Source organism: Streptomyces sp. NPDC001663 (genome assembly GCF_042893105.1).
GTDB lineage: Bacteria > Actinomycetota > Actinomycetes > Streptomycetales > Streptomycetaceae > Streptomyces.
On the sequence record NZ_JBIAUR010000024.1, the window covers coordinates 1 to 54,473 of the forward strand.

General features: G+C 68.1%; 57 protein-coding genes and 2 pseudogenes (1 of these 59 running past the window's edge). 30 read left to right on the forward strand and 29 right to left on the reverse strand.

Translation table 11 applies throughout. The features are described from left to right. Nucleotides 1–71: 71 nt before the first annotated feature. Nucleotides 72–404 carry a hypothetical protein gene (locus tag ACFY1L_RS48745; RefSeq protein WP_388840945.1) on the reverse strand — a complete coding sequence of 111 codons (333 nt, stop codon included), beginning with the start codon at nt 402–404 and terminating at the stop codon, nt 72–74. A 374-nt stretch (nt 405–778) separates the two neighbouring features. On the opposite strand from ACFY1L_RS48745, the gene ACFY1L_RS48750 reads away from it, so the two are divergent. The 6 genes from ACFY1L_RS48750 to ACFY1L_RS48775 all read left to right on the forward strand — a co-directional run bounded on the left by ACFY1L_RS48750 (nt 779) and on the right by ACFY1L_RS48775 (nt 4,688). Next, complete coding sequence (locus tag ACFY1L_RS48750; RefSeq protein WP_388840948.1) at nt 779–1,081, forward strand: hypothetical protein; 303 nt, start codon at nt 779–781, stop codon at nt 1,079–1,081. 1 nt (nt 1,082) lies between these two features. Next, the gene (locus ACFY1L_RS48755) at nt 1,083–1,844 is read left to right on the forward strand and encodes an SDR family NAD(P)-dependent oxidoreductase (RefSeq protein ID WP_388840951.1); all 762 of its coding nucleotides are present in this window, start codon (nt 1,083–1,085) and stop codon (nt 1,842–1,844) included. A 55-nt stretch (nt 1,845–1,899) separates the two neighbouring features. Then, nucleotides 1,900–2,427, forward strand: coding sequence for a YceI family protein (locus ACFY1L_RS48760; RefSeq protein ID WP_388840954.1), 528 nt, complete (start codon nt 1,900–1,902; stop codon nt 2,425–2,427). Nucleotides 2,428–2,455: 28 nt separating this feature from the next. Beyond that, the gene (locus tag ACFY1L_RS48765; protein WP_388840958.1) at nt 2,456–3,037 is read left to right on the forward strand and encodes an NADPH-dependent FMN reductase; all 582 of its coding nucleotides are present in this window, start codon (nt 2,456–2,458) and stop codon (nt 3,035–3,037) included. A gap of 256 nt (nt 3,038–3,293) precedes the next feature. Continuing rightward, nucleotides 3,294–3,722 (forward strand): nitroreductase family deazaflavin-dependent oxidoreductase, encoded by a 429-nt coding sequence (locus tag ACFY1L_RS48770; protein WP_388840961.1) that lies wholly within the window; start codon nt 3,294–3,296, stop codon nt 3,720–3,722. Nucleotides 3,723–3,764: 42 nt separating this feature from the next. After that, nucleotides 3,765–4,688 (forward strand): NADP-dependent oxidoreductase, encoded by a 924-nt coding sequence (locus ACFY1L_RS48775; protein WP_388840964.1) that lies wholly within the window; start codon nt 3,765–3,767, stop codon nt 4,686–4,688. Between the two features lie 80 nt (nt 4,689–4,768). Here ACFY1L_RS48775 and ACFY1L_RS48780 read toward each other — a convergent pair whose 3' ends face one another. After that, a complete protein-coding gene (locus tag ACFY1L_RS48780; RefSeq protein WP_388840967.1) occupies nt 4,769–5,365 on the reverse strand; it encodes a cellulose binding domain-containing protein in 597 nt (198 codons plus the stop codon). 192 nt (nt 5,366–5,557) lie between these two features. Here ACFY1L_RS48780 and ACFY1L_RS48785 point away from each other — a divergent pair, with 192 nt between their 5' ends. Further along, nucleotides 5,558–5,767, forward strand: coding sequence for a hypothetical protein (locus ACFY1L_RS48785; RefSeq protein ID WP_388840970.1), 210 nt, complete (start codon nt 5,558–5,560; stop codon nt 5,765–5,767). Between the two features lie 128 nt (nt 5,768–5,895). Continuing rightward, complete coding sequence (locus ACFY1L_RS48790) at nt 5,896–6,753, forward strand: hypothetical protein (RefSeq protein WP_388840973.1); 858 nt, start codon at nt 5,896–5,898, stop codon at nt 6,751–6,753. 503 nt (nt 6,754–7,256) lie between these two features. Here the strand turns inward: ACFY1L_RS48790 and ACFY1L_RS48795 are convergent. Together ACFY1L_RS48795 and ACFY1L_RS48800 are read right to left on the reverse strand one after the other, a co-directional pair. Then, nucleotides 7,257–7,835 (reverse strand): GNAT family N-acetyltransferase, encoded by a 579-nt coding sequence (locus ACFY1L_RS48795; RefSeq protein WP_388840975.1) that lies wholly within the window; start codon nt 7,833–7,835, stop codon nt 7,257–7,259. Between the two features lie 458 nt (nt 7,836–8,293). Beyond that, nucleotides 8,294–8,409, reverse strand: a pseudogene (locus tag ACFY1L_RS48800) (IS5/IS1182 family transposase); the annotation flags it as partial. Nucleotides 8,410–9,175: 766 nt separating this feature from the next. On the opposite strand from ACFY1L_RS48800, the gene ACFY1L_RS48805 reads away from it, so the two are divergent. The 3 genes from ACFY1L_RS48805 to ACFY1L_RS48815 are packed head-to-tail and all read left to right on the forward strand — an operon-like array spanning nt 9,176 to nt 10,942. Then, a complete protein-coding gene (locus ACFY1L_RS48805; protein WP_388840978.1) occupies nt 9,176–9,919 on the forward strand; it encodes a hypothetical protein in 744 nt (247 codons plus the stop codon). Next, nucleotides 9,852–10,652: a hypothetical protein gene (locus tag ACFY1L_RS48810; RefSeq protein WP_388840981.1), complete on the forward strand. Its 801-nt coding sequence runs from the start codon at nt 9,852–9,854 to the stop codon at nt 10,650–10,652. The genes ACFY1L_RS48805 and ACFY1L_RS48810 overlap by 68 nt, the downstream gene beginning before the upstream one ends. Next, entirely contained in the window at nt 10,610–10,942 is a 333-nt protein-coding gene (locus tag ACFY1L_RS48815; protein WP_388840984.1) for a hypothetical protein, read from the forward strand. The genes ACFY1L_RS48810 and ACFY1L_RS48815 overlap by 43 nt, the downstream gene beginning before the upstream one ends. 73 nt (nt 10,943–11,015) lie before the next feature. Here ACFY1L_RS48815 and ACFY1L_RS48820 read toward each other — a convergent pair whose 3' ends face one another. The 4 genes from ACFY1L_RS48820 to ACFY1L_RS48835 form a co-directional block, all read right to left on the reverse strand. Beyond that, on the reverse strand, nt 11,016–11,972 hold the full coding sequence (locus ACFY1L_RS48820) for a hypothetical protein (protein ID WP_388840987.1): 957 nt from the start codon (nt 11,970–11,972) through the stop codon (nt 11,016–11,018). Nucleotides 11,973–12,418: 446 nt separating this feature from the next. Beyond that, nucleotides 12,419–12,814 (reverse strand): VOC family protein, encoded by a 396-nt coding sequence (locus ACFY1L_RS48825; RefSeq protein ID WP_388840990.1) that lies wholly within the window; start codon nt 12,812–12,814, stop codon nt 12,419–12,421. Between the two features lie 149 nt (nt 12,815–12,963). Beyond that, nucleotides 12,964–14,187 carry a glycosyltransferase gene (locus ACFY1L_RS48830; protein WP_388840993.1) on the reverse strand — a complete coding sequence of 408 codons (1,224 nt, stop codon included), beginning with the start codon at nt 14,185–14,187 and terminating at the stop codon, nt 12,964–12,966. A 610-nt stretch (nt 14,188–14,797) separates the two neighbouring features. Then, entirely contained in the window at nt 14,798–15,262 is a 465-nt protein-coding gene (locus tag ACFY1L_RS48835) for an NUDIX domain-containing protein (protein ID WP_388840996.1), read from the reverse strand. A gap of 358 nt (nt 15,263–15,620) precedes the next feature. Between ACFY1L_RS48835 and ACFY1L_RS48840 the strand changes: the two genes are divergently transcribed. Both ACFY1L_RS48840 and ACFY1L_RS48845 read left to right on the forward strand, forming a co-directional pair. Next, nucleotides 15,621–16,811, forward strand: coding sequence for an MFS transporter (locus ACFY1L_RS48840; protein ID WP_388840998.1), 1,191 nt, complete (start codon nt 15,621–15,623; stop codon nt 16,809–16,811). 695 nt (nt 16,812–17,506) lie between these two features. Continuing rightward, entirely contained in the window at nt 17,507–17,863 is a 357-nt protein-coding gene (locus tag ACFY1L_RS48845) for a hypothetical protein (protein ID WP_388841002.1), read from the forward strand. A gap of 65 nt (nt 17,864–17,928) precedes the next feature. Here the strand turns inward: ACFY1L_RS48845 and ACFY1L_RS48850 are convergent, their stop codons facing one another. The 3 genes from ACFY1L_RS48850 to ACFY1L_RS48860 form a co-directional block, all read right to left on the reverse strand. Beyond that, nucleotides 17,929–18,990: an LLM class flavin-dependent oxidoreductase gene (locus tag ACFY1L_RS48850; protein WP_388841005.1), complete on the reverse strand. Its 1,062-nt coding sequence runs from the start codon at nt 18,988–18,990 to the stop codon at nt 17,929–17,931. Continuing rightward, nucleotides 18,990–19,523 carry an SRPBCC family protein gene (locus ACFY1L_RS48855; protein WP_388841008.1) on the reverse strand — a complete coding sequence of 178 codons (534 nt, stop codon included), beginning with the start codon at nt 19,521–19,523 and terminating at the stop codon, nt 18,990–18,992. The genes ACFY1L_RS48850 and ACFY1L_RS48855 overlap by 1 nt, the downstream gene beginning before the upstream one ends. Nucleotides 19,524–19,630: 107 nt before the next feature. Next, entirely contained in the window at nt 19,631–20,128 is a 498-nt protein-coding gene (locus tag ACFY1L_RS48860; protein WP_388841011.1) for a winged helix-turn-helix transcriptional regulator, read from the reverse strand. A gap of 107 nt (nt 20,129–20,235) precedes the next feature. On the opposite strand from ACFY1L_RS48860, the gene ACFY1L_RS48865 reads away from it, so the two are divergent. Then, complete coding sequence (locus ACFY1L_RS48865; RefSeq protein ID WP_388841014.1) at nt 20,236–21,132, forward strand: short-chain dehydrogenase/reductase; 897 nt, start codon at nt 20,236–20,238, stop codon at nt 21,130–21,132. 38 nt (nt 21,133–21,170) lie between these two features. On the opposite strand, the gene ACFY1L_RS48870 is transcribed toward ACFY1L_RS48865, so the two are convergent. After that, a complete protein-coding gene (locus ACFY1L_RS48870) occupies nt 21,171–21,854 on the reverse strand; it encodes a TetR/AcrR family transcriptional regulator (RefSeq protein ID WP_388841017.1) in 684 nt (227 codons plus the stop codon). Nucleotides 21,855–22,115: 261 nt separating this feature from the next. Here ACFY1L_RS48870 and ACFY1L_RS48875 point away from each other — a divergent pair, with 261 nt between their 5' ends. From ACFY1L_RS48875 to ACFY1L_RS48890, 4 genes and pseudogenes are all read left to right on the forward strand, one after another. Continuing rightward, nucleotides 22,116–23,084, forward strand: coding sequence for an enoyl-CoA hydratase/isomerase family protein (locus tag ACFY1L_RS48875; protein WP_388841020.1), 969 nt, complete (start codon nt 22,116–22,118; stop codon nt 23,082–23,084). Nucleotides 23,085–23,090: 6 nt separating this feature from the next. Continuing rightward, complete coding sequence (locus ACFY1L_RS48880) at nt 23,091–24,014, forward strand: alpha/beta hydrolase (protein WP_388841023.1); 924 nt, start codon at nt 23,091–23,093, stop codon at nt 24,012–24,014. Between the two features lie 31 nt (nt 24,015–24,045). Then, entirely contained in the window at nt 24,046–25,521 is a 1,476-nt protein-coding gene (locus ACFY1L_RS48885; protein ID WP_388841025.1) for a class I adenylate-forming enzyme family protein, read from the forward strand. 83 nt (nt 25,522–25,604) lie between these two features. Beyond that, nucleotides 25,605–25,870 (forward strand): annotated as a pseudogene (locus tag ACFY1L_RS48890) (MFS transporter); the annotation flags it as partial. A 297-nt stretch (nt 25,871–26,167) separates the two neighbouring features. Here ACFY1L_RS48890 and ACFY1L_RS48895 read toward each other — a convergent pair. Next, the gene (locus ACFY1L_RS48895) at nt 26,168–27,052 is read right to left on the reverse strand and encodes an alpha/beta fold hydrolase (RefSeq protein ID WP_388841028.1); all 885 of its coding nucleotides are present in this window, start codon (nt 27,050–27,052) and stop codon (nt 26,168–26,170) included. Nucleotides 27,053–27,119: 67 nt separating this feature from the next. Here ACFY1L_RS48895 and ACFY1L_RS48900 point away from each other — a divergent pair, with 67 nt between their 5' ends. Then, nucleotides 27,120–27,725, forward strand: a complete 606-nt coding sequence (locus ACFY1L_RS48900) for a CGNR zinc finger domain-containing protein (RefSeq protein WP_388841031.1) — start codon at nt 27,120–27,122, stop codon at nt 27,723–27,725. A 15-nt stretch (nt 27,726–27,740) separates the two neighbouring features. Here ACFY1L_RS48900 and ACFY1L_RS48905 read toward each other — a convergent pair whose 3' ends face one another. From ACFY1L_RS48905 to ACFY1L_RS48935, 7 genes are all read right to left on the reverse strand, one after another. Continuing rightward, nucleotides 27,741–28,250 (reverse strand): winged helix-turn-helix transcriptional regulator, encoded by a 510-nt coding sequence (locus ACFY1L_RS48905; protein WP_388841034.1) that lies wholly within the window; start codon nt 28,248–28,250, stop codon nt 27,741–27,743. A 185-nt stretch (nt 28,251–28,435) separates the two neighbouring features. Then, on the reverse strand, nt 28,436–30,379 hold the full coding sequence (locus ACFY1L_RS48910; protein WP_388841037.1) for a zinc ribbon domain-containing protein: 1,944 nt from the start codon (nt 30,377–30,379) through the stop codon (nt 28,436–28,438). Continuing rightward, complete coding sequence (locus ACFY1L_RS48915) at nt 30,376–30,975, reverse strand: IS607 family transposase (RefSeq protein ID WP_388841040.1); 600 nt, start codon at nt 30,973–30,975, stop codon at nt 30,376–30,378. The genes ACFY1L_RS48910 and ACFY1L_RS48915 overlap by 4 nt, the downstream gene beginning before the upstream one ends. Before the next feature lie 521 nt (nt 30,976–31,496). Continuing rightward, nucleotides 31,497–32,312 carry an oxidoreductase gene (locus ACFY1L_RS48920; protein ID WP_388841043.1) on the reverse strand — a complete coding sequence of 272 codons (816 nt, stop codon included), beginning with the start codon at nt 32,310–32,312 and terminating at the stop codon, nt 31,497–31,499. Between the two features lie 235 nt (nt 32,313–32,547). Beyond that, on the reverse strand, nt 32,548–32,976 hold the full coding sequence (locus tag ACFY1L_RS48925; protein WP_388841046.1) for an ester cyclase: 429 nt from the start codon (nt 32,974–32,976) through the stop codon (nt 32,548–32,550). A gap of 135 nt (nt 32,977–33,111) precedes the next feature. Continuing rightward, nucleotides 33,112–33,240: a hypothetical protein gene (locus ACFY1L_RS48930; protein ID WP_388841049.1), complete on the reverse strand. Its 129-nt coding sequence runs from the start codon at nt 33,238–33,240 to the stop codon at nt 33,112–33,114. After that, the gene (locus ACFY1L_RS48935; RefSeq protein ID WP_388841052.1) at nt 33,186–33,584 is read right to left on the reverse strand and encodes an SDR family NAD(P)-dependent oxidoreductase; all 399 of its coding nucleotides are present in this window, start codon (nt 33,582–33,584) and stop codon (nt 33,186–33,188) included. The genes ACFY1L_RS48930 and ACFY1L_RS48935 overlap by 55 nt, the downstream gene beginning before the upstream one ends. Nucleotides 33,585–33,849: 265 nt before the next feature. Here ACFY1L_RS48935 and ACFY1L_RS48940 point away from each other — a divergent pair, with 265 nt between their 5' ends. Both ACFY1L_RS48940 and ACFY1L_RS48945 read left to right on the forward strand, forming a co-directional pair. After that, nucleotides 33,850–34,428 (forward strand): TetR family transcriptional regulator, encoded by a 579-nt coding sequence (locus ACFY1L_RS48940; RefSeq protein ID WP_388841055.1) that lies wholly within the window; start codon nt 33,850–33,852, stop codon nt 34,426–34,428. Nucleotides 34,429–35,107: 679 nt separating this feature from the next. Then, nucleotides 35,108–36,121 (forward strand): NADP-dependent oxidoreductase, encoded by a 1,014-nt coding sequence (locus tag ACFY1L_RS48945; RefSeq protein WP_388841058.1) that lies wholly within the window; start codon nt 35,108–35,110, stop codon nt 36,119–36,121. A 256-nt stretch (nt 36,122–36,377) separates the two neighbouring features. Here the strand turns inward: ACFY1L_RS48945 and ACFY1L_RS48950 are convergent, their stop codons facing one another. Together ACFY1L_RS48950 and ACFY1L_RS48955 are read right to left on the reverse strand one after the other, a co-directional pair. Then, the gene (locus ACFY1L_RS48950; protein WP_388841061.1) at nt 36,378–37,388 is read right to left on the reverse strand and encodes an enoyl-CoA hydratase/isomerase family protein; all 1,011 of its coding nucleotides are present in this window, start codon (nt 37,386–37,388) and stop codon (nt 36,378–36,380) included. 65 nt (nt 37,389–37,453) lie between these two features. Then, a complete protein-coding gene (locus ACFY1L_RS48955; protein ID WP_388841064.1) occupies nt 37,454–38,614 on the reverse strand; it encodes an iron-containing alcohol dehydrogenase in 1,161 nt (386 codons plus the stop codon). A 127-nt stretch (nt 38,615–38,741) separates the two neighbouring features. Between ACFY1L_RS48955 and ACFY1L_RS48960 the strand changes: the two genes are divergently transcribed. After that, nucleotides 38,742–39,704, forward strand: a complete 963-nt coding sequence (locus ACFY1L_RS48960) for a LysR family transcriptional regulator (RefSeq protein ID WP_388841067.1) — start codon at nt 38,742–38,744, stop codon at nt 39,702–39,704. Nucleotides 39,705–39,841: 137 nt separating this feature from the next. Here the strand turns inward: ACFY1L_RS48960 and ACFY1L_RS48965 are convergent, their stop codons facing one another. Further along, on the reverse strand, nt 39,842–40,444 hold the full coding sequence (locus ACFY1L_RS48965; RefSeq protein ID WP_388841070.1) for a TetR/AcrR family transcriptional regulator: 603 nt from the start codon (nt 40,442–40,444) through the stop codon (nt 39,842–39,844). A gap of 169 nt (nt 40,445–40,613) precedes the next feature. On the opposite strand from ACFY1L_RS48965, the gene ACFY1L_RS48970 reads away from it, so the two are divergent. Then, entirely contained in the window at nt 40,614–41,327 is a 714-nt protein-coding gene (locus tag ACFY1L_RS48970; RefSeq protein WP_388841074.1) for an SDR family oxidoreductase, read from the forward strand. 386 nt (nt 41,328–41,713) lie between these two features. Here the strand turns inward: ACFY1L_RS48970 and ACFY1L_RS48975 are convergent, their stop codons facing one another. The 4 genes from ACFY1L_RS48975 to ACFY1L_RS48990 form a co-directional block, all read right to left on the reverse strand. Further along, the gene (locus tag ACFY1L_RS48975; protein ID WP_388841077.1) at nt 41,714–42,544 is read right to left on the reverse strand and encodes an enoyl-CoA hydratase/isomerase family protein; all 831 of its coding nucleotides are present in this window, start codon (nt 42,542–42,544) and stop codon (nt 41,714–41,716) included. Nucleotides 42,545–42,652: 108 nt separating this feature from the next. Next, nucleotides 42,653–43,459 (reverse strand): strictosidine synthase, encoded by an 807-nt coding sequence (locus ACFY1L_RS48980; RefSeq protein WP_388841080.1) that lies wholly within the window; start codon nt 43,457–43,459, stop codon nt 42,653–42,655. 31 nt (nt 43,460–43,490) lie between these two features. Next, nucleotides 43,491–44,357 (reverse strand): alpha/beta fold hydrolase, encoded by an 867-nt coding sequence (locus ACFY1L_RS48985; protein ID WP_388841082.1) that lies wholly within the window; start codon nt 44,355–44,357, stop codon nt 43,491–43,493. A gap of 65 nt (nt 44,358–44,422) precedes the next feature. Further along, nucleotides 44,423–45,418 carry an NADP-dependent oxidoreductase gene (locus ACFY1L_RS48990; protein WP_388841085.1) on the reverse strand — a complete coding sequence of 332 codons (996 nt, stop codon included), beginning with the start codon at nt 45,416–45,418 and terminating at the stop codon, nt 44,423–44,425. 149 nt (nt 45,419–45,567) lie between these two features. Here ACFY1L_RS48990 and ACFY1L_RS48995 point away from each other — a divergent pair, with 149 nt between their 5' ends. Continuing rightward, nucleotides 45,568–46,191 carry a TetR/AcrR family transcriptional regulator gene (locus tag ACFY1L_RS48995; protein ID WP_388841087.1) on the forward strand — a complete coding sequence of 208 codons (624 nt, stop codon included), beginning with the start codon at nt 45,568–45,570 and terminating at the stop codon, nt 46,189–46,191. 49 nt (nt 46,192–46,240) lie between these two features. Then, nucleotides 46,241–46,387, forward strand: a complete 147-nt coding sequence (locus ACFY1L_RS49000; protein ID WP_388841090.1) for a hypothetical protein — start codon at nt 46,241–46,243, stop codon at nt 46,385–46,387. A gap of 359 nt (nt 46,388–46,746) precedes the next feature. Here ACFY1L_RS49000 and ACFY1L_RS49005 read toward each other — a convergent pair whose 3' ends face one another. After that, nucleotides 46,747–47,964, reverse strand: a complete 1,218-nt coding sequence (locus tag ACFY1L_RS49005) for an RNA-guided endonuclease InsQ/TnpB family protein (RefSeq protein WP_388841092.1) — start codon at nt 47,962–47,964, stop codon at nt 46,747–46,749. A gap of 25 nt (nt 47,965–47,989) precedes the next feature. Between ACFY1L_RS49005 and tnpA the strand changes: the two genes are divergently transcribed. Next, on the forward strand, nt 47,990–48,406 hold the full coding sequence (gene tnpA / locus ACFY1L_RS49010) for an IS200/IS605 family transposase (RefSeq protein ID WP_388841095.1): 417 nt from the start codon (nt 47,990–47,992) through the stop codon (nt 48,404–48,406). Between the two features lie 122 nt (nt 48,407–48,528). Here tnpA and ACFY1L_RS49015 read toward each other — a convergent pair whose 3' ends face one another. Continuing rightward, on the reverse strand, nt 48,529–48,888 hold the full coding sequence (locus ACFY1L_RS49015) for a TetR family transcriptional regulator (protein WP_388841098.1): 360 nt from the start codon (nt 48,886–48,888) through the stop codon (nt 48,529–48,531). Nucleotides 48,889–48,954: 66 nt separating this feature from the next. Between ACFY1L_RS49015 and ACFY1L_RS49020 the strand changes: the two genes are divergently transcribed. The 4 genes from ACFY1L_RS49020 to ACFY1L_RS49035 all read left to right on the forward strand — a co-directional run. Then, nucleotides 48,955–49,794: an alpha/beta fold hydrolase gene (locus ACFY1L_RS49020; protein ID WP_388841101.1), complete on the forward strand. Its 840-nt coding sequence runs from the start codon at nt 48,955–48,957 to the stop codon at nt 49,792–49,794. Between the two features lie 591 nt (nt 49,795–50,385). After that, entirely contained in the window at nt 50,386–51,297 is a 912-nt protein-coding gene (locus ACFY1L_RS49025; protein ID WP_388841104.1) for an alpha/beta hydrolase fold domain-containing protein, read from the forward strand. 183 nt (nt 51,298–51,480) lie between these two features. Then, a complete protein-coding gene (locus ACFY1L_RS49030; protein ID WP_388841106.1) occupies nt 51,481–53,370 on the forward strand; it encodes a propionyl-CoA synthetase in 1,890 nt (629 codons plus the stop codon). 292 nt (nt 53,371–53,662) lie between these two features. Continuing rightward, nucleotides 53,663–54,473, forward strand: the 5' portion of a protein-coding gene (locus ACFY1L_RS49035) for an alkene reductase (protein WP_388841109.1). 257 nt of this gene lie beyond the right edge of the window; the window shows 811 of its 1,068 coding nt (coding positions 1–811); its start codon is at nt 53,663–53,665; its stop codon lies off the right edge, out of view.

The following is a 54,473-nucleotide window of genomic DNA, read 5'->3' on the forward strand; positions in this document are numbered from 1 at the left end:
CACGATCCAAGGCCGTGACTGTCGCTTTCCCACGACCAGACCAACGAGCGGGCAAACCAACAGTCACATGATCAACAACTTCTGTTAGGACCTCTTAATGCTAGGTCGCTACTCGAGGCGGGGGCCTGGCGGAGCCGTGCGGACAGGATGCCTGCCGCCTCGTCCCAGGCAGCCTGCCAGCCCTTCTGGGTGTGGCGCGCCGACAGGGTCGATCCGCGGAGGAGGTCGAGGATGTCGGTGAGCAGCGCGGGATGCGCCGAACAGCGCCGGGGCATCGCCTCCAGCAGGTCCCCGGCACCGGCGATCATGAACGGCATGACCAGCCTCTGCGGCTCGGCGAGTGCGAAGGGAGTCCTCGACAGCCCGCTCGGCTTCCCGCTCCTCCCCGAGTGCGTGGTGCGCATGCGCGGCCAGGAACTGGGCTTCGACCACCGTGGCGCTGTGGACGGCGGGCGCGGTTCCGTCGAGACCGGCGTTACCGCAGTCAGGTCCGCTGTCGGGCCGCCCTCTGCCAGACGGATGACAGCTTGGGCGTTGCGGATCTCGCCGGTGTCGGTCCGCGGGGCGCCGAGCGTCTCCAGGATCGCGCGGGCCTCGCGCTGGACCCGGACGATCGCTGGCTGGTGTCCCTCGTCGCGACGGTCGGCCTCAGGCGTGTACGTGGCATGCCAACGACGCCGAATCACCAGGTTCCGGTGATGAGCACTCACCTGCCTCGGCGCGAGTCTGACCCCGTGGCCCCTCCAACCTGAACCGCCAGAGACGAACGGAGCAGACGATGAGTGATCGAGTGGCGTTCGTGGCCGGGGCCGGCGGTGTCCTCGGCCGGGCGGTCGCGGTGAGGCTGGCCGACGCCGGGCTCACCGTGGTGGGGGTCGACCGTCTCGGGCACGCCGATGCGGTGCCTACCACGGCGCTGGCGGTGACCACCGAACTCTTCTGTGACTGGGCCTCGCCGCCGGCGGGCCCGGCGCGCGAGGTCATCTACTGGTACTTCGACGAGGTGCCGAAGCTGACGGACCAGGTGGGTGTCGCGGAGGCGGACAAGCTCGCCGCGGCGGCTGCCAAGGAAGGGCAGTGAGATGACGGGCCGTCTGGCAGGAAAGGTCTGCGTCGTCACAGGCACGGGCGGCAGCATGGGACGCGCCACCGCGCTGGCCTTCGCCCGGGAGGGCGCGCTCGTCGTCGGTTGCGATGTGACGGTCGAGCCGGCGGAGGAGACGGTCGGGCTGGTCCGGGCGGCGGGCGGCTCGATGATGTCCCTGCAACCGTGCCGTCTGTCCGATCCTGCCGAGTGCGCACGGCTCGTCGATGTCGCGGTGGGCGAGTTCGGCCGGATCGACGTGCTGTTCAACCTCGCCGCCCGCAACCGCTTCGCCTGGATCGAGGAGGTCACCGACGAGGACTGGGACGGCGCCCGCCGGGACGAGGTCGACCTGGTCTTCTACCTCACCCGTGCGGCCTGGCCGCACCTGAGGGCCAGTCGCGGCGTGGTGGTGAACATGGCCTCCCTGAACGGCTCCCTCAGCTTCAAGCTGCTGCCGTCGCTGTCCCACACGACGAACAAAGCCGCGGTCATCGGGATGACCCGTCAACTGGCCCTGGAGGGAAGCGAGCACGGAATCCGCGTCAACTCCATCTCGCCAGGCCTCATCGAGAGCAACGCCACCCGAGGAGACCTGGCCGACGGCGAGTGGGCCCGCCAGATGACCAGCCGCACACTCCTCGGTCGGTTCGGCCGCCCCGAGGAGGTGGCCAACGTCGCGCTGTTCCTCGCGTCCGACGAGAGCTCTTACGTCACCGGCATCGACCTGGTTGTCGACGGCGGCATGAAGGTCTGGTGACCGGCGCCGACCAGAGTCCTCGCAGCGATGAAGGATCAATCGAGAGGAGGCCATGATGACCACCACAGCCCCGAAGCCGGGCCGGTATGACATCGATGCCTTGCGCTCCCAGGTCAGCGTCGCCACCAAGCACATGTTCGGACTCGGCACCGTCCGCGGCAGCTTCCGACTGCGCGGCGGCACCGTCTCCCTCGCCGAGCCGTTGACTGCGACCCGTGTGGACGCCGTCGCGGACGCGGCCAGTTTCGACACCGGCAACAAGAACCGGGACCGCCAAGTCCTGTCCAAGACGCTGCTGGACACGGCCACCTACCCGGACATCGTCTTCACCTGCATCGGGGCCGAACAGGACGAGGCCGGCGCGTGGACGCTCCAGGGGCTGCTCACCGCGCACGGTGTCCGAGCACCCGTCACCTTCACCGTGGCGAGGGCCGAAGTCGACGGGGAGGAGATCGCGGTGGAGGCCACCGCGACCGTCGACCGCTACGCCCACAGCATCACCAAACTCAAGGGCATTGCCGCGCGGCGCCTGCAGCTGACTGCGACCGTCCGCGCCCGACGCACCGACAGCAGCCCCGCCTAGCGCCCCCGCTGCAGAAGGAGTCAACGTCATGAGCACCCTCAAGATCGGCATCATCCTCGGCAGCACCCGCCCCAACCGCAACGGCGAACAGGTCGCGAAGTGGGTTCTCGATATCGCCTCGCGCCGCAACGACGCCATGTTCGAGCTCATCGACCTCCGCGACCACCCCCTGCCGCACCTCGATGAGCCGCTCCCGCCAATGCTCGGCCAGTACCAGCACGAGCACACCAAGCAATGGGCCGCCAAGGTCGCCTCGTTCGACGGGTTCGTCATCGTGACACCCGAGTACAACCACGGCATCCCCGGCTCACTGAAGAACGCCATCGACTACCTCTACGCCGAGTGGAACAACAAGGCAGTCGGCTTCGTGTCCTACGGCGGGGTCGGCGGCGTCCGGGCCGTCGAACAGCTGCGGCTCGTCGTCGCCGAGCTCCAGATGACCGATGTACGCCAGCAGGTCACGCTGTCGATGATCACCGAATTCGAGAACTTCAGCGTCTTCAAGCCCGGCGACCACAACCTGCCCGCCCTGAACACGATGCTCGACCAGGTCATCGCCTGGAGCACCGCGCTCGCACCGCTGCGCATGGCCTCGGCCGCCACAGCCTGAGCCACCCGCCGGGCTCCGTTCACCCATTTGCGGCCTACAAGAAGTCCCGCCATGTCCTACGAGCCGAGACGTCCCATTGCACCGAGGAGTCACGCCTCCGGTGATGCCTCCTCACCTGCCTGGTGGATGGGATCGCAGTGGCCCGCCTCCCGGCAGGAGGTCGCCGACCGAAGGGAGATCCTCCGCAGAACCCGCTCTGTCCCTACAGCTCATTCTCCCAGCGCATAACCCGGATCGTTAACGGCAGGAGTTCGACATGAGCGAAGCACTCGACCGGAATGCGAAGACCATCGCAGAGTTCCGAGCGAACGAGGGCAGGGTCGGCGGGGTCTTCGAGGGCGCTCCGCTGGTCCTCGTCCATCACCGCGGCCGCAAGAGCGGGCAGGAGCACGTCAGCCCGACGATGTACCTCCCGGACGACACCGCGCCGGACATCGTCTACGTCTTCGCAACCAAGGGCGGAGCACCCACCAACCCGGATTGGTACCGCAACCTGACCGCCGCCGGTGAGGGCACCATCGAACGCGGCACTGCCACCTACCGGGTGACCGTTCGCGAACTGATCGGCGCCGAACGCGACCGCATCTACGCCGAGCAAGCACGGCGTTACCCCGGCTTTGCCGAGTACGCACGCCACACTGCCGGAATCCGCATCATTCCCGTGCTCGAACTCCGGCGGGCGTAGCCCACACCCAAGTCAGCTTCAGCGAGTCGAAGGAGAGAGATCATGCCCAAGGCGGTCAGGTACGACGAGTTCGGCGGGATCGACGTGTTGCGGGTCAACGAGGTGGAACGCCCGGTGCCCAGGGACGGGCAGGTCCTCGTACGGGTGAAAGCGGCCGGCATCAACCCCAGTGAGGCGGCCATCCGCACGGGGGCGGTGGCGGACCTGTTCCCGTCGACGTTCCCCTCCGGGCAGGGCAGCGACCTCGCCGGGATCATCGAGGAGGTCGGCGCCGGGGTCGCCGGATTCTCGCCCGGTGACGAGGTGATCGGATTCACCCAGAAGCGCGCCTCCCAGGCCGAGCTGGTCCTGGTCGAGGCCGGTGACCTCACGCGCAAGCCGGAGAAGGTCTCCTGGGAGGTGGCCGGCAGCCTGTACGTCGTCGGCGTAACCGCATGGGGGGCGGTACACGCCGTCCAGCCCAAGGAAGGCGAGACCGTCGTCATCTCCGGAGCTGCCGGGGGAGTCGGCTCGCTCGCCGTCCAGCTCGCGCGCCGTACCGGGGCCACGGTCATCGGCCTGGCGAGCGGGAGCAACAACGAGTGGCTGCAGAGCCACGGCGTGATCCCGGTCGCGTACGGCGAGGGCGTCGCGGACCGCATCAGGGCCGCCGCGCCCAGCGGCGTGGACGCCTTCATCGACACCTTCGGCGACGGGTACGTCGAGCTGGCACTCGCCCTCGGCGTCCCGACCGATCGGATCGACACCATCGCCGATTTCGCGGCCGCCGAGAAGCACGGGGTGAAGACCGACGGAGGGGTCGCGGCCGGGCCGGGCGCCAAGGTGCTCGCCGAGCTTGCCGGCCTGATCGCTGACGGACGCCTCGAGGTGCCGATCGCGAACGTCTACCCGATGGCGCAAGTCCGCGAGGCCTACACCGAGCTCGAACGCCGCCACACCCACGGCAAGATCGTCCTCGTGCCCTAGCGCGGAGGTTGCTGACGGCGAGTTTGGGCGAGAGCAGGCCGCGAGGTGTGCATCAACACCGGGCTGCGGGCCGGCACGAGTTACTCGTTCCGCGTGCGGGCCCGCGACGCCGCGGCCGTGTACGAGGTGCCGGTGACGCTGACGGGCGTGCCGCCGTCACGCGAGATCTCGTAACCGGCGACGGAGCCCGAATCGTCGGTCGAGGCGCCCCAGCGCACGGTCAGGGCCGAGCTGGTCGCGGAGCCGACAGTCACTCCGGTCGGGGTGCTGGGAGGCGCGGTGTCGGTGCTCGAACCACCCGTGCAGGACGTGCCGTTGAGCTTGCAGCCGGTGGGCGTGCCGGTGCCGTTGGACACCCACCCGAAGGAGGCGGACGCACCCGGCGCCAGTGTGCCGTTGTATTCACGGTTCTTGAAGGTGCAGTGGTTGCCGCTTTGGGTGAGCAGTGCGTCCCAGTACGAGCCGTCAGTGGTGCCGGAGGGAAGGTCGAACTCGACGCTCCAGCCCGACAGGGCGGTACTGCCGGCGTTCGTGATGGTGTACGCGCCCTGGTAACCCCCCTCCCACATCAACGTTTTGGAGAACGCGGCGGTTGGTGTGGCCGCGGCGGCGGGTGGAGCCAGGACCAGCAGAAGCAGCCCGGCGAGCAGGGTGAGAAGTACCGACGGTCTTCGCATGTGCTGCCTCCACTGGGATCCGGTCGGCGCATTGAAGAGAGTTGGTCCATACCAATCTTCTGGCATGTGCATACCGATCGACGGGTCGACCGTCAGACATGCGCCAGGAGCGGCACGGGCCACGCCGAGCCGATGACCCCGCTGTCCGAGGTCTAGGTCGGCGGCTGCGAGGACATCTCGGGGCGGGCCACGGTGGACTTCCGGTCGAAGCGGGTCGCCGACTACGAGCTGTCCGAGCCCTCAGCACCGCAGGTGTGCAGCCCGGACGGCAAGCCGACCGCCGACCCTGCCGACGTGCCCACGCCGGGCTCCCAGCCGACGGACCTCTTCCCGACGGACCTCTACCCGTCACCCGACTACAGCTATGACCTCGGCGGCATCCTCCGCTCTCCCACGCCATGAGCTTCTGCAGGGGTCGGGCGTGTTCCGAGCCGATTCAGATTCGTACACATATACGATGCATGCCATCAACAGGCCCTGCCGTGGGGACAGTTCGGCAGGGCCTCTCGACCTCACTATGGGGGGATCACATGCGCATGCGCGCTGCGGCCACCGTCTTTTCCAGCGCCGTCGTACTCTCGGCGCTCGCTCTTCCGGGCGCCGCCCAGGCATCGGAGCACCCGGGGGCGTCGACGGATCTCAGAGCCTTCGCCTCGAGGAGCGTCCAGCCGAAGGACTCTCTGGGCGGCACCACCTTCACGGACGGGGTCGTCAACGGCGGCAAGGACATCGTCCTCGGTGTGACGGGCAAGAAGGCCGTCACAGTCACGTTCACCGCCTTCGACGAGGAAGGCGTCGCCGTCACCCAGGCCTTCCTGTGGCAGGGCACCGACAGTTCGAGCACTGACACCATCACCGGCGGCCTGGAGTCGGACGACACCCCCACCTGCACGGAAACGGCGGTCCAGGGAGGCTACAGCTACAGCTGCAAGACGGTCTTCACCATCGACCCCGCGGTCGCCTTCAAGGACGGCAACGGCACCGCGGGGACCTGGAAACTCTTCCTCGGCGCCTACGATTTGTACGCGAATGCCAGCTACAACGACGACGTGACCAGGACCAAGATCAAGCGCGCCGCCAAGCTGACCGCCGACGCCTCCCCGGAGCCGGTGAAGAAGGGCAAGACCATCACGGTCACCGGCAAGCTGAGCCGCGCCAACTGGACCACGGGCAAGTACGCGGGCTACGCGACCCAGCCGGTGCAGTTGCAGTTCCGCAAGAAGGGCAGCAACACCTACACCACCCTCAAGACGGTAAAGACCAGCAGCACCGGCACCCTGAGCACCACCACCAAGGCCGTCTCCGACGGCTATTACCGCTTCGTCTTCGCCGGCACCACCACCACCGGCTCGGCGAAGGCGACCGGCGACTTCGTCGACGTCCAGTAGGCAGGCGCCTGACCCAGACCGACTGGTTCCGGGCATCCCTGGCGCGGATGCCCGGACTGACCGAATGTCTCTCACGGGGCGTGGGTCGCTGCTGCTCCGAGGCCTGCGTCTGCTGCCGGTACTCACGAAGGGGCCGCCGCCCGGATCGGTGGCCACCTGCAAGTTCACTGCGTGCCGGCGGTGTTCGCGGTGAGCCAATGTCACGGTGATCGGCACGTCCGGGCAGCCGTTCAACACGTCGGTACGAGCGGCCTGTTCGGTGGCATCGACGCAGAGGTTCCAACGGGTCTTGTCGGCGATCCAGTCAGTGACGTACTGGCATCGGTAGCCCTCGGCTGGTGGGAGCCATGTACTCCGCTCTTGGTCGGCTTTGCTGCGGTTGGACGCGCGCGAGTTCTGAGAGGACGGTACGTAAGCCCTTATCCGGTTCGCCGTTGTGTGTGGATGAGGCGCAGTGATCAGTTGCTTGGGGTTAGCCGATACCGGGTGCCGAGCGACGGAATTCAGTGGGCGAGAACCGGCTCGGACGATGGCTGCCACTCTCGCCTGATCAGCCCGTAGACCCACGAGTCAGAGACCTCGCCGTTGACGACGCAGTCTTCCCGTAACGTCCCTTCACGCACGAAGCCGAGCTTCTCCAGCACGCGGGCAGAAGCCACGTTGCGCGTATCGGTCTCAGCTTGGACGCGATTTAGGTCCAGCGTGTCGAATGCCCACCACAGCAGAGCGTGCGCGGCCTCGGTCGCGTAGCCGTGGCCCCACGCTGCATCGTCGAAGCAGTAGCCAAGCGACGCGCTGCGGTAGTCCGGATTCCATCTGTTCAGGCTGCACCAGCCGATGAACGCCCCGTCGGAAACACGGTCCACGGCCAGCCGCGCCCCGGTGCCCTCCGCTGCCATCTGCCGGCAAGCCGTGATGAACTGCTCGGCGCGCGCGCGTTCGCTCCACGGTGGCGCGTCCCAGTAGCGCAGCACGTAGGCGCTGCTGTGCAGTGCGAAGAGGTCGTTCGCATCCGCGTCCTCGAAGGCACGCAGTCGAAGGCGGGCGGTGGACAACGAGGGGGTGGGCAGCGACGTCCTCACGTTCCCTCCCCTGATCGGTGGCGATCAATCAGACATCCGATGCGGGTCACTCGCAACGGGTTTTCTCGGCGGGCTGGCAGAACGACGTGTCCGCTCATCGGCGCGAGAGAGCGCCCCCAGAGGGCGGCACCTGAGGTGATGCCCGGTTGGGTCTTTCGGTTGGGCTGAGCAGGCTGGTTGCGGCCCGCCGGAGGGGCTACGGCCGTGGCAGGGTGAACAGCCCCTGCTCGGTCTCGGCCAGGATCCCCCGCTCGGCGAGCCGCTTGAGCTTCAGACGGACGTTGTTGATGCTGCTGGGAGCGATCTCCACGTCCATCGCCTCACAACCTCCCGCGCCCGCAGCGGGGCATCGGCCGCGGCGAACACCGCCATGATCTGCTGGTAGGCCGGATGGTCCGGCAGCTTCGCGGCCCGCGGCACGGGCAGTGGCGGATCGGGCAGCTCCAGCAGCGTCGTAGTTGCCCTGGTGGCCGCAGACGGAGGGATGCCGGGCCTTCCACGGGGTGATCACGGGCGGGATCAGGGCCCAGCGCTCGTCGGATAAGTCGCTCTTGTAGGACTGGCGGTCGCTCACAGGTGTCACGTCAGCACCCCATGCCTCCCGGGCAGCGGAGAGACAGCGATCCCACACGTTCCAGTGACGATAGATGTGACAGCACGTCACATACCGCCCTCTGAGACTCTCGAGCCGGCCTGTCGGCGAACCTGTGCGTCGCCGTGCTTAAAGTGCAGGACTGAGCCGCCTGTTCACGATGATCACGAGATCGATGTGTCAAGGGCGATGGAACTCATGTGGTCGGCTGCGTTGGCTGTTGCCTCGGTCGCTTGGCGAGCTGGATGTTCTGCGGTCGTGCTCGGCGAGCCATTCCAGGGCCCGTTCGGCAAGGCTGGCGGTTCCTGCCGAGCAGCCGTCCTCCTCGTCTCCGTGCTGCCGTGGGTGCGCCACGCAACGCCAACTCCCCTATGCAGGAGGTGGGTTGTTGCCTTGACCGACGCTGCGTCTTCAGCCCTGGCGCACCCCTGGCCTGCATGGCCTGAATGAGTCCCCGGACTGCAAACCATGATTTTGATCATATTGATTCGGGTGTGGGCGTGATGGGGTCCCGGGTTGTCGTGCACAAGTCATGAATCTGCAAAGGGGGATTGAGGAATTGAGACTCTTACGCGCGTCGACATGGCGGCATGTTGCTGCTGGTGTCGTGTTGGCGTTACTGATCGGGGTGGGCACCGCAGCGGCGGCGCCCACCCCGTCTGCGTCCGGCCTAGGGGCTTCGCCCGCGGCGGTGGCCGCCGCCGGGCCGCAGGATCTGGCGGCCATCGCTGCTGGGGGTGAGCGGCCGGTGTCCGGCAAGACGCCGTCGGCCGGGCCCAAGTTCTCCAAGTCGGGCACCGTCTGGCGGGTCATCACTCCGGAGGTGGTGCTGCGCAACACGGTGACCGACGCGGACGGCGATACCGCGAACCTGACATTCCAGGTGTACACCACGAACGCGGACGGTACCCCGAAGGCGCAGGTCGACCTCGACGGGTCGGGTCAGTACGGGGTGCTGGTGTCGCCGTACGTGGCCTCGGGCGGCACGGCGAAGGTGCCGGTGCCCTACGGCATCCTGAAGCCCGGCGTGCTGTACAAGTTCCGCACCTCCGCCTACGACGGCAGCCTGTACGAGACGAGCTGGTCGCCGTGGGCGGACTTCCGTATCGAGCCGTATGTGAAGTTCCCGGCGGCGCAGGCGTCGTCGACGATCGATCCGACCGTGCAGGAGATAGACGAGTTCACCCGGTCCAATCCGGGGCCGGCCTTGCCGACGTTCGACGCGAACGGTGCGGTGAAGCGGGAGGCGACGCAGAAGCGTACCTGCGGCAAGCAGGACGCCCAGGGACGCAAGCTCTGCATCGAGCTGTCCCCACCCACCGCGCAGTCCGAGGCGCGGGCGAAAAATCGCGCCGAGGCGCTGCGCAAGGCGGCGGAGGCCAAGGCCCGCAAGGCCGGTAAGTCAGCCCGCGGGCAAGGACTACATGACCCGCACCGAGGCGTGCCTCAAGAGCATCGGGTCGGGGAAGCTGATCTTCTTCGACGCGGATGATGCGCAGATCGGCTTCGCCACGTTCGACTTCGAGCAGCGGATCAAGGCGTACCCGAACAAGGGTGCGTCCGGGTCGGACTTCGGGGAGTTCGACCAGCAGATCGTCATCGTGCCGGTCTCGATCGGCGAGGCGCTGAAAGGCGTCACGATGAAGTGGAACGTCCAGTCGACGTGCTCGTCGTGTGTGACGTCGCGGATCCGGTGGGCCGACAACCAGAACAATCCCGCGGGCGACACCGCCTACTGGGCCGCAGCCGACGCGAGTCCCTACAGCGGCCGGTGGGGCACCATCCAGACGACCTGGTCCGGCACGGGCAAGGAGACCATCGACCTGGGCTGGTCGGTGACCGCGACCGTGGACGCCAGCAACACCGCGATCGCCACGGCAAACTTCGGATCCTCCGGGACGGATGCGATGCGTGAGCTGGCGCCGCGCTGCGACGACATCCTCAAGCCGTCGGCGCCGGGCTGCGTGTTGCCGTTCTTCAAGCTGAACTGGACGGTGGACACCAACCTGTACCCGGCCGCCGGGGCGTACTACTGGTACATGCAGCAGGTGATGCCCGATCACGCCGGCTCCAAGCGGTGGGACTCGCGTCCGACAACAGCCGAACGCGCGTGTGCGACAACACCTGGAGCGTGCACCCGTCGGATACGTCGGTGGGGTCGGTCGACTGTGACGAGTTCGCGATGGCCTCGACGCACGAGTCCGGCGGCTTCCCCAAGAGCGTGAACCTGGTGACGTCGGGCAGCAAGTGCGCCCAGTTGTTCACCGACAAGATGGGTGACGGTTCGGCGAACTTCGGCATCCTGGCGGACACCCGCACGGCGACGAACGGGCCGAGCGGTACGGAGCGGTGCGGGCGTGCCGCGATCCCGAGCGTACAGAATCAGCGGGCGTTCAGCGGGTTCCCGGCTCCGTCGTGGCGGATGCTGGACGGTGACGGATTCTTCGTGACCCTTCCCGGATTCGAGCACTGCACGTCGACCGCGACCACGTGCACGTGGAGCAAGATCAGCTGACGCAAGCCTCAGCGGCAGCAGGTGCAGCAGGAAGGGGACCGGCCCGCAGGGTTGGCCCCCTTCCTCGGGTGGGTCAGCCGGTCAGGGGCTGCCACTGGTCTTCCTGCGCGGAGTCGAGCCTGCTGCCCCACACCAGTGCCCCATCGACCAGGCCGGGCTTGTCCCGCGTGGCCAGGCCGGGGGCTTCGAGCATGTCCGCGACGTCTTCCAGGTACGTGGCCAGAGTGTCGAGTTCGTCGCCGGGTCCTTCGTTATAGCGGGACCAGCGGCCCAGATAGCCGGTCACAGCGTCCAGATACAGGCCCGAGGTGCGGTCAGCGACGCCGTAGGAGACGACAGGGATCCAGGCAGCCTTCCACACGGTGATCCGGTCGTGCTCGGGGCGGCGGTCGTTGAGGGTGTCCTGGTGGGTTTGCGCGTCCATCTGCTGCCGGTGGAAGGCGGCTACCGCGTCCAGGGTCATCAGGGCCTGGTTGCCGGGCAGACATCCCGCGCCGTTGACCCCGTCGTCGCCTGCCGTGAGAGACCACAAGGTGCGCAGGTCGGCGGGTATCGAGATGCCGAGATCCTGCTCCAGCCCGGTGAGGGTGGCGGGGCTCGCGCCGGAGCGGAGCGCCCCGTGGGAGTCGGAGGCGTTGTGCTGGAGCCAGCAGGTGATGCGTCGCCAGGCGTCGGCGATCTGCCGCCCGGTGACCGCATCGGCACCAGGACCGGCAGGCTCACCCTCCCTCTCGCCCTGGCCGTGGTTCTGGCCCGGGGCGTTCGCGGCAGGCGGCTCGGTGGAGGGGGCTCGGCTCACGTACCGAATCTCAATCCGGTCGGGCTCGCGGATATAGCCGACGGCCAGGGCGGGACAGTCCTCGAACAGATCGCCGTCGACCATCACGGTGAGGATGCCGGGCAGAGTCGAGGGCCGGCCCATGTCCGGATCGTCGGCCAATTGGCCGGCCAGGACCTTCAGGGCGTAGGGCACGCCGGCCCCGAACTGTAAGGCGGTGTCGCGCACGTGCGGGGGGATCTCGACGTTCACGGCCTGGTGCTCCTTGTGGGTCGGATGGAGGGCAGTGCCTTGCACACAGTAGGACGCGGAATTTGACGGTAGCCCAGCCCGTGTGGCCATTGCGTCGAGCGGAGATGCCGGTGGCGCGCACTAGACTTGATCTTGAGCTGGCTGCTGCAACTCCAGTCGGCTGGTTGCGTGTTGGCGGTCCAAGGCAGCTGGCCCACTTCCTGCGGGGACATACAGGTGCACGGCCTGTCCGGCGCTCGATTACGGGGCCCGTCCACACACTGTTGGGACAGGCCCCGCGCGTTACCCGTCACGAAGCAGCTCCGTAAGGCGGCCGCTTGACCAGCCTGATCTGCACACCAAACGCGGTCGCGGCGCCGGGCGGCCCGGAGGGCAGTGATCATCGAGCTTTCCTCGGCAACGTGATAGTTGCCGTGTGTGACGGGGCGCGGGTGCCCGCTCGCAGCCTATTTCTGCGGTGCCAGGGTGCGCAGGACGTCGAACTCGTTGCCCTCGGGGTCTGCCATGACCACCCAGTTCCGGTTTGATCCCTGGCCCACATCCGTCGTGGTGGCGCCGAGGCCGAGCAATCTGGTCACCTCCTCCTCGGTACTGCCGTCGATCGGGCTGACGTCGAGGTGAAGCCGGTTCTTGACGGTCTTGCCCTCGGGCACCCGGATGAACACCAGGGTGGGCGGCATCTGGCGGGCCCGAACATCCTCGACGGTCGGCACCCAGGAGCCGATCTCGACTTTGCTCTCGCTCCGGTCGATCACCTTGAAGTCCAGGACCTCGCACCAGAAGGCCGCGAGCCTCTCCGGATCGTGGCAGTCAACGATCAACTCGGTGAACCTACTTGTCATGACTCTCCCAGATGGTACGGACAGGGCTCAGAGGACCTTCCCGCGGACTTACGCAAGTGCAGGTCGGGCCTGGTGCGCACTCCCGCCCGCCGGCGGTGGGGCGGAATTTTCTGATTGCTCCCCGGGGGACTTGGGACCGGGTGGGTCTGTCAGGCCTGTTCGCCGAAGCCTTCGAGGAGGAGCTTGGCGGTCTTCTCCGCGCCGTCGGTGCGGATGGCGGTCGCCAACTCCCTTGCTGCGGCGGTGGTCTGGGAGGTCAGGGCCGTTGCCAGGGCGGCCGACAGGGACTCCACGGTCGGGACCGGGCCGTCGTGGGCCGCGCCGATGCCCAGGGTGGCCACCCGGCCTGCCCAGTACGGCTGGTCCACGAGCTGTGGAACCACCACCTGGGGCACACCCGCCCTCGCTGCCGTCGTGGTCGTGCCCGCCCCTCCGTGGTGGACGACGGCGGCCACGCGCGGGAACAGCACCTGATGGTTCGTCTCCCCCACGGCCAGGCAGTCGTCCTGGTCGTCGATCAGCGACAGGTCGGCCCAGCCCCTGGAGACGAGCACACGGCGGCCCTGGGCACGTACCGCCTCGATGGCCACCCCGGCGGCGTCGGACGAACCCTGCATGGCCATGCTGCCGAACCCCACGTACACCGGTGCTTCCCCGGCCTGGAGGAAAGCCTCGACGTCGGCGGGCAGGGGGCGTTCGTCCCCCTGGACCCAGACGCCGGTCTGTACGACGTCGAGATCCGCCGGCTCGCGCCACGGCCCGAGCACCGGGTCCGCGGCCAGCAAGGGCCGACCGGTGATCGCGTAATCGCGGACGCTGTCCAGGGGCGGCAGCCCCACCTCCTTCCTGAAGGATGTGAGTCCGGGGCCGTAGACCGCGTTCTGGCCCTCGACGTCCAGGTCCCACAACGTCCGGTTGTCGGTGACTCCCTCGGGGAGGGGCCGGCCGGGCAGCGGGTACGGCGGGTGGTGCGGCGACGGCATGCCGGGGAAGTAGGACACGTAAGCGAACCGCAGCCCCAGCTTCTCGGCCGCCGTCCTGGCCCCGGCCACGGCCGGGAACAGACCGGTCGCGACCACCGTGTCCGCTCCCTGGGCGGCCACGGTCACCGCCTCGTACTGCGCGGCGGCCAACATCGCCACCCGCTCGGTCATGGAGGGCGCGGCCGTGGACGTCGCCCCGGCCGCCAGCGCGCGGATCGAAAGACGGACCGGCACCATCTCCACCCCGACGCCGGCCAGCCGCTCGGCGAACTCCTCGTCCTCGGGCGCACACACCCGCACCTCGGCCCCGAGCCCCCCAAGCGCGATCGCCAGCGCCGCCATCGGCTCGACGTCCCCGCGCGATCCGTAAGACGACAACACCACTCGCATGTAACGGTTCCCCCTTCGTCCGATCAAGCAACGGTCGCCGATTCTGCGCCCTCGCCAGGGCCTTGCCGCAAGGCCCCCCACGCGCTGTATGTTGAGAGTGGCGAGGAGCGGATACGGCCCCTTGCCCTTCTTTGTGTGGGGCACGGTTCGCGTGCTACTCGCCGATGGCGGCGAGCTCACGCACGCCGCGAACAAGTAGCCCGCCGATCGCTTCGGCTCGCCGCGGGCACGCTCGTCACAGGCGATGTACCCCGCCAACTCTGCCCCGTACTCCGCGGCCCCCTCGTCCCCGGAGCAACCGCAGAACCGGCACCACCCCCGACGCCGTCGAGACGAAGGCCCTCCTCGCGGGGGCGGCATCTACACATCGATGACTTGCGCGGGTGTCCCGAACGTCTGGGGGGACGCCCTGCAGTGCGGACGGCTGGAACCTCGAGCGCGTCATCATCGGGGGCTACGAGCGCACATTGTGAACTGTCAAGTCCGTGAACGCGATCAGCAAGCACGCTTGCACCCTGCCGATACAGATCGACCACAGCGGTGACGAGCGGGAGTTCGAAGAGGCTGTCTCTGGTCGGTTCTTCGCGATCTCTGCCCCGGGCATCGTCGTCTACATCCGCTCGTACTCGTCCAGGGGCGCGTCGCACCGGTACCAGGCGGCGACGGCATGCTTGTACCCCTCGGGCATGTTCAGCCCCGCTACCTCGTCGACGGTGAACATGCCGAGCTGTTTGTGTTCATGGCTGACCACCGGTGTCTGGTCGGGGGTGAGCACGGAGCAGCCGTAGGTGACGATCAGGACCTTGCGGCCGGGGATGGGCTCGTAGATCCACACGCCGCCGTCGATCAGTGGGCCGGCCTTCACCGCCCAGCCGGTCTCCTCCTTGATCTCCCGCTCCAGCGCGGATTCCGGGCTGGCGTCGGTCGGCACGGTCCCGTCCGGGCTGCCGATTTCCATGCGGCCGCCGGGCAGCTCCCATTCGTCGCGCTCGTTCTTCAGCAGCAGCACGCGGTCCTGCGCGTCGAGGGCGACGCCCTTCACGGAGACGGGCCAAAGGGGCGGCGTGTACGTCATCACGGTCCTCGTCCTGCAGCGTCCGGCCAGGGCTTTCGGAACACGTAAGCGACAACGCACAGCTGAGCTTGACGGGCTGCCGTCCCGCCGCGAGCTCCTGCCCTTCGTCTCCCGGATCATGGCCATCGCGCCTCATCCCCATAGTGATCCCGACGGCCTGACCAGCATTCGCGAACGAGTATCCCCGCTGCGTCCCGGCTGACGCTCCCAATTCGGCTGATTGGGGATCCTCCGAAAGGAGCCGTCGATACCGCATTCAAGGAACCGTGTGCGCTGTTCAGTTGGTCTCTCTCCCCTCTCCGCTTCGGATGGCGCGCCGGGTCGGAGCGGGGCAGCGCAGGGAGTTACCGTCAGCGGCGTGGACGGTGATCACCGAGGGTGGCGCGAGTGTTTGCTCAGCGGGGCGGTGTTCGCCGTCTGCATGGCCGGCACCACACTGCCGACGCCCCTCTACCCCCTTTACCAGGAGATGTTCGGGTTCTCCGAGTTGACGGTGACCGTCGTGTACGCCGTGTACGCCTTCGGGGTCATCGGCGTGCTGGTGCTGATGGGCAACGCCTCGGACGCCGTGGGCAGGCGTGCGGTGCTGCTGTGGGGTCTGGGATTCGCTGCGGCGAGCGCTGTCTGCTTCCTGTGCGCCACCGGGCTTGGTTGGTTGTATGCGGGGCGGCTGTTGTCGGGGCTGTCCGCCGGTCTGTTCACCGGGGCCGCCACGGCGTATGTGATGGAGTTGGCGCCGTACGGCGGTGCCTCGCGGGCCACGCTCGTGGCGACGGCCGCCAACATGGGCGGACTGGGTTGCGGTCCGCTGCTCGCCGGGGTGCTCGCGCAGTACGCCGTCCGGCCGCTGTACCTGCCGTTCGCCGTGCACCTCGTGCTGCTGGCCGGCTCCGCTGCCGTGCTGTTGCGGCTTCCGGAGACGGTACGGGAGCGGCTGCCGCTGAGCACCGTACGGCCGCAGCGGCCCAGCCTGCCCATGCCCGTGCGGGCGGTGTTCGGGCCCGCGGCGATCGCCTCGTTCGTGGGATTCGCGCTGTTCGGGGTGTTCACGGCGGTCAGCCCGGCATTCCTCGCGAAGTCCCTGGACGTGGACAACCACGCGGTGAGCGGGCTGGTCGTCGCGCTGGCCTTCTTCTCCTCGACCGCCGGCCAACTGGCCGTCGGCCGGACCGGGGTGGGGCGATCGCTGCCGCTGGGCTGCGCCGGGCTCCTCGCCGGGCTTGCGCTGCTCGCGGGGGCGCTGCGGTGGGACCTGATGCTGCTCGTGGTGCTGAGCGCGCTCGTCGGTGGAGTCGGGCAGGGGCTGTCGTTTCGCGGAGCAGTGGCCGCGGTGGCCGAGGCGGCTCCGGCCAAGCAGCGAGCGGCGGTGATCTCGACGCTGTTCGTGGTGGCCTATGCGGGCATCTCGGTGCCGGTGATCGGTGTAGGGGTACTGACGGGCCCGATCGGCCTGGAGCGCGCCGGGTTGGTGTTCATCGCGTGCATGGCCGTCCTGGTCTCGATCGCAGCTGCCTACCTGCTCCGGCGGCCGGTACCGGCGAGAACGTGAGCGCGAACCCAGGCGGCGAACGCACAGGCTTGAGTCAGCACATCCGCGGACGTGGAGCCACGCCGAGAAGTGTCCGGCGACGCGCCGTACCGACCAGCGCACGAGTCGATGGCGCCGGACGGCGAGTTGTCCGATCAGGCCACAGCTGCGCAGCCCAGGCCGCAGTCCGTCACCCCGGTGCGCCATACGCAGCGAACCAGTGGTACAGCTGATATGGAGGGCCTGGGTGTCAACTGAGCATGCGGATGCCCACTCGATGCCCGGGCACCGGTCCTGGTCATGTCGGTGTGAGGCCGGTGGGAAACGGCGTGTGGGCAGGCGTGTCGGTCGACGCGCGGCCAGGCTGATATGCGCGGGTTGGATACCGCATGACCGGGTCTGCGTCGGAAGTGCTCCGCGGGTCAGCTGCGCCGCGGGTCCTCCTCGCGCTGCCTGTCCAACGCCGGTCTCGATGGACGTATAGGGGACTGCCTGCGCTTTCCCTGAATCCGGGAAGGCAGGCGGAGCCGTGGGAAAGCGCAGGATCGTGTTGCTGGGTGCGACGGGATACACCGGACAGCGAGTGCTCCGGGAACTGCTCGCACGAGGTGAGAAGCCGACCTTGGCCGGGCGTAGCCGAACCAGGATGCTGGCTCTGGCTGACACGGAGCGACGCGACGTCCGAGGCGGTCCGGGCCACGCCGGACGAGCCTGCCATGACCGCGGTGGCCAACCTCACGCACGCCTTCCTGCGGCGGACCATCGACGACCCCCTGCACCGTGAGCTGATGGCCCAGGCACCCGCGGTCCTGGGCGAGCAGTACCGGCACATCAACGAAGCCATCGCCCAACCGCCGATCGAACGGCTCCTGACCGTTTTGGCCGAACGCGGCGACCTGCAACCGGATGTGCCTGTCGCCACCGTCGCCCGGCTGCTCTTGGCAGGCCTGTGCGAGGGCAACCAGATCATCGCCGCCGCGGCGGATCGGGAAGATGCCCTGGCCAGGACGTTCCGCGCGATCACCCTGCTGATGTCGGGCCTGGCCGCCGACGACATCAGCGCCCGCGGCTGAGCTGACCGGGACCCCGTCGACGGCGCCGACGCTGAGCGGCCCTCGTTGACCGGCATGACCCGTCGCTACCGTGCCGCCTCGTCCTCGATGTCGCGGACCAGGTCGATGGCCCGGCCCAGGGTCGCGAGTCGGGCGACGAGGGTCTCGCCGGCGGGATAGAAGCGAACGGTGTCGACACCGGTGTCGCGCCAAACGCGCAGCCGCTCGCGCACCATGTCCTCGGTTCCGATCAGCGTGGTCGCCAGCACCATCTCGTCGGTGACCAGGCCGGCCGCGCCGTCCCGGTCCCCCGCCTGCCAACGTGTCCGGACCTCGGCCGCCACCTCGGCCCAACCCTGGCGGCTGTAGGCGTTGTTGTAGAAGTTCGTGGTCGCCGAGCCCATACCGCCGAGGCTGAAGGCAAGCTCCTTCTTGCGCCCGGCGACCATTGCGCTCAGCGCGTCCTCGTCTTCGGCGAAGGCGACCTCGGCGCCCTGGCAGATGTCCAGGTCCGAACGGCTGCGACCAGCGGCAGCCAGGCCCTGGTCCAGGTGGTCGAAGTACGCCTCCTTGGCGCCCTCGGGTACGAAACTGGTGCCCAGCCAGCCGTCCGCGATCTCGCCGGTCAGGTGCAGCATCTTCGGGGAGAGGGTCGCCAGGTAGACCGGGATGTCGTACTCGGCGCGCATCGACAGCCGCATGGGCTTGGCTTCCCCGCCGGGCAGGGGGATCTGGAACTCCCGCCCGGAGTAGGCGACTTTCTCCCCCGACGCGGCCCGCCGCACGATCTCGACGGTCTCTCGCATCCGTGACAGCGGGCGGTCGAAGGGCACTCCGTGCAGTCCTTCGATCACCTGCGGCCCGGAGGGTCCCAGTCCGAGAAGGAAGCGCCCGTCGGAAATCCGGGACAGCGTGATCGCGGCGCGGGCGATGGCCATCGGCGTGCGGGTGCCGAGCTGGATGATTCCCGATCCGAGCAGCATGCGCTCGGTCCTCGCGGCGAGGTAGCCCAGCGGCGAGGGCGCCTCGGAGCCCCACGCCTCCGCCACCCAGCAGATGTCCAGACCGAGCTTCTCCGCCTCGGTGACGTAGTCGACGATCTGCCGCCAATCGGCGCCGGAGGCTTCGATCGTGGTAGAGGTGCGCATCAGAGAGTCGCCTCGCCAGAGGCCCCGGCGCCCTCAGCCAGCTTCTTGATCCCCTCGACAGTGGCGATCATGTTGGTCTCGAACTCCCGCATGCGCACGAAGACGATCTTCTGCTCCTTCTCCGGCATACGGTCGATGGCGAAGGAGAGACCCGAGCGAGCGGGCCCCATCTGCATCCATTCCCGCAGCAGAGTGCCGCCGTCCTGCGGCTCCAACGAGAACCGCCAGATCGCAGTCGGGTTCAACGGGTCCTCCACCGCCCAAGCGAGCCTCCTCGACGGCTCACACTCGACGATGTGGGACGTGGTGGCCCACTCCCCCAAGGACTCATGACTGCTCCGGCCGATGAATCGGGCCCCCAGGGCAGGGCCGCCTCCACCATCCAGCCACTCGACCGATTGCAGTTCGGGACTCAGGCGCGGCATCAGCTCAATGTCGGACACCAGCGTCCACACCTCCGCCGGTGGGGCGGCGATCCAGGTGTGAACCTCAACCGTCGGCTTGTCCGCATAGCGCGCGCCCGTCCACTCCATGATCCCGCAGCCTCTCGCCAATGACACCCACGTGAGCTTGTGACCTGTAAAGTTGCGTAGATAGACTTACCTGTCAAGGGTGAGTGCGGATCTGCGGAACCACTGAGTCAGCCCGCGAAACGCTCCTTCACATCCGGCCGCTCGGCCAGGTGCGGCGGATAGCCAGGACCCATCCGAGCGCGGGTGTTGTCTGCGGTCATCGGCTCACCACAGGCGGCGCACACCACCTCGGCATGGGTTTCCTCCCCGCACACCTCGTGATGCATCGCGACCGGCGGGCCCGCTTCACCAGCCAGCCAACGGTCCCCCCAGCGATTCATCACCAGCAGCACGCCGTAGAAGTCGCGCCCCTTCTCGGTGAGCACGTAGTCGTAGCGAACCGGCTCCGCCTGGTACGGCCGCTTCTCCAGCAGCCCCTCCTCCACCAGCCGGCGCAGCCGGTCAGTGAGCGTGTTGCGTGCGATCCCCAGCGACTCCTGGAACGCGTCGAACCGCCGGATCCCGTAGAACGCCTCGCGCAGCACCAAGGGTGTCCACCAGTCCCCGAGCAGGTCCATGGTCCGCGCGATCGAGCAGGGCCACTGAGCAAAGGATGTCCGCCTCATGACAGCCAGCATAGGTTCGTCCAGTCATGAGACCCAGCAGGTGCAGCGAGTACGGAACCTGTGCGCGACGCCTTGTGTTCCATAAATAACGAAGTTATGTTGCCGCCATGAAACGTGACTTGCTGGGCAGAAAGCTGGTTGTCACCGGAGCGGCACGCGGGATCGGCGAGAAGGTGGCCCGCCTCGCCGCCGCCCGAGGGGCTCGTGTGGCCCTGATCGGCCTGGAGTCCGATCGGCTGCGCGCCCTCGCCGATGATCTGGGCCCCGCCGCCTCATGGTCCGAGGCCGATGTGCGTGACGGTGCCGCCCTCCGGTCAGCGATCGATGGGGCCGCGGAGGTCATGGGCGGCGTCGACCTCGTCGTCGCCAATGCCGGCGTCGTGGCGTACGGAACGGTGCGGCAGACAGACGAGGCGTCGTTCGAGCGGGTCCTGGACGTCAATTTGAACGGGGTGTTCCGCACCCTTAAGTACGCGACGCCCCATCTGGAGCGCAGCCGGGGCCATGTACTGGTCGTGGCGTCCGCGCTCTCCTTCATGCCGCTGGCCGCGATGGCCTCGTACGGCGCGAGCAAGGCCGCGGCCGAGTTGCTCGCCCTGACCTACCGCCAGGAGGTGGCACACCTCGGGGTCACGGTCGGCCTCGTGCATCCCTCCTGGATCGACACGGACCTCGTCCGGGGCGCCGAGGCAGACCTCCCCTCGTTCCAGGGGCTGCGCCGACGGCTGCCCTATCCGGGCAACGTCACCACCAGCGCCGACCGGGCTGCCGCCGCGATCGTCGACGGGCTCGCGCGCCGACGCAGCCGCGTGTACGTCCCGCGCGCCGTCGCCGTGGCCAACTGGGCCAAGGGGGCACTGAACTCGCCGCTGACCTGGCCCTGGGCTCGGCGTTTCGCGGCCCACGCGGTCCCGTCCCTGGAACGGGAGGTCGAGGCATTGGGGAGGCATGACCAACTCACGCCGGGTACCAACAGCCCCATCGTGGAGACCAGGTCGCCCTAGCGTGGAGCGCAAGGGGCGGCACCCGGCCGCCCCCCTTCTCACAGGCCTTGGACGATGGAGTCGTACAAGCGCGCGCCGGCCTCGTGCGAGGCCTCGGCACGTTCACGCCTGTCACCCAGGCCGACAGAGAAGTTCACACCCATCGGCAGAAGCACCTGCATCACCGCGTCGTCGAACTCGACGAAGTGCTCGGCCAGTTCAAGGGTGATGTAGCCGTGTACGAAGCTCCACAGCTGAGCGGCTATGACCTCGGGTCGCTGCTGCCGGCCCCTGCCGGAGCGCACGAACCGATCGCACGCCGCGGCGACATGGGCGTGGGCTTCTCGAAACGCCGGCGAGTGCCCACTCAGGCGAAGGTCCGCGTCGGACAGCGGCCGGTATGTCGCGCGAGTGGACAGACCGAACATCAGGTCGTACAAGTGAGGGTTCTCGTGGGCCATTCGACGACACGTCAAGGCCATGGCGAAGAGTTCCGCGATCGGATCCTCAGTCACCGGCACCTGGGCAAAAGCTCTGCCGAGTTCCTTGAACCCATGGTCGGCAACGGCGCTCATCAGCTCAGGGATCCCGCCGAAGTGGCTGTAGACCACCATGGTCGACAGTCCGCCCGCGGAAGCCACCGTGCGCGCCTTGATGGCCGACGGCCCCTGCTCGGCCAGCAGACCGATGGCCGCCTGGACAAGTCGCTCCTGCGCGTCTTCGACCCTCGCCCGCCCTGCCATGTCTCGCCTGCCTCCACCGTTGACACATTTAAAATAACTTGGTTATCTAAGTCTTCGCGGCAATGTTACACATTGTGGGCGACATGTCGTCACGGACACGGCGTACGTCTCCGGACCCGTCGTCACGCGCTGCCCAGTCTCATGCCGCCTGCGCGGACACAACCCCCGGGGCGAACACGACCCCATCACTGCCACTCGCGGCCGCAACTGTCCCCACGCACTTTCCCACCCCTCCATGAACTCAGCACGGGAGCAGACTTCATGCCGTACAAAGACAAGGGCCATCTCAAGATCGAGGACCGGGGAGCCGTCCTGGTCGTCCGTGTCGACGGTGGCCCGCACCAGGAGTTCGGCCTCGACATCTCCACCCAGCTGGACAAACTGGTGGACCGGGCCGACCGCGATCCGAACATTCGTGCCGTCGTCTTCACCGGGGCGCATCCCGAACGGTTCGTCAGCCATGCCGCGGTCCGATGGCTTCAAGAAGAGGGCGCAGCCAGCCCTACCGTCGGCCGCCGTGGAGCCGCCGCCGTCGTGCGCATGGCAAAGCACGTGGACCGATCTCGTCTCCTGGGCACCTTGATGCGCAAGACTCCGATGCGAGGTGCCCTCCAACTGGAGCGCCTGCACACGACGTTCCTCCGGATGAACCGCAGCGGTGTCCTCTTCGTCGCTGCCCTCAACGGTTCGGCTCTCGGCCTCGGCGCGGAGTTCGCCTGGGCATGCGATCTGCGGGTCATGGCTGACGGAGACTTCTTCATCGGCCAGCCAGAAGTCCTCCTCGGCATCATTCCCGGCGGAGGCGGCACCCAGCGGTTGACTCGCCTGATCGGTACCCACCGGTCCTTGGCAGCGATCCTCGAAGGCAAGCCCTTCACACCTGCGGAGGCTCTCGCCAATGGAGCGGTCGACCAGGTCGTTCCGCAGGACAAGGTGGTCACACAGGCGATAGAACTCGCGGAACGCCTCGGCAAGCGATCGAAGGGATCGGTCGCGGCTGCCAAGAGGTCGGTGTACTTCGGCGGCTCCATGTCACTGGAGGACGGTCTGCACGTCGAACGCGCCGAGTTCTTCGCCAGGGTGATGTCGCAGGAGGGTCAGACATTGATGCTCGGCTACCTGAATGCGACAGACGTGACCGGCGAACTCCCGCTCTACAGGCCCGACACCTACACGCAGGCACTCGCCTCGGGCAGCGTGCCCGGGCGCCGCTCGACGAATGAACGGTGACTCGACATGACAGCACCACAGCCCTTCATCCGGCACAACGTCACCTTCCCCTCCGGCGACAGTACCTGCGCCGGCTGGCTCTACCTGCCCACAGGTGTCACCTCTCCGCCCGTCGTCGTTCTCGGGCACGGCCTGGGCGCCACCCGCGAGATGCGCCTCGACGCCTTCGCCGAGCGCTTCGCACAGGCCGGCATCGCCTCCCTGGCCTTCACGTACCGACACTTCGGGGACAGCGGCGGCCACCCTCGCCAGCTCCTGTCGATCAAGCGCCAGCTGGCCGACTGGGACTCCGCCCTCGCCTACGTCAAGACACGCCATGATGTCGACCGCGCACGCGTCGCGGTGTGGGGCAGCTCCTTCGGCGGCGGCCACGCCATCACGGTGGCCTCTCGACATCCGGAACTACGCGCGGCCGTGGCCCAATGCCCGTTCACTGACGGTCTCGCCTCCGCGCTCGCGCTCGGCCCGGTCGCCTCGCTCAGAATGACCCCCGTACTTGCCCGGGATCTGACAGCCAGAGTGCGTGGTAAGGCACCCGCGATGGTTCCCATCGCCGCCGCCCCTGGTTCCCCGGCCCTCATGAACGCTCCGGACGCCCTCCCCGGATACCAGGCACTGCAGCCTGCTGGGACAACGTTCCGCAACGAAGTGGCGGCACGGGTCATTCCGACCATCGCCGGTTACCGGCCCGGGCGTGCGGCAAGGAAGGTCGCCATGCCCATCCTCTTCTGCGTCAGCAACACCGATTCGGTCACGCCTCCTGCCCAGACCCTGCGGTACGCCCGGACCGCGCCCCAAGGAGAGATCAAGCGGTACGACGCCGGTCACTTCGACTTCTATACCGGCGAGACGTTCGAGGCGCTGGTCCGCGACCAGATCGAGTTCCTCTCCCGCCAGCTGGACCCGGCACCCGCCGTGTCGACGACTTGACCGGATCGCATCACACCGAGACAGGTTCGCCATGAATTTCGCTTCTCTGCCCGACCGCCGAGCCGAGCTCGACCCCCAGGGGGCCGCGGTATCGGACGGGCAGCAGTCCCTCACCAACGCCCAACTGCTGAGCGGCGTCCTCCGGACGGCGCGTCAGCTCCACGATCTCGGAATCGGTCCCGGTGACGTCGTCGCCCTCAAGCTGACGAACCGCGTCGAGTTCGTCCTTCTGCTGTTCGCCGCCTGGCGGCTCGGCGCCACCATCACGCCGGTCAACCCGAGCATGACCGATGTCGAAGTGGTCCGGCAGCTCAAGGACTCCGGTGCGCGCCTGCTCGTGGTCGAGGACGGTTCGCAAACCACGGCAGGCCTGACCACACTCACGGTCGGTGAACTGAGCGAACATCAGGCGCCGGAGTGGGAACAGGCACCGCGTCTGGACTCGTCCGCTCTGGCTCTCCTCATCTACACCAGCGGCACGACCGGGGTACCCAAGGGCGTGATGCTCGACCACGCCAACATCGACGCCATGGTGGAGATGGGACGCCAGGCTCTCGAGCTGGGGCCGAGCGACCGCTGCCTGCTGATCCTGCCGCTCTTCCACGTGAACGGCATCGTGGTGAGCATCCTGACGCCGCTTCTTGCCGGCGCCAGTGTCGTCATCGCGGGCCGCCGGTTCGACCCCCACCACTTCTTCGACCTCGTCGAACAGGAGCGCCCCACCTTCTTCAGCGCCGTCCCGACGATCTACAGCATGCTCGCGGCACTCCCTGACGACGTTCGGCCCGACACGTCGTCGGTGAGGTTCGCGGTCTGCGGCGCCGCACCTGCCTCCGCCGAGTTGCTGGCCCGGTTCGAGGCCCGGTACGGGTTTCCCCTCGTCGAGGGGTACGGGCTCTCCGAAGGAACCTGCGGCTCCACCATCAACCCCGTCGCGGGACCCCGTCGCGCAGGAACCGTGGGGCTTCCCTTCCCCGGTCAGGAGATCCGGATCCTCGACGCCGACGGTACCGAGGCGGCGCCGGGCACGGACGGCGAGGTCGTCCTGAGGGGCCCCAACATCATGCGCGGCTATCTCGGCCGTCCGGACGACACGGCCCGGGTCGTCGTCGACGGCTGGTTGCACACGGGCGACGTGGGCCACCTCGACGCCGAGGGCTATCTGACCCTGGTCGGACGCTCGAAGGACATGATCATCCGTGGTGGGGAGAACATCTACCCCAAGGAGATCGAGGACGTGCTCGCGAGCGACCCGTCGGTCCTCGAGGCCGCAGTGATCGGCGTACCCGACGAGAAGTGGGGCGAGGTGGTGGTCGCCTACGTTCAGCCCCGGCCCGGTTCGACCGTCGACCCCGCGGCGCTCGAAGCGCTTTGCGCGCGCAGCCTGACCGGCTTCAAGCGCCCGGCCTCATACGTCGTGGTGGAAGCCATCCCGAAGAACGCGGTCGGCAAGATCGACAAAGGCTCCTTGCGGGCAGGCCACACCGCCGTCCTTGCAGGGCCCTGATCAGCACAGTTGGGGTTATGGGCCGCACCAGCTAGCGGCCCATGACCCCAACTGAAGGCGCCCCCAGCTGTGTGCGATCGCGCGGGCCTTGTCGGGGTCGCACACTCACCGAGGATCTCTCCTGCAGTGGATCTTCTGGCTGAACGTCCCGCTCGGTCTGGCGCTGATTCCGCTGGCCCTTCTGCGGCTGGGCGAGAACCACGACCCGAACCCGAGCCTCGACCTTGCCGGCACGACCATGGTCAGCGGCGGCCTGTTCGGCATCGTCTACGCCCTGGTGCGCGGCAACGCCGACGGCTGGACCAGCACGCCGATGCTGGGCGGCTTCTTCGTGGGTACGGCTCTGCTCTGGGTCGGAGCCGCTGCCGTCGCCCTGGCAGCGGCTGTGGCGTTGTTCATGCCCCGGCAGCGCAAGGCCGACGGCCCGGCCGCCAGCCTTGCTGCGGGGAGTGCTCCGGCCGGCGCCGCGGTCGCGGCCTGAAGCCCGGACTGAGGGGCGCCCAGCCGGTTACGGCGAGGCCGCCCCTCAGCTGTCAGGCCCTGCCCTCCAGGCTCGTTCGTCGGGTCGGCGCACCCTGGCCGAAGCCCCCTCGGACAGGGCGCCCCTCGGGTCGGCGCTCGAGCAGCTGAGGGGGCACCGCTTCCGTCACCGTGGGGCTCGCCGACTCGTCCTGCCGGCCAGGAAAGGCCGCAGATGCGCCAGCAGCGCCTCCGGTTGCTCCTCCGGGATGAAGTGGCCGCACTCCGCGATCTCGACACCGGTGACGTCGTCCGCGTAGTCACGCCAGATCTCCAGGGTCGGCAGGCGGGCAGGCAGCCCCGCGGAACCCCACAGCGCCAGCAGCGGCATGGTGAGGCGACGGCCTTCGGCGGCGTCCATGTCGTCGAGCGCGGTGTCCTCCTCCATGGCGCGATAGTCGTCGAGGCTGGCGCGCAGGGCGCCCGGGCGGGAGAACGCGCGGACGTAGCCGTCGACCGCGTCGGCGGTGAGTCCGTGTCGGTTGTAGCTCCACCGCTCGAAGAAGTACTCGAGATACCCGCGGATGTCGGGTCCCACGAGGCGCTCGGGGAGATCGGGCTGCATGTGGAACAGCCAGTGCCAGTACCCGGAGGCGAGCGAGGCGTCCAGGCGGCGGAACATCTCGCGGGTGGGAACGATGTCGAGCACGGCCAGCCGCTCGACTTGCTCCGGGCGGTCCAGCGCCCAGCGATGCCCCACGCGGGCGCCCCGGTCGTGACCCACGACCATGGCCCGCTCGAAGCCGAGCGCCTCGACGAGGCCTGCCATGTCGGCGGCCATGCGCCGCTTGTCGTAACCGGTGGTGGGCTTGTCGCTCAGGCCGTATCCGCGCAGGTCCGGCGCTACAACGGTGTGGTCGGCGGCGAGATCCGCCAGTACCGGCCGCCAGCAGTCGGAGGTCTGCGGCCAGCCGTGGAGCAGGACGAGCAGAGGTCCGGACCCGGCTCGGACGTAGTGCAGGCGGACCCCGTCCACCTGCGTCACTCCGGTCGTCGCCGTCGGCTGTCCCATGGATGCGCCGCCCTCCTGACACAAGCTAACCGTCTTAGACGGTTAAGCTAGCGGGCAGAATGGAGACGTGGCAACGGACGACATGTGGATCTGGGACGGCGGACGGGTCTGCCTGGACTTCGCCAACACCCTCCGAAACCGGTGGAAAACCACTCCGGAGGAGACACTCCGGGGACCGGACGACCTGATGGGCTGGCTCCGGGAGGCCCTCCTGCTCACGCCAAAAACCGCCGATCCCCCCACGGCAGCCGTGCTCATGTCCGCCCGACGACTGCGCGAGAGCATCGACCGGACCGTACTGGCGGTCGCCGACGGCCGACTGCCCACATCCGGCGACGTGACACTGCTCAACCGATCCGCCGCGGCGGCCCCCAGACCCGCCCTGCAACTCGTCATCACCCACGAACGCCTGGAGCCCGCCGGCACCACGACCCTCGCCACCAACCCCGCACTCGCGCTGGCGCTCATCGCCCAGGACGCCGTCGACCTGCTTGTTTCCGCCGAGATCCGGCGCGTGCGTGTCTGTGGAGCGGACCGCTGCGCACTGCGCTTCCTGGATCGCTCCCCGGCCCGCAACCGTCGCTGGTGTTCCATGTCCCGCTGCGGAAACCGCACCAAGGTCCGCCTCCATCAGGCGCGTACACGACAGAGCGGAGGGATGACGGAAAGCTGACGGGGAGTCCTCAGCTCACTCGGACGACCTCATACGAAAGGCTGGGCCGGGGACGCTCTCGATGTCCTGTGTCGGCACCGGGTGGCCTCGTTCGCAGCTGATCCGGACGTCGACGCGCCCGCCGCACTCGCGGTGTCGTGCCAGTATCGCCGGCCCCTCCGGGTCGGCTCGGTAGCGGTCACCCCACTGCAGCAGCCCCATCACGGCGGGCACCAGATCCATGCCCTTCGGGGTGATCACATACTTCGGCCGACTCCGCGAACCGGGCTCCTTGTACGTCTCGGTCGCCAGGATCCCTTCCTCCACCAGCATCCGGAGCCGCGTCGCCAGAAGGTTACGAGGACAGCCCAGGACGCGTTCGAAGTCCCCGAACCGGGACGAGCCGTACCACACCTCACGCAGGATCAGGATCGTCCACTTCTCGCCCACGATCTCAAGGGTTCGCGCGATCGAGCAGTTGGACGTGTCCCGGTCGAGCAGGGGGTCCATACCGGTGTCTTCAAGGACTTCGGTCCATGCATCCATGGGAGCGATCCTAACCGAGTTTAAGTTTACATTCAGATACTCAGCTAGCAGCCCCCGGCAAGGCGACCCTCACCCTTCGCATCGCCTGACGGCATGACATCACGCAAGTCGGACCATGGACCAGGCCCGGTTCCAAGGCATCGGTCCGACAGAGCTCACATGGCGACGAGAGGAAGCGTCTCTGATCAGCTTGGGGAAGCGTAGTCAGGTGTTGCGTCTGGTACGGGTTCCCACCGGGGAGGGGAGGCGTGGGCGTGCAGGTGGAAACCTGCGCCCAGGATTGCCCCTCGGGGGCGGTGTTTGCTGATCGTCGTCACGCCCTGGTTCCGGAGAGCCGCACGAGGCAGTCTCCGGACCGTGTGAGCGTGTCCCTCCGGACGCTGGCCCGCCAGGTCTTGCGGCCTGGTGGGGGAGGGTGTCCGGCGTCGCCTGGGCGTCGGACATGCTGCTTGGTGACGGGTCGGTCCGGTCTTGGACCTGTCCCGGCCGGTCTGGGCGGCAGGCGGTGTGATGACCGCCTTGGCTTCGAGCCTGTCGGCCACCGAGTGGATCATCATGGCGCCGCCGGCACGGTCGGTGACCGTTTTGGTCTGGTGGGCGAGGCCGCGTGCGGCGATACGCCGCCAGGCGCCCTGGTCACGGTCGCCCTGCCAGTCACAGGAGGGGCAGATCGCCCATTTCCAGCCCGGTACGGTCGGCCGGTCGGGGGCCTTGCGGTGCCGCAGTGGCACCAGGCACTGCGGGCAGTGCTTCGAGGTGTTGCGGGCCGGGACCGTCACCACGGCGATGCCGGCCTCGGCAGCCAGGTGCCGCATCCGGTCGACGATCTGCCCGCGCACCGTCTGCGACAGGCGGGTGTTGTGGTTGCGGCCCATGCCCCGGGCCTCCATCGAGCGGAGGTCTTCGATGTAGATGGCCGTGGCCCCGGCGGCGATCGCCTGGTCCACCGCCCACCGGGCGGCAGACCAGGCCAGGGCGTCGTTGAGGTTGGACCGGCGGTCGGACACATGACGGATCTCGTGGGTGAGAATCTGACGCTTGTCTGCCAGGTGGTGCCGTTCGCGACTGTCGATGAGGCGGCCGTACTGGTCGGCCTTCGCGTGCAGGTACTCGGACTGGCGGCGCAGGCGGTTTTGTTTCGACAGGACGCCGGACGCACGGAACGTGCCACCGGAGCCGAGCGTGGTGATCGTGCCGTCGTCGTGGAGGTGGGCGGCGCCCGCACTGAGCAGGGTGTTCAGTCCCCAGTCCACCCCGAGGGCGACCGTGTGGCCGGTGCGCTGCGTCTTCGGGACGGCGTGGGTGTAGGCGAGGTCGGTATGTACGGCGCCCGGATGGATGCGCAGGGTAGGCAGGTGCAACACCGCACTGGCGGGAACGGTCGGGGGCAGTGTGATCGGGCAGGCCACCCACGTCCAGTCCGCATACGACTGCGGATCGGGGCGGGTGGGCAACTGCAGGCGCAGCAGTGCCCGGCCCGACTCATCGGCGCGCTCGATGCCGGCCTGCTGGCCGTCACAGGCGGACAGGAGCAGCATGCGGGCAATCCGAGGCGTTCTCTCCAGCTCGAACACGTCGGCCGGGAACCGGCCGTGCTTCTTGTGGAAGGCAGAAATCTGCCGGGTGCGGGACGCGATGATGCTGGACGGCAGGTGCTGCCCGCCGGGCACTGCCTCACGGACGGCATCCCACTCGTCGGCGGTGCGCTTCTTCGCATCCGCAGGCCACGTTTTGAGGACACCGGCGGTCAGATCGGCCCGCCACTTCACGGAGCGCAGAGTGCGACCGGCCTGCTCCTGCGCCATGCGGACGATGCGGTCGTTGACCTTGGCGCCAGCAGGGACGGTCCACCCCAGGCGGCGCAGGGCCATCCAGGCATTCGACGGCAGCTTCTGCCCACCCGCGTCCACGCCGGAGGCCAGCGCGTTCACGTCGGGAGTGTTGCAGTGCTTGCCCAGCAGATCGGCGACCATGCCGGACACCAGACCGGCAGCCCAACCGACCCGCTCCGCCAGCACGCAAGCGCTGAGAAACTCACCGGTCTTCTCATCGACCGCGGTGCGCAGCAGGCCCCGGGCGCAGGCGGTGCGGGACGTCTGGTTGTCGGCGAGCGGCAGCTTCCGGCTCATGCGCGCTCTGCGGCCTCGGCAAGCAGCCGACGACGCGATTCCGCCGAGCGCATGCCGTACAGGCGTCCGGCGAACGTAGTGACCAGGGACACGAAGTCTTCGAGGAGTTCCTCCCGGCCGCCGGACTTCTTCGGATGCAGTACTTCCAGCGTTACGCCGTGCACGGCGAACAACTGCTTGAGCCAGCCGACACCGAACCGGGCGAGACGGTCTTCATGGGTGACACGGACTACGGTCACCGATCCGTCGGACACCATCGCCAGAACCCGGCTGAGTCCTGGGCGGTTCTCCTTCAGTCCGGATCCCCGGTCCTTGACGACCTTGACGACTTCACCGGTGGCGGTGGTCCGCAGCTCCTCTTCCTGCGCGGCCAGAGAAGTCTCCTGGCCGGTGGAGCCGGAGACGCGGACGTAGAGGAGTTCCAGGCGGGGCCGGTCGGTGCCGCCGCGCTTCAGGTTCTCGATGTCGACGGAGGAGAAGCGGCGTTCGCGGCCGACCCAGGTGAACGGGATCTTTTCGTCGAGCGCCCACTGACGCAGCGTCATGGGGTGGATTCCCAGGCGCTTCGCGGCCTTCGACATACGCAGCAACTCCATACGGAGCACTGTACACAGAGAGCACTACGGAAAGCTTGGGATAACTAATGAAATCCGCGAGCCTGTGGCGCGCTACTCCAAGGAGCACAAGCACGTGACGCGGCAACGGATCACCGAGAAGGCCGGCCGCCGATTCAGGAAGGACGGGACAGACGGCTCGGCATCGCGATCCTGACGGCGGCGCCGGACTCACCGACGGCGCGCTCTACGCCCAGATCGCCTCGACTTCCGCCTCTTTGCCAGGCAGCGGCGGGACATCCCGGCCTCAGCGGCGACGTGCGCGATCGCACGCGCGGCGTCCACACGTTCGCATGATCGGCGACACCCTTGCGGTGTCAGCGGGGAATGGGGACGCCCCGCCACATCGCCGCTCTGGTCCCAGATGTGAGCACTCACGCGTTTCGCCATGTGCCAGGACACGGACAATGCCTCCGTGTCCTGGGCGCGCGACGTCAAGGTTCATCGTGATCATTCCCGGGCGGGAGCCGATCGATCCACGCGGTGATAGGGGCCCGTGGCTGTCAGCCGGTCATCCGATTGAACTTGCGCACCTGCTTGTCGAAGGTCCGGGCAGGGAGGATGCGACGCAGCAGCTTGAGGCGTGGGGCCTGTGAGCCGGCGGGATAGCTCAGTTTCGGGTTTCGGTCGGTCGCCGCCGCGACGACCACCTTGGCGATGACGGCGGGATCGTCGCCGTTCCTCAGCCCCTCCTCAATCACCTCGTCGTAGATGGCCCGTTGGTGGGCGTATACCGGCACAGGGGTGTCGGCCTCCACCGAGTTCGTGTCGAACGAGGTGTTGAGGGGGCCGGGTTGGACGCGCAGAACCCGAACGCCGTGCTCGCGGATCTCGTGGTCCAGGGACTCGGTGTAGCCCTCGACCGCATGCTTGGTCGCGATGTAGACGGACATGAAGGGGTTGCCGACGAACCCGCCCAAGGAAGAGATGTTGATGACGCGCCCGTGACCCTGGCCGCGCATGTGCGGCAGGACGGCCCTGGTCATGCGCATGAGGCCGAAGACATTCACATCGAACACGCGCTGCGCCTGGGCGACGGAGATTTCCTCGGCGGCGCCGTTGATGCCGAGCCCGGCGTTGTTGACCAGGACATCGATCCGCCCGAACCGGTCGATCACCTCTTGGACGACGCTGCTCACCGAGTCGTCGCTGGTCACGTCTAGGGGGAGGAACGTCACACCGTCGCCAGGCGTGCTGTCCGGCGTCTTCCGGCTCGTCCCGACCACGTCGAACCCCGCCTGGGCGAGTGCGCGTGCTGTTGCCCTGCCGAGACCCGAGGACGCGCCCGTCACGAGTGCCACCGGCCGATTTGCTGTCATAGCTGCCTCCCGAGGTCTTTACATTACGGTCGTACTACCAAGGGCCTCGCTCGGGAAGCCCTGAGCGCGATCGCCGACATCCCGGCGCCGGCTTCAAGCTGCAGCCTGCACCTCGACTGCTCGAGACGAGCAGGGCTTCTTCACCCCGCTGAAACCACGACCGCCCGGCGACACTGCGGCCGGCCCTCCTACCCCTTACGAAAGGGTGAAACAGACATCAACTCGCGTAACCCGCTCAGGACTGCAACTGGGCGAAGAGCGTCGCCAGGTCGATGAGGCCCCAGTGCTCGGCGAGCTTCCCGTCGACCACCTTGAACATGCGGAGCTCCAGGACCTTGATCGATCGGCCGGTGGCGGGAGTGCCGTTGAAGGACCCGGTGTTCGTGCCGGTGAGGATGAAGCTGATCGCGAACCAATCGTCCTCGGCGACGACACGGACCGGCGTGGCGGCGAAGTCGGGGACCGCGTCGAGGAACGACGCCAGCACCGCGCGGGTCTCCTCGACGCCGGTGGTGGTTCCGTCGGCGGCATGGGAGCGGAAGTCCGGCGCGTACAGGTCGAACAGGGCGTCGAGGTCACGCAGGTTGACGCGCCTGACGTACTCATCCGCAAGCCGGTGCAAGTCGGCGGTGGAGGTCTGGGTTTTGACGTTCGAGGAAGACATGTGCTTCTCCCATATAGATGGAGCGGAGCGACTCCGCCCCGATGACGGACCGTGAATTAATGGGCTCACGTGTGCATACCGGCTAGCCGGGACCCGGTAGCGCCGGGGTTTGTCAGGCGGTGTGGACCGGGTTCATCACTCGGAGAGGGCCGGGTAATCGGTGTAGCCGGCCTTGTCACCGCCGTAGAAGGTGGCGGGGTCCGGGGTGTTCAGCGGCGCGCCGGTGCGTACGCGCTCGACCAGGTCGGGGTTGGCGAGCGCCATGGTGCCGACGGTGACGACGTCGGCGACACCGTCTTCGACGTCCTTGGCGCGGGTGTCGATGTCGGTGCCGGCCCGGTTGAGGACCAGGGTGGTCGGCTGCTTGCGTCGGTGCGCAGACGCTCCTCGACCACGGAGATCTGCGCCGCATCGGTGAGGTCTGCGGCGACGACGTCCACCGCACGGCCCGTGCGGCTGCGGATGTCCGACGCCAGCGTCTCCAGCCGCGCAGCGTTGCGGGCCACCAGGATCAGGTCGTAGCCCCGGTCGGCAAGCCGCTGCGCGTAAGCGGCACCCAGGCCGGCGGACGCGCCGGTGACGACAGCGGTCTTGTTCTGCGTGGTCATAGAGGGATCTCGTTTCTGGGCTGGCGGATGAGTAGAGGGGCCAGAGCATCGACCTCGCTTTAGATTACGGTAGCTATCTAAAGCGATCCGGTCAACGCCCGCCATCCCGCCAACCACCGCCCGCGGCCGGAGACCGAAGCGGATCCACAGGCCCCCCGCCTTGCGGCAGCGAGAAAGAGCCGTGCAGGAAGAGGGCGTCGCGGCCGGGCGCCGACGCTTCGCGTACGATAGATGCACTTAACTATCTAACGTGGGCCGGTGAGTGATGAGTCGGGTTTCGCAGGCACAAGCGCTCGAGAACCGCAGGCGCGCGGTCGCCGCGGCCTCCAAGCTGTTCCGGGAACGCGGCGTGAACGGCATCAGCGTCGCCGATCTGATGAAGTCCATCGGGCTGACCACGGGTGGCTTCTACAAGCAGTTCGCCTCAAAGGAGGCTCTGGTGGCCGAGGCGGCTCAGGCCGCTTTCGGAGACCTGGACGTACTCCTGGCGTCGCTCGACACAGACCACGGCGATCACGACACCGCTCGCGGCGCCCTCGTGGACTTCTACCTGTCGGCCGAGCACCGTGACCAGCCCGGCACCGGTTGCCCCACCGCGGGATTCGCAGGAGACGTGGCTCGCGAACCCACAGCCGGGGAGGTGCGCGAAACGTACGCAACCGGAGTCCAGCAATTCGCCTCGTGGATGTCCACCGACGCCGCCGACGGCCTCCCCATGGTGGCCACTCTGGTCGGCGCGATCCTGCTCGCCCGGGCCACGGCGGGCACAGAACTGTCGGAGAGGATCCTGGAATCGACCCACAAGGCCCTGACTGCATCACAGGACCTTGAACCGGAATCCTGAAACGGACCATTCGACTCGCCAACGCCACGGGCGAGCGGACCTGAGCCCCTGCGCTCCCGGACCGCTCCCCCGCCCACAACCGCCGCCGGCGCTCCATGCCCCGCTGCGGCAACCGCACCGAGGTCCGCCCCCAGCACCACCAAGCCCGCGACCAGGCGGTGCGGCCACACCCGGCGGGCTGAACCGCTACGAACACCTGGCGCAATCGCGCTCAGCCCTGTCGACGAGCCTCATGCGAAATGCGGGGCCGGGGGCAGCATCCGCAGCCCCGCGCCAGCATGGCCGGACCTTCCGGGTCGGCGCGGCAACGGTCGCCCCACTGCAAGAGCCCCATCACCGCCGGAATCATCCATGCCGTTGGGCGTGATCACCCACTTCGGCCGACTCCGCGAGCCCGATGCTTTGCAGGTCTCGGCGGCCCCCCTCCCTCCACCAGCATCCGGAGCAGCCCCGCGAGGAGGTTGCGAGGACAGCCGAGGGCGCGTTCAAAACCACTGAAGCAGGTCGGACCGTACGAGACCTCGCGCACCCAGCCCAGCTGAGTTTACTTTTCTATACTCAGTCGGTAGCGTCATGACCGGCACATCAACCCGACCGCACGCGAAAAACGGGCGCGCACGCGGACCTGCGCGAAGAATCACACAGCCCACCGGAACACCCACGCAGAAAGACGGCCGACATGAAGGCATTCGTCGTCGAGAAGTACGGCAAGGACGGCGCACGCGCCGCAGAGGTGCCCGAGCCCACGGTCGGGGACCGCGACGTCCTGGTCAGAGTGAGCGCCGCCAGCATCAACCCGCTGGACAAAATGGTCCGCAACGGGGAGTTCAAGCAGCTCCTCAAGTACAAGCGTCCGTTCGTACTCGGCCACGACGTGGCCGGCGTCGTGACCCGGGTCGGCTCCGCCGTACACGGCCTCAAAGTCGGCGACGAGGTCTACGCCCGTCCGCGCGACCTGCGGATCGGGGCCTTTGCGGAGTTCATCGCGATCGACGTGGACGACGTCGCACCCAAGCCGGCCTCCCTCACCCTCAACGAGGCAGCCGCGGTGCCGTTGGTGGCCCTTGCCGCCTGGCAGATTCTCGTCGACAAGGCCCACGTGAAGCCGGGGCAGAAGGTGCTCATCCACGCCGGTGCCGGTGGCCTCGGATCGACCGTCATCCAGCTCGCCAAGCACCTCGGCGCCACGGTGGCGACGACCACGAACACCGACACCGAGAAGTTGGTCAGGAGCCTCGGCGCCGACGTCGTCATCGACTACACCAAGGAAGACTTCTCGAAGGTGCTGTCCGGCTACGACCTGGTGCTGGACTCCGTGGGCGGAGCGAACCTCGAGAAGTCGCTGACCGTACTGAAGCCCGGCGGCCTGGCCATCAGTGTCGTCGGCCCGCCGGACGCCGGCTTCGCCAAGCAGCTCGGCGCCCCCTCCTTTCTGGGCCTGGTCATGAACGTGCTCAGCCGCAAGGTGCGGAAGCAGGCCAAGGCGCTGGGCGTGCGCTACCAGTTCTTCTTCATGCGGGCCAACGGCTCCCAGCTCCGCAAAATCGGCGCCCTCTACGACAGCGGGAAACTCCGCCCGGTCATCGACAGCACCTTCCCGTTCGACCAGACGCTCGATGCGGTGGCGTACGTCGAGCAGGGCCGCACCAAAGCCGGCAAGGTCGTGGTCTCGATGACCCCCGACAACGACTGAGGGCAGTCCGGCCCGAGCCCCCTCCGTCTGGCACGATCACTGGTGGGGGGAGACGTCGCCGCGATCCAGCGGCGACCGCGGTCAGGGAGAACCGCCGCTGTGATCGTCTCGGTGCCTCCCATGCCGTACGTCCAGCGACACAACACGCCCCACAGCTCCCTGACGCCCCGAGCCGTGGGCAAGCCCTCACTCCCGTGACGTGTCAGACGTGTGATCACGGCGGACGGACCCGCCCCGCATGCGTGGGCAGCCATGCTCAGGACAGCTGTGTCCGCCCGCCGAGCGACGCACTGCGCCAGTTGGGGGCGCGGTCCTTGTCGACCAGGGCCGCACGGACACCCTCCAGGAAGTCCGGTGTACGGATGGTCGTGCGCGTGAGGGCGAGTTCGGCGTCGAGGCACTCTCGCAGCGTGTGCTGCCTGCCCCGGGCCAGCAGGGCGTGAGTGATCTCCAGGCTCTGCGGTGAGGCGGACTCCGTGGCGGCCAGCGCGGCTGCCGCCCAGGGGGTGTCGAGGTGGCGCAGGCGTTTCTCGATCTCACCGAGGGTCGGCGCACCGAACGCCCAGTCCACGTCCCCGCGCACCTTCGCCAGCGCGCTGCCCGCCACCGGGGAACGGCCGGCAAGGCGGTTCAGGACCACGTCCACAGGGTCGCCGGGGCTGTCGGCCAGGGCCTCTCCGACCGCGTCTAGCTCGTCCGCGGGGACGAAGTGCGTGGCCAGCCCCGTGTACAGCGCGTCGGCCGCGTCGAGCCGGTGTCCGGTCAGTCCCAGGTACATGCCGATCGCGCCGGGCAGCCTCGGCAGGAAGTAGCTGGCCCCGATGTCCGGGAAGAACCCGATCCCGGTCTCCGGCATCGCCAGCACCGCGCGCTCGCTGACGACGCGGAAACTGCCGTGGACGGACAGACCGAGACCGCCGCCCATGCACAGGCCGTCGATGAGCGACACAACCGGCACGGGATACTCGGCGATCCGGGCGTTGAGCCGGTACTCGGAGGCGAAGAACCGCTCACTGGCCTCGGCATTCCCGGCGAGGCTGTACTCGCGGATCGTACGGATGTCTCCACCGGCACAGAACGCCTTCGGGCTGGTACTGGCGATCAGCACAGCGGACAGCGGTGTGTCCTCCCACGCGGCGAGCACACGGTCGATGGCGGCGACCATGCCTGTCGTCAGGGCGTTGAGCGCCTTGGGCCGGTTCAGCAGGATGCGGCCGACGCTCCGATGGACATCGGCGAGAATCTCGACCGCTGCGGTATCAGTCACGGTCGTCACCTCGCCATCCGTGCGGACCTGCTGTCGTGGCCATCACGTTCCTCACTCGCCAGGTGTCAGGCGTAGATCTGCGCGTAGAGATCCTGGATCTCGTCCACGGTGGGTACGACGGGGTTGTTGGCCGGGGATCCGGACGCGAGCGCCTGCTCTGCCATGAGGGGCGACAGGCGGAACCACTCGTCCTTGTCGATGCCGTGGGCTCTTGGGGTGGGCACCTCAAGATCCTTGCACAGGGCCCGGAGCGCCTCCACGAGCCTATCGGCGGCCACGGCGTTGCTGTCGCCGTCGGTGGCGGCTCCGAGGGCGCGGGCGCAGTCGGCGTACCGGCTCTCGGCGGCGGGTACGGAGAACGCCGTCACCGTGGGGAAGAGCATGGCGTTCGACAGACCGTGGGCAACGTGGAAGTGAGCGCCGATCGGACGGCTCATGCCGTGCACGAGCGCCACGCTGGAGTTGGAGAAGGCGATGCCGGCCTGGGTCGCGGCGAGCATCATCGCCTCGCGCGCCTCGATGTCTCCGCCGTCGGCGTAGATGCGGCGGAGGTGGCGGCCGATGGTCCGGATCGCGTTCAGGGCGAGGCCGTCGGAGAACGGGTTGGCCTTGCGGCTCACGTACGCCTTGACGGCATGGGTGAGCGCGTCGACACGGGTGTCGGCGGTCAGCCGGGACGGCATCGACAGGGTCAGTTCGAAGTCGACGACGGCGGCGACCGGCAGGAACGCCGGCCCCGGGCAGAGCATCTTCTCGTCCGTCGCGCTGTCGGTGATGATGGTGAACTGGGTGGCCTCCGAGCCGCTGCCCGCGGTGGTCGGGACCGCGATCACCGGAAGCGCCGGGCCGAGGCTGGTGTGCGGGGCCTTGTAGTCCCGCATCGGGCCGCCCTGGACGCCCAGCAGGCCGAGGGCCTTGGCGGTGTCCATCGGGCTGCCGCCGCCGACCCCGATCACCGAGTCCGCCCCGTGTTCCCGCAGCACGGCCAGGCCCGCATCGAGCGAGTCGGTCGTCGGATCCGGGACGGTGCCGGCGAACAGGCACGGCTGTAGCCCGGCATCCCTCAGCGTCGACATCAGGCGTTCCGCCACACCCGTCCCGGCAAGGAACGCGTCCGTCACCAGCAAGGGGCGGTGCAGGCCCAACCTTGCGACGACGTCACCCAGCTCGCCGACGGCACCGCCGCCGACGCGCAGGATCCGCGGGAGGGAAAGGCTGGCAACCATGGTGGCCCTTTCGGCAAGAACAGCGGAGCGTGTCGCGCCCGCTGCCCCGACTGTGCGGCCCGCACCGTGTGCAAACATCCACCAATGGCGCACACCGACTGTGCAGAAACGCAGATACGGTGGGGCTGTGCATCCCCGCTCCCCGGACGAGAGCCCCGCTCCACGGCCGGCCGGCTCGCCTCGCTCCATCGATCCGCGCAGACTCCGCGCGGACGACCTGCGCTACCTGCTCGCGGTCTCCCGTACCGGACGGCTGGTGACCGCCGCCGACGCACTCGGGGTGGACCACACCACGGTGTCACGCCGTGTCGCCGCGCTGGAGAAGAGCATCGGCCTGCGCCTCATCGAGCGCGGCCCGGACGGATGGACGCTGACGGAGATCGGAAGAGCCATCTCGGACAGCGCGCGCGTGATCGAGGAGGCCATCGACCGCGTCGTCGACACCGTGGAGGGCCAGGACGCGCCGTCCCTGCACGGCACGGTGCGCGTCAGCGCGCCCGACGGCTTCGGCACCGCCTTCGCCACGCCCGCGCTCGTACGGGTGCGCCGCCACCATCCCCAGCTCCAGGTCGAACTCATCACCGCGACACGGCAGCTCGCCCTGCGCCCGTCCGGTTTCGATCTCGCCGTAGTCATCGGCGTTCCCTCCAGCAGCCGCCTGGTGACCGAGCACCTCACCGACTACACGCTGGGGCTCTACGCCTGCGACGACTACCTGGCCACGTACGGCCGGCCGAAGTCGCTGGCGGAGCTGCGCGAGCACCCGCTCATCTTCTACATCGAGTCCATGCTGCAGGTCGGCGACCTCGACATCGAGCGCCACCTTCCCGGCATGGCCCCCGCCTTCTCCTCGACGAACGTCTTCGCCCAACTCGAAGCCACCCGGCAGGGAGCCGGCATCGGCGTCCTTCCGGCCTTCCTGACCCAGCGGACGCAACTGCGCCGGCTGCTCCCCGACGAGATCGACATCCGGCTCCCCATCACCCTGGCCGTCCGCCGGGAGGCGGTGACACACGCCGCCGTGCGCGCCCTGTGGGCCGCGCTACGGCAAGAGGTCGCCGAACGGGCCGATGAACTGCTTCCGGAGTGAACGCCGACGAGATGCAGGTGCGGTGGAATCCCGCCGATCGAACCACAGCCGCCGCCCGGTCGCGGCGGTAAGGATCAGAGCCACGGCGTAGCCGAAAGCCATCCTGATGATCGCCCGGGACGGAGGCCGGCCGTGCTTCAGCGAGGCAGCAGGACGTCGACCTGCCGCCGGATGTCCTGCACGATCTCCTCGACGCTCAAGGCGATGTTCACGCTCACCGCCATGCTGAGGAACATCACGGCGGACACGATGTGTGCCAGCGTCGCGGCGTCACCCTCCGTGATCCGCTCGTCTCGGCGCAGCACGGCGGCCATGGCCTCCTCGGTCTGCGCCACGATGGCGAGTGCCGCGCTGTGCCGGTGCTCCTCGGGGTCGCCGAAGACCATCTCTCGCAGGTAGGTACGTCCGTTGTCGATCTGGGTGCGATTGCACTCCACGATCGGCCGGACGATCGCCATCACCGCGTCCAGCACGCCCGGGACGGTCTCGGCGTCCGCCCGGCCCTGCTCGAGCGCTTCGATGTACTTGGCGTTCTGCACAAGCAGGAGGAGTTCGCCCTTGGTCTTGACATAAAGGAACAGGGTCCCGGTGCCGATGTCGGCCTTGTCGGCGATCTGCTGGGTCGTGACCTCATCGACGCCGTGTTCGGCGAACAACTCCGTCGCGGCAGCGACGATGCGGTCGAATTTCTCCTGCTTGTTCCGCTCGCGCCGTCCGACCGGCCGGGGGGCGACAGACATGGCGATGTCCTCCAGGAATAAGATTCTGACCTTAGTCAGTTATGATTACACTCGGTACCGCGTGGGCTCGAATATGGCTACGCTCATTCTCCCATCACAGGGCGAGCAGTCATTGCTCCATCCGTGCAGAGCCACGCACCTCACATCCCCCTGGAACGAAGGAACACCCATGCCCTCCCTCGATGGAGCAGTCGTCCTCGTCACCGGCGCCAATGGCGGTATCGGCACCCACTTCGTCCACGACGCCCTGGCTCGCGGCGCCGCCAAGGTCTACGCCACCGCCCGTTCCCCCCGCGCCTGGGACGACGAACGCATCGTCCCCCTGACCCTTGACGTCACCGACCGCGCGTCGATCGACGCGGCCGTCGCCGCCGCGGCGGACGTCACCGTGCTCGTCAACAACGCGGGCGCCACCCCGCCGAGCGCGAGCCTGCTGGACGTCACCGAGGCGGACATCCGGGCGAACATGGAGACGAACTTCTTCGGACCAGTCTTCCTCGCTCGCGCCTTCGCACCGATCCTCGCCGCCAAGCAGGGGTCGATCCTCATCGACGTGCACTCCGTTGCCAGTTGGTACGCCTTCGGCGGCGCCTACAGCGCGTCCAAGGCCGCACTGTGGTCGGCCACCAACTCTCTGCGCATCGAGCTCGCACCCCTGGGCGTCCACGTGACGGGTGTGCACATGGGCTACGTCGACACCGACATGGCCGCGCACGCCGAGGGACCCAAGATGCTGCCGACGCAGCTGGTGACGACGGTCTACGACGCGGTCGAGGCCGGCGAGTACGAGGTCTTGGCCGATGCCTTGACCCAGGGCGTCAAGGCGGCTCTGAGCGGCCCGGTCGAGGCGCTCTACCCGGACCTGCGCGGCACGAACGCCTGAACTTGTCCTTCGGTCCCGGTGTGATCTCCTGACGTCGGGACCGCGTGATCCATGGGGTTCGAACACCCGCAGCCCCGTCGGCGTACAGGCCGCGCCACTGGGTGGTGAGCCCTGGTCAGTCGGCCTGTGCCCCCCGACGCGGGGCGCCAACGCGCTCGAATTCGCCGGCCCTGCCGGGGCGCCGGTCGACCACGGTACGGAAGACGTCGAACACCGCACCGCGTAAGCAGCAGCGCCGATCCGTCGGTCGTCCTCGTTGGTGACCGGGCTTCGCGCCATCGTTCCCCGCCCCCATCGGGCACGCGTACGACGACCCAGATGGGACTCGCGACAAAACGAGCACGGCCGCGGCATCTGCTGCGTCCGTGCTCGCTTCCTGCCGGGTGTCAGCGTTGCTGGTTGGCGACGCCGATGTGGTGCCCGAGACGGTATTCGAAGTCGATGCCGGCCTGTTCGGCGACGGCCTGCGTGCCTGCGGCCCGGGTGAGGAAACCGGGAAGGGTGAGGGAGTGGGCGAACTCGCCGTACGCGGCGACCAGGTCCGCGTCCGGGGGCAGGGATGCCCGGTTGATCTGGGCTTTGGCCGAGGCGAGTGAGGTGCGGTCGAAGGAGGCGAGCCGGGCGGCGACGGTGCCGACGAAGGCGTCGAGTTCGTTGTCGGGGAGGGCGCGGGTGACCCAGCCCCAGCGCTCGGCGGTGTCGGCGTCGTAGTCGTCGCTGGTAAGGATGGCTTCCAGGGCGCGGTCGCGCCCGATGGCGCGAGGGAGGCGTTCGGCGCCGCCACCGCCGGGCAGCAGTCCGCTGCCGACCTCGGGCTGTCCGAAGATCGCCTTCTCGCGGCTGGCGTAGCGCAGATCGAGAGCGAGAGCGAGCTCGTTCCCGCCACCGCGGGTGCGTCCCCGGATGGTCGCGATGGTGATGTAGGGCGCTTTGGAGAGTTCCAGGACCAGATTCGTCCATGCTGGCACTGCTTCCGGGTCCTCGGGGGCGGGGAAGTCGGCGGCGGCAGCCAGGTCGAAGTGGTTGTAGAAGAAGTCGGGGGTGGCGCTGTCGAACAGCACGACCTGGATGTCCGGGTCGGTGGCCAGTTCTTGGACGATCTCGATGAGGCGCAGGACGGTCTCGCCGGTGATGAGATTGACGGGCGGGTTGGCGAAGGTGATCTTCGCGATCTGCGGTGAGGTGCGCTCGAAACGGATGGTGCTGTGCTCGCTCATGGCTCGCTCCGGATACGGATTCGGATGTGTGAGGGGTGTCAGACGGCGACGGGGGTGCGAGGAGGGCGGGGAAGCAAGGCGCGGATGCATGAGCAGAGCCCGCGCCGCTCACTCCTCGTAGTACGGGAGGATGTCGCCGTTCTTGACGTAGGTGAGGGCGGCGGTGACGTCGTAGGCGTGGATCGCGGAGACCTGCGGTGCCAGCCGGTCGGACAGGTCCTCGATCGCGTTGCCGGTGAAGAAGGCGTCCCGTGCTGCGGTGTCGGCGAACCCGAGGCTGACCGAGGCGTGGAAGTGCTGGTCGTGGGGGTTGTCGTGGGCGACGTCCGGGGTGTCCCAGAGTTTTTCGATCCAGGGCAGGAACGTCTGCGTGCGCAGTTCCGTCAGCGCTCCCGTGCCGGCGAGCGCGGGGGCGAGCTGCTCGTTGACGAACTTCCGGAAGGCGCCGGAGCCGACCCCGTCTCTGCGGCGAAGGTAGATCAGCGCGCGGGCACCGACCGTCTGTCCGGGACCTGCGACGTCGTACCAGCGCGATGAGTTCGGCGGGCCGGCGTAGAGCAGGGTGCGGCGGAACACGTTGATCTCGTCGGCGTAGGCCAGCTTCGTCTGCCTGCGCCCTTTCAGGGGTGCAAGCGCCGATTGGAAGGTGACTTCGGCGACGCCGTCGATCTTCCGGTCGGCGGGGATCGCGGTCTGGACCCCGTCGATGGCCGGCCACAGGCCCGTGTTGTGCTCGGCGAGGTGGATCTGCCGGTACTCCTCCAGGCCCGGGGTGGCGGAGATGATCCCTGAGTGCGGGCCCTTCCAGTGGTCCATGCCGGTCTGACGGGGCTGGTCGGTGCGCACCCACAGCAGGATCGAGGAGGTGAGAGGCTTCTTCGCTTCCAGGGGCGCGGCGACCGGTGACGTGCTCATGATGTTGCCCTTTTTCCTGGTCAGGTGGTGGTCATCGCGCCAGGAACTCGACCGTTACGGGGGCGAACTCCTGGTGGTACTGGAAGATGCCGCCGTGCCCGGAGTCGGGGTAGATGATCAGCTCGCTGCCCTTGATGCGCCGGTGCAGGTCCTCCGACAGAACCGACGGCACCATGCGGTCGTTGTCGCCGTTGGCGATCAGGGTGGGCTGCGTGATCGTCGACAGGTCGTCGGGGGTGGAGCGCCCCCACTTCTTGATCGCCTTCAGCTGCGTCTGGAACGCCTTGGTCTTGATGTCCACGTCTCGGTCGACGGTGCGCTCCTTGAGCCGGTTGACGAACGCGCGTGCGGCGGGCTTGCCGGTGGCATTGCGGTTGAAGAACAGGAACTCCTTGGGGTCCGAACGGGTCAAGGTGGCGCGCAGGATGTCCCAGTAGGTGACTCGGGCGACCTTGTCCATGTCCTTGCCGCCCTTGGGCCCGGTGCCGGTGAGGACCAGCTTGCGGACGAGCTCGGGGTGCTTCACCACCAGGGCCTGAGCGACCATGCCGCCGAGGGAGAAGGAGAAGACGTCGATCTTGTCGTACCCGAGCGCCTTGATGAAGGTGTAGGCGTCGTCGGCCATCGCCTCGACACTGTCCGGCACCTGGCCGGTGGACGCCCCGACACCGCGGTTGTCGAAGGCGATGACGTGACGGCCCTTCGCGATGGGATCGATGATGCGGGGGTCCCAGTTGTCCAGGGTCGCGGCGAGGTGGACGAAGAATACGACGGGGATGCCGCCCTTCGGCCCCAGCTCGCGGTAGGCGTAGGTGACGCCGCCGGCGCTGACGGTGCGGGCCGGGGCCTTCGCGTAGGAGGTGATGACGGCTTCGTTCGGGGTGTCGGTGCTGCTCATGACGGATTCTCCTGTGTGTTCTGTGTCGCTGTGTGTTTCGTGTCGCCCGTCGCGGTTGCGGCAGGTCAGCTGTTGCCGATGACGGCCTTGCCGCGGATGCCGCCCTGGGACAGGGACTGCAGCGCCTGCGGGGTCTGGTCGAAGCCGGCCACCTTTCCCACGACCGGGCGCACCACGCCCTGGTCGATGAGGGTGGTGATCTGGCGGAGCTGGTCGCCGCTGGCGCGCATGAGCAGGAACTCGTACGTCACGCCGAGCTTCTTCGCCTGCTTGCGGATCTTGCGGCTCAGGGCGGCGACCGCCAGGCGCAGCAGCGGGTTGAGGCCGGCCTCGCGCGCGAAAGCGGGCTCCGGGGGACCGGCGATCCCGATGGCCTTGCCGCCGGGCTTGAGCACCCGCAGGGACTTCTCGAGAGTTTCCCCACCGAGGCTGTCCAACACCAGGTCGTAGCCGGTCAGGAGCTGCTCGAAGTCCTGGCTGCGGTAATCGATCACCGTGTCCGCGCCGAGCGCGCGCACGAAGTGCTCGTTGGAAGCGCTGGCGGTCGTGGCGACGTGCGCACCGAGGTGCGCGGCGAGCTGGATCGCGATCGAACCGACTCCGCCGGCGCCGGCATGGATGAGAACCTTCTGCCCGGGCCGCACGTTCCCGCGCTCCACCAGCGCCTGCCACGCCGTGAGCGCCACCAGCGGCAGCGAGCCGGCCTCATTCATGCTGATCGAGGCGGGCTTGAGCGCCAGGTCGCCCTCCGCGACGGCGATGCGTTCGGCGAAGGTGCCGATGCGGTCCTGGTCGGGCCGACCGTAGACCTCGTCTCCGGGCTTGAAGCCGCGGACCGCCGTCCCGACGCTGATGACAGTGCCCGCGACGTCGTTGCCCAGGATCAGCGGCAGCTTGTAGGGCAGGATCTGCTTGAACTCACCGGCGCGGATCTTCTCATCCAGCGGGTTCAGCCCGGCGGCCTCCACCCGGACGAGCACGTCGTGCTCCCCGACGGTGGGCTCGGGGACGTCCGCCTCTTGCAGCGGCTCCTTGTACTTGGTGACGACGAACGCTCGCATGGGGCGCCACTCCTAAAATTTGTCTTATTTATCCATGTTTGCGACTGGATCGGCCAACCCGGTACGGCATCCGGGGTCTCGCCCCACCCGACCAATCCGAGTACACTCAACTATGAGTCGACTCAGAAATATTGTCAAGGGAGGTCCCCATGGGAAGCGGTCACATGCCGATCGGGCGCCGCGAGAGGGCCAAACAGGACAAGCGCGAGCGCATCATGACCGCAGCCCGCGAGCTGTTCGCCGAACACGGCGTCGACAAGGTCACGACGCAGCAGGTCGCCCGCCGGGCCGATGTCGCGATCGGGACGCTCTACCTGTACGCGTCCACCAAGGCCGAGTTGCTGATCATGGTGCAGAACGAGAAGTTCGCCGCCGCCGTCGATTCCGGCCTCGCCGCCGCGAACACCGCCGTCGGACAGGGCGCGCCGGAGCGGGTCATCGCTCTCATCCGTCCGGTCGTGGAGTGCACAAGGGAGCACATCGAGAACGGCCGCACATACCTGCACGAACTCGTCTTCGGCGACCCGGCCGAGCCCTACCGCCAAGCGGGCCTGGCCCTTGCCGGCCGCCTCGAGGACGGCATCACCGGCCTGCTCACCCGCGACGAGCACGTCGGCGCCGCCGACGCGGCGACGCTGGCACGGGTGATCACCGCGATCATCCACATCAGCACCACCGCCACCATGTACCTGCACCGCAGCGACGATGCCGTCCTCGCCGACATCCGCGACCAGATCCACGCCACCCTGGCGCCCCACCACCGCGCCGCATGACCGCTCACTCCACGCGCCACCCATCAAACCCCCGGCAAGGGGGCACTTCATGAGCACGCACTACGGCGGCGTCACCCTCGGCGCCGGAACAGCGGATACGTCGATCCGCGCCGCGCAACTCGGCAAGACCACTCGGCTGCGGTCAGGCTTCCGGGCCCCCCGCCTCCGCCCCGTCGACGTCGCCGTGTGGCAGTGACGCAAGAATCCCCGCGCGGCAGACATCGAGGATTTCGTCCGCCAGCGGAGAACCGTCCGGGCATGCCCGCGACAACATGACCGCGCCGACCGAATGGGCGAGCGTGTCGATCGCCAGGGCTCGGGCCGCATCCTGGTCCATGTCCCCCCGCGTGCCGCTATGGGCCTGGAGGGCCGTGAGCAGCTTCTCGATCCCTGCCGCGAACTCTGTTTTGATGTCCACCGGCTGACGGGCCGCGTCGCCGCTGAGAGCCGCGACGGTACAGCCGTCACCGCGTCCGCGATGCTCCCGCGAGACTTGACTCGCTCCTCGGGCTGAAGCCCGAGGATTCTGGCCTTTCCTGGCTGGTTGCTGTGCCGCTACGCGGCACGGTTTCCGGTCGGGAGTCCGTGGCTTCCTGTTTCTTCGCGCTGTGCCGGGATCGCTCCCGGTCTTACCGGCGCTCCGCAGGCCGATGCCGCCAGTCCGGCGGCCGCTTTGATGTTGAGTGCGGCGTTGTGGTCCCGGTCGTGGACGGTGCGACAGGCGCTACAGGTCCATTCCCGGACGCTCAGGGCTTTGGGCCCGTCCATGGCGCCGCAGGTGGAGCAGGTCTGCGAGGTCGGCGTGAACCGGCCAGTCCTGACCAGGGTGCGGCCGTACCGCTGTGCCTTGTACGCCAGCATGCTGATGAACTGTGCCCATCCGGCGTCGTGCACGGACTTGGCCAGCCTGGTGCGGGCCAGGGCCTTCACCGCCAGGTCCTCCACAGCGATTCCTTGGTTCTCGGAGATCAGCTTTGTGGAGAGCTGGTGGTGGAACTCCCGGCGTGCGTCAGCAACCTGGGCGTGGGCGACTTTGAGACGGGCCTTGTCCCGGTTCTTCGATCCCTTCTGTTTGCGGGACAGCTCCTTTTGGGCCTTCTTCACTTTCTTCTCCGCACGCCGCAGGAAGCGCGGGGAGTCGATCTTCTCGCCGGTGGACAGGACCGCGAAGTGACTCAGGCCGAGGTCGACGCCGACGGTGGACTCGGTGTCGGGCATCCGTGCCGCATCGGCGGCGGGGTCGGTGTCGATGACGAAGGAGGCGAAGTACCGGCCGGCCACGTCCTTGATGACGGTGACCGAGGACGGTGTGGCGGGCAGGGTGCGGGACCACTTCACCTTCACCGCGCCGATCTTGGGCAGGTACAGGCGCCCGCTGTGATCGAGGCTCCAGCGCGCGTTGGCCGTGAACCGGATCGCCTGCCGGTTGTCCTTGCGGGACTTGAGGCGGGGTGGGCCGAGTTTCGGGCCCTTGCGGGTTCCTTTGAGGGAGGCGAAGAAGTTCCTGTAGGCGGTCTCGGCGTCCCGCAGGGACTGCTGGAGGACCACAGCGGAGACCTCGCCCAGCCAGGACCGTTCCACGGTCCGTTTCGCCTGGGTGATCAGTTTCTTCGACAGCTCGCCGGCACCGGGGAACGCGGTCCCTGCCTTGCGGGCGTACTCGCGGGCCCGCACCGCGTCGTTGAACACGACGCGGGCGCACCCGAACGCCCTCGCCAACGCGGTGCGTTGGGGTGTGGTCGGGTACAGGCGGAAGCTGTACCTCAGCTGCATGGCCGCCACCCTACATACTTGGGTTATGGGTGAGATGCAGGAGATCAGAACTGGTCGGCACTGTGCTTTTGTCATGCATGTGCATTTGGTCTTCGTCACCAAGTTCCGGCACAAGGTGTTCACTGATGCCCACTTGAGGCGGATGGAGGAGATCATGCGGTCGGTGTGCGCGGACTTCGAGTGCGACCTGGTCGAGTTCAACGGTGAGGACAGCCACGTCCACCTGCTGGTGAACTTCCCGCCCAAGGTCGCCGTGACCAAGCTGGTCAACTCCCTCAAGGGCGTCTCCTCCCGCCGCCTGCGCCAGGAGTTCCCCGACCTGGTGCGGCACTACTGGCGGGCCAACAAACTCTGGTCCGGGTCCTACTTCGCCGGAACCGTCGGCGGTGCCCCGCTCTCCGTGGTCAGGCAGTACATCGAGCAGCAGAACCGGCCGGTGTGAGCACCGCCCGGCTCCGCCGGGCAAAGCCCTCACGACGCTCCGCGCCGCCGGCAAGGAACGCAGTGTCCAGCGCCGCCGGACCTGAATCTGCGACGCTCCGCGCCGCCACTGTCAGATTCACTTCACCGCCGGCCTGAAGGCCGATGCACTGCGAACGAATCCCGGTAGCGCTCGACGAACTCGGCGGGGGCCAGGCCTTCCGCCCGTGCCGCGGCCTGCGCGAGCCCGCTTGCGGATGCTTCGGCCATCAGGTCGGCCTTGGAGCGGAAGTGCTTGTAGAACCCGTCATGCGTGAACCCGGCGGCTGCCATCAGTTCCGCCACACCGACACCGTCGTAGCCGCGCTCGCGGAACAGCCTGGCGGCTGTCGCCACGATGTGGGCACGGTTGCGCTCTGCCTGCGCCTTGGTGACCCGCACGATCGGCCGCCCCTTCCTCCATTGACGCTCGGCGATCAAGCGCACATAGATGTCGGTCGACATCTATGGGCTTGACTTTTTACATTACGATCGTAATCCTATTGCTACCTGTTCCAGAAAGGCCAGACCATGAGTGACACCCATGTGACCGCACCGACCCAGTACATCGAGGTCGACGGCGACCGCTTCGCCTACCGACGCTGGGGCAAGCCCTCCGGCGTCCCGATCTTCCTGCTCCAGCACTTCCGCGGAGGCATGGACAACTGGGATCCGCTGCTCACCGACGGCCTGGCCGAAGGCCGTGAGGTCATCCTGTTCAACGGGCGCGGCATCGCCTCGTCTTCCGGCACCCCGCGCAACCGGATGGAGGACATGGCCGACGACATCGCCGCCGTCATCCGGGCGTTGGGACTGGAGCAGGTCGATCTGCTCGGCTTCTCACTCGGCGGCTACCAGGCGCAGGAGGTCACGCTGCGCCACCCCCAGCTGGTACGCAAGCTCCTCCTGCTCGGCACCGGCCTCCGCGGCGGGGACCCGACAAGTGACCCCCAGGTGCCTCAGTACGCGCTGAATCCGGTCCCCACCCTGGAGGACTTCCTCTTCCTGTTCTTCGGCCGCTCGGAAGCCGCGGTCGAAGCAGGCCGGGCCTTCTGGGAGCGCCGCCACCAGCGGGCCGACCAGGACACGCCGAGCTCGCCCGCAGTCGCGCAGGCACAGTTCGAAGCGGTTGTCGCCTACGCAGAACCGCTGCCGGGCGAGAATCCCTACGCCTTCCTGAACGCGATCACCCAGCCGACGCTGGTCCTCAACGGCGAGAACGACGTGATGATCGCTTCGATCAACTCCTGGCACCTCGCCCAGAACATCCCCAACGCGCAACTGCTGATCTACCCCGATGCCGGGCATGGAGCGCAGTTCCAGTACCCCGAGCGCTTCCTGAAGCACGCCATTCAGTTCCTCGAGGAGTAGCACCCGTGCAGTCGCTGATGCCTGGTGTGCAATGACGGCCCAGCTCAACGGGTACCAGGACTGCGACAAGCGCGCATTCTCATCCATGAAGTCATGTGCGCCTCCACGGTCGCGGACACAGGACAGTCCGGCGGTCGGATCGCCGCCGATCCCGTCGGCCTGACCAGTTGCTCGGCAAGCCGACACGCCTACCGGTACGGCCGGCCGAGGCAGGCAAGCCCGCGCGATGCAGGCAGGGCGCACTGGCGCCCTGCTGTTGCGCCCGCACCCACCGCCACGCGACCGCACCGAAGCCGAGTTGGACGCGGCGGCAGAATCCCCGGATCGCCGGCGCGGACGCCGCCCACAGGCGCGTCGCACGCACTCGCCCCACCGGCCCCGGGCGGTCCGGTCCACAGGTCGCGACCCGCCCGGCAGGCGCCCTGAAGGATCCATGCCCGATGCCCCGTCATGGGCCTCCGCGCATCCATCAGGTGACTCCGTCGCCTGGGTTTACTTTCATATACTCAGCTACTAGCGTCATGACCAGTACATCGACCCGCCCGCCGCGGGGGAACGCGGCACGGCACCCGCCCGACAAGGAGCAGCACCATGGCAGTAAGCCAAGAGGCACACGAGTTCGCGGAGTTCCTCGCGAGCGTGAGCGCGAAGTCGTCGACACCCGGTCTCGACCTGGCCGTCATCCGCGACATCGTGGACTCGAACCACAAGGCGTCGACCGAGCCGGAAGGCGTCACGTACGCCGAGGTGGACGCGGGCGGCGTCCCCGCCCTCTGGGCCATCCCCGAGGGCGCCGACCCCGACAAGGCACTGCTCCACTTCCACTTCGGCGGATCCGTCACCGCCTCCATGCACTCCGACCGCAAGGCAGCGGGCCACATCGCCAAGGCCGCCGGAGCCCGCTCCCTCGTCGTGGACTTCCGCCTGGCGCCCGAACACCCCTACCCCGCGCAGCTCGACGACGCCGAGACGGCCTACCGCTGGCTGCTCTCGCAGGGCTACGAGCCGCGGAACATCGGCAGCACGGGCCACTCGATCGGCGGCACCCTCGCGGTGCTGCTCCCGCTGCGCCTGCTCGCGAAGGGCGAGGCGACCCCGGGCGCGATCGTCAGCGTCTCACCGTGGACCGACCTCACCATCCAGAACGCGTCGGTGGACGCGAACGAGGACAACGACAAGATGCTCAGCAGGAACACCCTGGAGCTCTTCCGTGGAGCCTGGCTCCAGGAGCCCGGATTGGACTTCGCCGATCCGAAGATCAGCCTCGTGAGCGCCGATCTGACCGGCCTGCCCCCCACGGTCGTCCACTACGGCGAGTACGAGACCCTCGCCGACGACGGCGCCCAACTCGGCCGCCGCCTCGCGGACTTCAAGGTCACCTCCGAGGTCCACCCGCTGCCCGAGGGACAGCACTCGTTCGTCCTGGGCGCGGGGCGCGTACCCGAGGTGGACGAGGCGATCCAGCAGATGGGTCAGTGGCTCCGCAAGCACCTCGGCACGTGAGCTGAAGCTGCACCCGGCGGAGAGGCCTGTCGGCCGGACCGCCACACCACCGCGATGCCGGTGACCCGTCCGCCGGTCGCCGGCATCCTGCTCGACCAGATCGGCCGACTTGCGGTACTTGTGTCCGACACGGTTCCGCACACAGCCACGCCACCGTCCCTTGATGCCACAAAGGAGTGCGCGATGGGAACGTACGAGGATGTCTTCCGCGCCAGTACCGAGGACCCGGAGAGCTTCTGGCTGAAGGCGGCGGAGGGCATCGACTGGGATGTCACCCCACGACGCGCCCTGGACTCCTCGGGCGCCCCCTTCTACCGCTGGTTCCCCGACGGTCGGCTCAACGTCTGTTTCAACGCGCTCGACCGGCACGTCGAAGCCGGCCGCGGCGAACAGGCTGCCCTCATCTATGACTCACCGGTGACCGACACCCGGCGCACCTACACCTACGTGCAGTTGAGGGACGAGGTGGCGACTTTCGCCGGGGCACTCTCGCGGCTCGGTGTCGAGCACGGCGACCGTGTGGTGATCTACATGCCGATGGTCCCCGAGGCCGTTGTCGCGATGCTGGCCTGCGCACGTATCGGCGCGGTGCACTCGGTCGTCTTCGGCGGGTTCGCTCCGCGCGAACTCGCCCTCCGCATCGATGACGCGGCTCCGAAGGTGGTCGTCTCCGCCTCCTGCGGCATCGAGGGCACGCGTGTCATCGCGTACAAACCCCTGCTCGACCGGGCGATCGAACTCGCGGCCCACAAGCCGGAGAAGAGCGTGATCCTGCAACGCCCGCAGGAGACGGCCGAATTGGGTCCCGACGATCTCGACTGGGGCGAGTTGGTAGCCGCCGCACCGCCCGCCGACTGCGTTCCCGTCGCCGCCACCGATCCCCTCTACATCCTCTACACGTCCGGAACGACCGGAAAGCCCAAGGGAGTCGTACGTGACTGCGGCGGCTACGCGGTCGCCCTCCACTGGTCGATGGGGTCCGTCTACGACGTGGGCCCGGGCGAGACGATGTTCACCGGCTCCGACGTCGGCTGGGTCGTCGGGCACTCGTACATCGTCTACGCACCGTTGCTTGTCGGAGCCACGACGGTCCTGTACGAGGGGAAGCCGGTCGGCACACCGGACGCGGGCCAGTTCTGGCGCGTTGCCGCCGAGTACCAGGTCAAGACCATGTTCACGGCGCCCACCGCGTTCCGGGCCATCCGCAAGGAGGACCCGAAGGGAACACTCACCGCGGACTACGACCTGACCGGTCTGCGCCATCTCTTCCTCGCCGGCGAGCGCCTCGACCCCGAGACCTATCACTGGGCGAGCGACCTGCTGGACATCCCGGTCATCGACCACTGGTGGCAGACCGAGACCGGCTGGCCCATCGTCGCCAACCCCGTGGGCATCGAAGCGGCGCCCCTCAAACCCGGCTCTCCCACCCGCCCGCTGCCAGGGTGGGACGTCCGTGTCCTCGACCCCTCGGGCAAACCGGTGCCCACAGGCGTCGACGGCGCAATTGTCGTACGGCTCCACCTGCCGCCCGGCGCACTGCCCACGCTCTGGCAGGACGACGACCGCTACATCGCCTCCTATCTCTCCGCCTACGACGGCTACTACCTCACCGGCGACAGCGGTCACATCGACGACGACGGCTACGTCTTCGTCATGGGCCGCACCGACGACGTCATCAACGTCGCCGGGCACCGTCTGTCCACCGGCAGCATGGAAGAGGCCCTGGCCGCCCACCCCGACGTCGCCGAATGCGCCGTCATCGGTGTCGCCGACGCCCTCAAGGGACAGGTACCGCGCGGCTTCGTCGTCCTGAAGGCCGGCGTCGACCGCGAACCGGGCGAGGTCGAGTCCGAACTCGTCCAACTCGTACGTGAACGCATCGGAGCCGTCGCCTCCCTCAAAGAAGTCGCGGTCGTGGCCGCCCTGCCCAAGACCCGTTCGGGAAAGATCCTGCGCAAGACGATGCGCGGCATCGCCGACGGGCACGACGAACCCATCCCCTCCACGGTGGACGACCCCGGCGTCATCGAGGCCCTGCGCCCTGTTCTCCGACGCCCTGGCCAAACCGCGTGAACGGCTGACCCGCAGCCCGGTCGACGACGGGCGAGCTTCCGGACCGTGCCGTGCGGCACACCAACTCGGAGGCCCCGCAGACTGCCGACTCCTGCTTGCAACTGCCCGCACACCCACATAGTATTACGATTGTAATTCCATAGATCGCGCCGACACAGCTCGGCCGACAGGGGTCATGACGGGTCCCCATCGGGCCCCAAGCAGGACGGCCCGGTCCTCCCGCTCGGCTGATCACACCTACTGCCGGCCCCCGCCCTCAGCGATCGACGACTCATCATCTGAGGAATCACCCATGCTCAACGCCCTGTGGAACCCGACCGTCGCCGGAGAGATCTCCCTGCCGCACCGGCTCGCCATGGCCCCCCTGACCCGAAGCCGGGCCACCCCCGACGGCGTGCCGACCGAGCTCAACGCCGAGTACTACGCCCAGCGCGCCTCGCACGCGCTCATCATCACCGAGGGCACCCAGCCCTCCGCCGACGGACAGGGCTACCCGGTGACCCCGGGCATCTACACCGAGGAACACATCGCCGGCTGGCGCAAGGTCACCGACGCGGTACACGAGGCCGGCGGACGCATCGTCATCCAGCTCATGCACGCCGGACGCATCGCCCACCCGGACAACACCCCCCACCACCGGCAGCCGGTCGCTCCCTCCGCCATCAAGCCGGACGGCCAGACGTTCACCCCGTCCGGGCTCCAGGAGATGCCGGTACCGCGCGCACTGTCCACCGAGGAGGTCGCCGCCACGGTCGAGGACTTCCGGCGCGCCGCCGCAGCCGCCATCGCAGCCGGCGCCGACGGCGTCGAGATCCACGGAGCCAACGGCTACCTCCTGCACCAGTTCTTCGCCACCAACACGAACCAGCGCACCGACCAGTACGGGGGCTCCCTCGACAACCGCATCCGTTTCGCGGTGGAGGTCGCCACGGCCGTGGCCGACGAGATCGGCGCCGGCCGCACCGGCATCCGGATCTCTCCCGGCAACCCCTTCCAGATCAACGACCTCACGGAGAGCGATCCCCACGAGCTCTACCCGCACCTCCTGCGCGCCCTCGCTCCCCTCAACCTCGCCTACCTGCACATCGGCCACGGCGGCGACG

Bases quoted from the DNA above. Each gene is read 5' to 3' on its own strand.
- ACFY1L_RS48835 (WP_388840996.1), bottom strand. From the start codon at position 15,262: ATGACGTACACGCCGCCCCTTTGGCCCGTCTCCGTGAAGGGCGTCGCC.
- ACFY1L_RS48935 (WP_388841052.1), bottom strand. From the start codon at position 33,584: ATGACCACGCAGAACAAGACCGCTGTCGTCACCGGCGCGTCCGCCGGC.
- ACFY1L_RS48760 (WP_388840954.1), top strand. From the start codon at position 1,900: ATGACCACCACAGCCCCGAAGCCGGGCCGGTATGACATCGATGCCTTG.
- ACFY1L_RS48865 (WP_388841014.1), top strand. From the start codon at position 20,236: ATGAAACGTGACTTGCTGGGCAGAAAGCTGGTTGTCACCGGAGCGGCA.
- ACFY1L_RS48980 (WP_388841080.1), bottom strand. From the start codon at position 43,459: ATGAGCACGTCACCGGTCGCCGCGCCCCTGGAAGCGAAGAAGCCTCTC.
- ACFY1L_RS49025 (WP_388841104.1), top strand. From the start codon at position 50,386: ATGGCAGTAAGCCAAGAGGCACACGAGTTCGCGGAGTTCCTCGCGAGC.
- ACFY1L_RS48895 (WP_388841028.1), bottom strand. From the start codon at position 27,052: ATGGGACAGCCGACGGCGACGACCGGAGTGACGCAGGTGGACGGGGTC.
- ACFY1L_RS48810 (WP_388840981.1), top strand. From the start codon at position 9,852: ATGACCCGCACCGAGGCGTGCCTCAAGAGCATCGGGTCGGGGAAGCTG.
- ACFY1L_RS48990 (WP_388841085.1), bottom strand. From the start codon at position 45,418: ATGCGAGCGTTCGTCGTCACCAAGTACAAGGAGCCGCTGCAAGAGGCG.
- ACFY1L_RS48955 (WP_388841064.1), bottom strand. From the start codon at position 38,614: ATGGTTGCCAGCCTTTCCCTCCCGCGGATCCTGCGCGTCGGCGGCGGT.
- ACFY1L_RS48880 (WP_388841023.1), top strand. From the start codon at position 23,091: ATGACAGCACCACAGCCCTTCATCCGGCACAACGTCACCTTCCCCTCC.
- ACFY1L_RS48780 (WP_388840967.1), bottom strand. From the start codon at position 5,365: ATGCGAAGACCGTCGGTACTTCTCACCCTGCTCGCCGGGCTGCTTCTG.
- ACFY1L_RS48905 (WP_388841034.1), bottom strand. From the start codon at position 28,250: ATGGATGCATGGACCGAAGTCCTTGAAGACACCGGTATGGACCCCCTG.
- ACFY1L_RS48870 (WP_388841017.1), bottom strand. From the start codon at position 21,854: ATGGCAGGGCGGGCGAGGGTCGAAGACGCGCAGGAGCGACTTGTCCAG.
- tnpA (WP_388841095.1), top strand. From the start codon at position 47,990: ATGGGTGAGATGCAGGAGATCAGAACTGGTCGGCACTGTGCTTTTGTC.
- ACFY1L_RS48885 (WP_388841025.1), top strand. From the start codon at position 24,046: ATGAATTTCGCTTCTCTGCCCGACCGCCGAGCCGAGCTCGACCCCCAG.
- ACFY1L_RS48860 (WP_388841011.1), bottom strand. From the start codon at position 20,128: ATGAGGCGGACATCCTTTGCTCAGTGGCCCTGCTCGATCGCGCGGACC.
- ACFY1L_RS48745 (WP_388840945.1), bottom strand. From the start codon at position 404: ATGCGCACCACGCACTCGGGGAGGAGCGGGAAGCCGAGCGGGCTGTCG.
- ACFY1L_RS49020 (WP_388841101.1), top strand. From the start codon at position 48,955: ATGAGTGACACCCATGTGACCGCACCGACCCAGTACATCGAGGTCGAC.
- ACFY1L_RS48975 (WP_388841077.1), bottom strand. From the start codon at position 42,544: ATGAGCGAGCACAGCACCATCCGTTTCGAGCGCACCTCACCGCAGATC.
- ACFY1L_RS48910 (WP_388841037.1), bottom strand. From the start codon at position 30,379: ATGAGCCGGAAGCTGCCGCTCGCCGACAACCAGACGTCCCGCACCGCC.
- ACFY1L_RS48875 (WP_388841020.1), top strand. From the start codon at position 22,116: ATGCCGTACAAAGACAAGGGCCATCTCAAGATCGAGGACCGGGGAGCC.
- ACFY1L_RS48970 (WP_388841074.1), top strand. From the start codon at position 40,614: ATGCCCTCCCTCGATGGAGCAGTCGTCCTCGTCACCGGCGCCAATGGC.
- ACFY1L_RS48775 (WP_388840964.1), top strand. From the start codon at position 3,765: ATGCCCAAGGCGGTCAGGTACGACGAGTTCGGCGGGATCGACGTGTTG.
- ACFY1L_RS48790 (WP_388840973.1), top strand. From the start codon at position 5,896: ATGCGCATGCGCGCTGCGGCCACCGTCTTTTCCAGCGCCGTCGTACTC.
- ACFY1L_RS48850 (WP_388841005.1), bottom strand. From the start codon at position 18,990: ATGCGCACCTCTACCACGATCGAAGCCTCCGGCGCCGATTGGCGGCAG.
- ACFY1L_RS48750 (WP_388840948.1), top strand. From the start codon at position 779: ATGAGTGATCGAGTGGCGTTCGTGGCCGGGGCCGGCGGTGTCCTCGGC.
- ACFY1L_RS48845 (WP_388841002.1), top strand. From the start codon at position 17,507: ATGACCGCGGTGGCCAACCTCACGCACGCCTTCCTGCGGCGGACCATC.
- ACFY1L_RS48940 (WP_388841055.1), top strand. From the start codon at position 33,850: ATGAGTCGGGTTTCGCAGGCACAAGCGCTCGAGAACCGCAGGCGCGCG.
- ACFY1L_RS48915 (WP_388841040.1), bottom strand. From the start codon at position 30,975: ATGGAGTTGCTGCGTATGTCGAAGGCCGCGAAGCGCCTGGGAATCCAC.
- ACFY1L_RS49015 (WP_388841098.1), bottom strand. From the start codon at position 48,888: ATGTCGACCGACATCTATGTGCGCTTGATCGCCGAGCGTCAATGGAGG.
- ACFY1L_RS49000 (WP_388841090.1), top strand. From the start codon at position 46,241: ATGAGCACGCACTACGGCGGCGTCACCCTCGGCGCCGGAACAGCGGAT.
- ACFY1L_RS48755 (WP_388840951.1), top strand. From the start codon at position 1,083: ATGACGGGCCGTCTGGCAGGAAAGGTCTGCGTCGTCACAGGCACGGGC.
- ACFY1L_RS48825 (WP_388840990.1), bottom strand. From the start codon at position 12,814: ATGACAAGTAGGTTCACCGAGTTGATCGTTGACTGCCACGATCCGGAG.
- ACFY1L_RS48995 (WP_388841087.1), top strand. From the start codon at position 45,568: ATGGGAAGCGGTCACATGCCGATCGGGCGCCGCGAGAGGGCCAAACAG.
- ACFY1L_RS48815 (WP_388840984.1), top strand. From the start codon at position 10,610: ATGGCCTCGACGCACGAGTCCGGCGGCTTCCCCAAGAGCGTGAACCTG.
- ACFY1L_RS48830 (WP_388840993.1), bottom strand. From the start codon at position 14,187: ATGCGAGTGGTGTTGTCGTCTTACGGATCGCGCGGGGACGTCGAGCCG.
- ACFY1L_RS48925 (WP_388841046.1), bottom strand. From the start codon at position 32,976: ATGTCTTCCTCGAACGTCAAAACCCAGACCTCCACCGCCGACTTGCAC.
- ACFY1L_RS48985 (WP_388841082.1), bottom strand. From the start codon at position 44,357: ATGAGCAGCACCGACACCCCGAACGAAGCCGTCATCACCTCCTACGCG.
- ACFY1L_RS49005 (WP_388841092.1), bottom strand. From the start codon at position 47,964: ATGCAGCTGAGGTACAGCTTCCGCCTGTACCCGACCACACCCCAACGC.
- ACFY1L_RS48920 (WP_388841043.1), bottom strand. From the start codon at position 32,312: ATGACAGCAAATCGGCCGGTGGCACTCGTGACGGGCGCGTCCTCGGGT.
- ACFY1L_RS48965 (WP_388841070.1), bottom strand. From the start codon at position 40,444: ATGTCTGTCGCCCCCCGGCCGGTCGGACGGCGCGAGCGGAACAAGCAG.
- ACFY1L_RS48765 (WP_388840958.1), top strand. From the start codon at position 2,456: ATGAGCACCCTCAAGATCGGCATCATCCTCGGCAGCACCCGCCCCAAC.
- ACFY1L_RS48930 (WP_388841049.1), bottom strand. From the start codon at position 33,240: ATGGCGCTCGCCAACCCCGACCTGGTCGAGCGCGTACGCACCGGCGCG.
- ACFY1L_RS48770 (WP_388840961.1), top strand. From the start codon at position 3,294: ATGAGCGAAGCACTCGACCGGAATGCGAAGACCATCGCAGAGTTCCGA.
- ACFY1L_RS48945 (WP_388841058.1), top strand. From the start codon at position 35,108: ATGAAGGCATTCGTCGTCGAGAAGTACGGCAAGGACGGCGCACGCGCC.
- ACFY1L_RS48855 (WP_388841008.1), bottom strand. From the start codon at position 19,523: ATGGAGTGGACGGGCGCGCGCTATGCGGACAAGCCGACGGTTGAGGTT.
- ACFY1L_RS49030 (WP_388841106.1), top strand. From the start codon at position 51,481: ATGGGAACGTACGAGGATGTCTTCCGCGCCAGTACCGAGGACCCGGAG.